Origin of the sequence: Algoriphagus iocasae, assembly GCF_014206875.1 — a bacterium.
Classification (GTDB): Bacteria; Bacteroidota; Bacteroidia; order Cytophagales; family Cyclobacteriaceae; genus Algoriphagus; species Algoriphagus iocasae.
In genome coordinates this window covers 1,166,359-1,224,029 of the sequence record NZ_JACIJO010000003.1, presented here as the reverse complement: position 1 = coordinate 1,224,029, position 57,671 = coordinate 1,166,359, and the positions used below count along the sequence as shown (strand labels likewise).

The 57,671-nt window shown below is 39.9% G+C and carries 40 protein-coding genes (2 of these 40 only partly in view); 23 read left to right on the top strand and 17 right to left on the bottom strand.

Annotated elements, in window-relative coordinates; all coding sequences use genetic code 11:
• From FHS59_RS19380 to FHS59_RS19370, 3 genes are all read left to right on the top strand, one after another.
• Positions 1–906, top strand: partial view of a carboxypeptidase-like regulatory domain-containing protein gene (locus FHS59_RS19380; protein ID WP_184497172.1) — the 3' portion only. 165 nt of this gene lie to the left of the window's left edge; the window shows 906 of its 1,071 coding nt (coding positions 166–1,071); its start codon lies beyond the left edge, outside the window; its stop codon occupies positions 904–906.
• A 13-nt stretch (positions 907–919) separates the two neighbouring features.
• Positions 920–2,788 carry a gamma-glutamyltransferase family protein gene (locus FHS59_RS19375; RefSeq protein ID WP_184497170.1) on the top strand — a complete coding sequence of 623 codons (1,869 nt, stop codon included), beginning with the start codon at positions 920–922 and terminating at the stop codon, positions 2,786–2,788.
• Between the two features lie 133 nt (positions 2,789–2,921).
• On the top strand, positions 2,922–4,379 hold the full coding sequence (locus tag FHS59_RS19370; protein WP_184497168.1) for an amidohydrolase: 1,458 nt from the start codon (positions 2,922–2,924) through the stop codon (positions 4,377–4,379).
• Positions 4,380–4,435: 56 nt separating this feature from the next.
• Here FHS59_RS19370 and FHS59_RS19365 read toward each other — a convergent pair whose 3' ends face one another.
• From FHS59_RS19365 to FHS59_RS19345, 5 genes are all read right to left on the bottom strand, one after another.
• Positions 4,436–4,780 (bottom strand): hypothetical protein, encoded by a 345-nt coding sequence (locus tag FHS59_RS19365; RefSeq protein ID WP_184497166.1) that lies wholly within the window; start codon positions 4,778–4,780, stop codon positions 4,436–4,438.
• 69 nt (positions 4,781–4,849) lie between these two features.
• On the bottom strand, positions 4,850–6,517 hold the full coding sequence (locus FHS59_RS19360; protein WP_184497163.1) for a DUF6909 family protein: 1,668 nt from the start codon (positions 6,515–6,517) through the stop codon (positions 4,850–4,852).
• Positions 6,518–6,539: 22 nt separating this feature from the next.
• Complete coding sequence (msrA, locus tag FHS59_RS19355) at positions 6,540–7,121, bottom strand: peptide-methionine (S)-S-oxide reductase MsrA (protein WP_184497161.1); 582 nt, start codon at positions 7,119–7,121, stop codon at positions 6,540–6,542.
• A gap of 36 nt (positions 7,122–7,157) precedes the next feature.
• The gene (locus FHS59_RS19350) at positions 7,158–7,403 is read right to left on the bottom strand and encodes a hypothetical protein (RefSeq protein ID WP_184497159.1); all 246 of its coding nucleotides are present in this window, start codon (positions 7,401–7,403) and stop codon (positions 7,158–7,160) included.
• Between the two features lie 8 nt (positions 7,404–7,411).
• On the bottom strand, positions 7,412–7,954 hold the full coding sequence (locus FHS59_RS19345) for a class I SAM-dependent methyltransferase (protein ID WP_184497157.1): 543 nt from the start codon (positions 7,952–7,954) through the stop codon (positions 7,412–7,414).
• A gap of 78 nt (positions 7,955–8,032) precedes the next feature.
• Between FHS59_RS19345 and FHS59_RS19340 the strand changes: the two genes are divergently transcribed.
• Positions 8,033–10,048, top strand: coding sequence for an LTA synthase family protein (locus FHS59_RS19340; RefSeq protein WP_184497155.1), 2,016 nt, complete (start codon positions 8,033–8,035; stop codon positions 10,046–10,048).
• Here FHS59_RS19340 and FHS59_RS19335 read toward each other — a convergent pair.
• Genes FHS59_RS19335 through FHS59_RS19315 form a run of 5 tightly spaced genes read right to left on the bottom strand, consistent with a single transcriptional unit; the run spans position 10,045 to position 15,884 of the window.
• Positions 10,045–11,226, bottom strand: coding sequence for a hypothetical protein (locus tag FHS59_RS19335; RefSeq protein WP_184497153.1), 1,182 nt, complete (start codon positions 11,224–11,226; stop codon positions 10,045–10,047). The two genes, FHS59_RS19340 and FHS59_RS19335, sit on opposite strands and share 4 nt — an antisense overlap.
• Before the next feature lie 11 nt (positions 11,227–11,237).
• Positions 11,238–12,464 carry a YaiO family outer membrane beta-barrel protein gene (locus FHS59_RS19330; protein WP_184497151.1) on the bottom strand — a complete coding sequence of 409 codons (1,227 nt, stop codon included), beginning with the start codon at positions 12,462–12,464 and terminating at the stop codon, positions 11,238–11,240.
• 3 nt (positions 12,465–12,467) lie between these two features.
• Positions 12,468–13,928, bottom strand: a complete 1,461-nt coding sequence (locus FHS59_RS19325) for a glycosyltransferase family 2 protein (protein ID WP_184497149.1) — start codon at positions 13,926–13,928, stop codon at positions 12,468–12,470.
• Positions 13,921–15,510 (bottom strand): hypothetical protein, encoded by a 1,590-nt coding sequence (locus FHS59_RS19320; protein WP_184497147.1) that lies wholly within the window; start codon positions 15,508–15,510, stop codon positions 13,921–13,923. The genes FHS59_RS19325 and FHS59_RS19320 overlap by 8 nt, the downstream gene beginning before the upstream one ends.
• A gap of 14 nt (positions 15,511–15,524) precedes the next feature.
• Positions 15,525–15,884, bottom strand: coding sequence for a response regulator transcription factor (locus FHS59_RS19315; RefSeq protein ID WP_184497145.1), 360 nt, complete (start codon positions 15,882–15,884; stop codon positions 15,525–15,527).
• A 225-nt stretch (positions 15,885–16,109) separates the two neighbouring features.
• Between FHS59_RS19315 and FHS59_RS19310 the strand changes: the two genes are divergently transcribed.
• The 5 genes from FHS59_RS19310 to FHS59_RS19290 all read left to right on the top strand — a co-directional run bounded on the left by FHS59_RS19310 (position 16,110) and on the right by FHS59_RS19290 (position 23,869).
• Positions 16,110–17,807: an amidohydrolase family protein gene (locus FHS59_RS19310; protein WP_246388517.1), complete on the top strand. Its 1,698-nt coding sequence runs from the start codon at positions 16,110–16,112 to the stop codon at positions 17,805–17,807.
• A 4-nt stretch (positions 17,808–17,811) separates the two neighbouring features.
• Positions 17,812–19,197, top strand: a complete 1,386-nt coding sequence (locus FHS59_RS19305; RefSeq protein ID WP_184497142.1) for an amidohydrolase — start codon at positions 17,812–17,814, stop codon at positions 19,195–19,197.
• 22 nt (positions 19,198–19,219) lie between these two features.
• Positions 19,220–20,521, top strand: a complete 1,302-nt coding sequence (locus FHS59_RS19300) for an amidohydrolase family protein (RefSeq protein ID WP_184497135.1) — start codon at positions 19,220–19,222, stop codon at positions 20,519–20,521.
• A gap of 86 nt (positions 20,522–20,607) precedes the next feature.
• Positions 20,608–21,771, top strand: a complete 1,164-nt coding sequence (locus tag FHS59_RS19295) for a C40 family peptidase (protein WP_184497128.1) — start codon at positions 20,608–20,610, stop codon at positions 21,769–21,771.
• Positions 21,764–23,869, top strand: coding sequence for a M28 family peptidase (locus tag FHS59_RS19290; RefSeq protein WP_184497126.1), 2,106 nt, complete (start codon positions 21,764–21,766; stop codon positions 23,867–23,869). Before FHS59_RS19295 ends, FHS59_RS19290 begins: the two co-directional genes overlap by 8 nt.
• Before the next feature lie 763 nt (positions 23,870–24,632).
• Here FHS59_RS19290 and FHS59_RS19285 read toward each other — a convergent pair.
• Entirely contained in the window at positions 24,633–26,201 is a 1,569-nt protein-coding gene (locus tag FHS59_RS19285) for a S8 family peptidase (RefSeq protein ID WP_184497124.1), read from the bottom strand.
• A gap of 96 nt (positions 26,202–26,297) precedes the next feature.
• Complete coding sequence (locus FHS59_RS19280) at positions 26,298–27,209, bottom strand: helix-turn-helix transcriptional regulator (RefSeq protein WP_184497122.1); 912 nt, start codon at positions 27,207–27,209, stop codon at positions 26,298–26,300.
• Positions 27,210–27,251: 42 nt separating this feature from the next.
• On the opposite strand from FHS59_RS19280, the gene FHS59_RS19275 reads away from it, so the two are divergent.
• The 3 genes from FHS59_RS19275 (at position 27,252) to FHS59_RS19265 (ending at position 30,514) form a co-directional block, all read left to right on the top strand.
• Positions 27,252–27,431 carry a hypothetical protein gene (locus FHS59_RS19275; protein ID WP_184497120.1) on the top strand — a complete coding sequence of 60 codons (180 nt, stop codon included), beginning with the start codon at positions 27,252–27,254 and terminating at the stop codon, positions 27,429–27,431.
• A 1,008-nt stretch (positions 27,432–28,439) separates the two neighbouring features.
• Positions 28,440–28,901, top strand: a complete 462-nt coding sequence (gene tnpA / locus FHS59_RS19270) for an IS200/IS605 family transposase (protein ID WP_184497118.1) — start codon at positions 28,440–28,442, stop codon at positions 28,899–28,901.
• A gap of 26 nt (positions 28,902–28,927) precedes the next feature.
• Positions 28,928–30,514: a hypothetical protein gene (locus FHS59_RS19265; RefSeq protein ID WP_184497116.1), complete on the top strand. Its 1,587-nt coding sequence runs from the start codon at positions 28,928–28,930 to the stop codon at positions 30,512–30,514.
• Here the strand turns inward: FHS59_RS19265 and FHS59_RS19260 are convergent, their stop codons facing one another.
• A complete protein-coding gene (locus FHS59_RS19260) occupies positions 30,515–31,021 on the bottom strand; it encodes a QcrA and Rieske domain-containing protein (RefSeq protein ID WP_184497114.1) in 507 nt (168 codons plus the stop codon).
• Positions 31,022–31,112: 91 nt separating this feature from the next.
• Positions 31,113–31,610 (bottom strand): hypothetical protein, encoded by a 498-nt coding sequence (locus FHS59_RS19255; RefSeq protein ID WP_184497106.1) that lies wholly within the window; start codon positions 31,608–31,610, stop codon positions 31,113–31,115.
• A gap of 1,409 nt (positions 31,611–33,019) precedes the next feature.
• On the opposite strand from FHS59_RS19255, the gene smc reads away from it, so the two are divergent.
• The 5 genes from smc to FHS59_RS19230 all read left to right on the top strand — a co-directional run bounded on the left by smc (position 33,020) and on the right by FHS59_RS19230 (position 39,999).
• Positions 33,020–36,559 carry a chromosome segregation protein SMC gene (gene smc, locus FHS59_RS19250; RefSeq protein ID WP_184497104.1) on the top strand — a complete coding sequence of 1,180 codons (3,540 nt, stop codon included), beginning with the start codon at positions 33,020–33,022 and terminating at the stop codon, positions 36,557–36,559.
• 1,281 nt (positions 36,560–37,840) lie between these two features.
• Positions 37,841–38,260 carry a MauE/DoxX family redox-associated membrane protein gene (locus FHS59_RS19245; protein ID WP_184497096.1) on the top strand — a complete coding sequence of 140 codons (420 nt, stop codon included), beginning with the start codon at positions 37,841–37,843 and terminating at the stop codon, positions 38,258–38,260.
• Positions 38,261–38,369: 109 nt separating this feature from the next.
• Positions 38,370–38,630 carry a hypothetical protein gene (locus tag FHS59_RS19240; protein WP_184497094.1) on the top strand — a complete coding sequence of 87 codons (261 nt, stop codon included), beginning with the start codon at positions 38,370–38,372 and terminating at the stop codon, positions 38,628–38,630.
• Positions 38,631–38,972: 342 nt separating this feature from the next.
• Entirely contained in the window at positions 38,973–39,236 is a 264-nt protein-coding gene (locus FHS59_RS19235; RefSeq protein ID WP_184497092.1) for a hypothetical protein, read from the top strand.
• A gap of 475 nt (positions 39,237–39,711) precedes the next feature.
• On the top strand, positions 39,712–39,999 hold the full coding sequence (locus tag FHS59_RS19230) for a hypothetical protein (protein ID WP_184497090.1): 288 nt from the start codon (positions 39,712–39,714) through the stop codon (positions 39,997–39,999).
• A gap of 36 nt (positions 40,000–40,035) precedes the next feature.
• Here the strand turns inward: FHS59_RS19230 and FHS59_RS19225 are convergent, their stop codons facing one another.
• The 3 genes from FHS59_RS19225 to FHS59_RS19215 all read right to left on the bottom strand — a co-directional run bounded on the left by FHS59_RS19225 (position 40,036) and on the right by FHS59_RS19215 (position 46,610).
• Positions 40,036–41,352, bottom strand: coding sequence for a RagB/SusD family nutrient uptake outer membrane protein (locus tag FHS59_RS19225; RefSeq protein ID WP_184497088.1), 1,317 nt, complete (start codon positions 41,350–41,352; stop codon positions 40,036–40,038).
• 88 nt (positions 41,353–41,440) lie between these two features.
• A complete protein-coding gene (locus FHS59_RS19220; protein ID WP_184497085.1) occupies positions 41,441–44,632 on the bottom strand; it encodes a SusC/RagA family TonB-linked outer membrane protein in 3,192 nt (1,063 codons plus the stop codon).
• Position 44,633: 1 nt separating this feature from the next.
• Positions 44,634–46,610 carry a TlpA family protein disulfide reductase gene (locus tag FHS59_RS19215; protein ID WP_184497083.1) on the bottom strand — a complete coding sequence of 659 codons (1,977 nt, stop codon included), beginning with the start codon at positions 46,608–46,610 and terminating at the stop codon, positions 44,634–44,636.
• A gap of 1,028 nt (positions 46,611–47,638) precedes the next feature.
• Here FHS59_RS19215 and FHS59_RS19210 point away from each other — a divergent pair.
• From FHS59_RS19210 to FHS59_RS19185, 6 genes are all read left to right on the top strand, one after another.
• A complete protein-coding gene (locus tag FHS59_RS19210; protein WP_184497081.1) occupies positions 47,639–48,088 on the top strand; it encodes a helix-turn-helix domain-containing protein in 450 nt (149 codons plus the stop codon).
• 441 nt (positions 48,089–48,529) lie between these two features.
• On the top strand, positions 48,530–49,963 hold the full coding sequence (locus FHS59_RS19205; RefSeq protein ID WP_221444540.1) for a DNA cytosine methyltransferase: 1,434 nt from the start codon (positions 48,530–48,532) through the stop codon (positions 49,961–49,963).
• Position 49,964: 1 nt separating this feature from the next.
• Positions 49,965–51,185: a hypothetical protein gene (locus FHS59_RS19200; RefSeq protein ID WP_184497077.1), complete on the top strand. Its 1,221-nt coding sequence runs from the start codon at positions 49,965–49,967 to the stop codon at positions 51,183–51,185.
• Positions 51,186–51,187: 2 nt separating this feature from the next.
• The gene (locus FHS59_RS19195) at positions 51,188–54,862 is read left to right on the top strand and encodes an ORC-CDC6 family AAA ATPase (protein WP_221444539.1); all 3,675 of its coding nucleotides are present in this window, start codon (positions 51,188–51,190) and stop codon (positions 54,860–54,862) included.
• Positions 54,863–54,867: 5 nt separating this feature from the next.
• Complete coding sequence (locus tag FHS59_RS19190) at positions 54,868–56,355, top strand: ATP-binding protein (protein WP_184497073.1); 1,488 nt, start codon at positions 54,868–54,870, stop codon at positions 56,353–56,355.
• On the top strand, positions 56,355–57,671 hold the 5' end (the start) of the coding sequence (locus FHS59_RS19185) for a Z1 domain-containing protein (protein WP_184497071.1). Its footprint extends 1,458 nt past the window's final position; the window shows 1,317 of its 2,775 coding nt (coding positions 1–1,317); the start codon lies at positions 56,355–56,357; the stop codon falls past the right edge of the window. The genes FHS59_RS19190 and FHS59_RS19185 overlap by 1 nt, the downstream gene beginning before the upstream one ends.

Below are 57,671 nucleotides of genomic sequence, written 5' to 3'. Positions count from 1 at the left end.
GCGTTTGGACAAGTTTCAAAAAGTGGGGGGAATTTTAAAATCGAAAATGTGGTGGGCGATAAATATACTTTGGCTCTCTCCTATCCTGGATATAACAAATATGAAAAAGTAATTCGACTTAATGAGGATGTAAATCTCGGAGATCTTTTATTGGTGAAATATGGTGCTGAAGGATCTGGTGCAGCCCTCCAAAAAACCATTCGAGCCAATAATATCACCAACTTATTTAATGATAGACCAAATATGATCGGTGGTAATGCTGTTTATGGAATTCCACCAGAACCCAAAAAGGTGGAAGGAACCAATTACCTGGACACTAAGTGGAATACTGCTTCATTGCTTTTATACAGAGATCAGCAACTATTAGAGGGCTTCAGAGTTCGGTATAATATTGTTTCAAACATGTTTGAATTAATGGAACCTGAAAACAACCTAGTTTCGGTTATGCCAGGCTTACGAATTCAGAATTTGGTTTGGGTAGATTCAACTTATAAAGTACCGAGATATTTTGTCAATGGGATGGATTTTAAGGATGAGGGTTCCCCAATTTCCGGTTTTTTTGAAGTCTTAATTGATGGGGAATTACCGCTCATGCGAAGAACTATGGCTGTTTTCAAAGAATCTAATTATAATACAGCATTGATGGTAGGAAACAGAAATGATCAAATCATCAAGCGAAATATCTATTATTATCTACGAGGTGAAGACGTTTATGAAATGCCAAATGGAAGAAAAAAGATTTTCGAAGTATTCGGCGATAGCGCTGAAGAAATGAAAGAATATACTGAAAACAATAGCATTGATCTAAAAGACCCCAGTGGACTTTTCCAATTATTCACCCATTATAATTCCCAGTTCCCTGGCTTTAAACCCATTATGAGCCAACTTTTAGACGAAAACCAATAAACAACCTATTCAAATGAGAAAATTTTACCTGATTGTTCTATTACTTCTATCCTGGAATGTAAACGGGCAAGGATTGCCTGGACTTGGAGCAGGTACCACCCCAACCAATAAACCCATTCTTCATGGGAAAGATTGGGTTGCAATTACAGGAAAACCACTTGGTGCCTCTGCTGGAGCAGCTATTTTCCAACAAGGAGGTAATGCGGTAGATGCAGCTTGTGCCATGATTGCCGCCACTTCCACCATGTGGGATGTACTCTCTTGGGGTGGAGAAACTCAGGCTTTGATCTATAATCCTAATACTAAAAAAGTCATTGCAATCAATGCCCTAGGGTATGCCCCAACTGGTGCAACGGTAGAGTTTTATAAATCCCAAGGAATGGATTACCCTCCCCAATACGGACCCTTAGCTGCCACGACTCCAGGAACACCAGGAGGAATAATGACCATGCTTGCTGAATACGGAACCATGAGTTTGGAACAAATATTAAAACCATCCATGGATCTTGCTAAAGGTTATCCGATTGAGGCGCAGACAGCCAATGCCATGGAATCGCAAAAAGCTAGAATCAAACAATGGTCTTATTCAAAGAAAATCTTTCTTCCACACCTTGGAGAAGAAAGAGAAGCTCCATCACCAGGAGAGATTTTTGTCCAGGAAGATTTATACCAAATGCTTTCAAAGCTAGTAGAGGCTGAAAAGAAAGCTTTAGCTGAAGGCAAATCAAGAAAAGAAGCTATTTATGCTGCCTATGACAGGTTCTATAAAGGAGATATCGCGAAGGAAATAGTAAGAGGTACAAGAGAACAAGGTGGACTTTTCACTGAAGAAGATTTAGCAAACTGGAAGGTAAAAATTGAAGAGCCGCTACATGTCAATTACAAAGGGATAGATGTCTACAAACTTCAAGAATGGACTCAAGGTCCTGCCCTGCTCCAATCTTTAAATATCCTTGAGAATTTTGACTTGAAATCAATGGGTTATAACTCAGCGAAATACATTCATACAGTGTACCAAGCGATGAACTTGGCATTTGCAGATCGCGATTTCTATTATGGAGATCCAGCATTTGTAAAGTCTCCGATGAAAGGATTGCTTTCCAAAGAATATGCAAAAGAAAGAGCCAAGCTAATTGGTGATAGAAATGATCCGAATATTACCGCTGGTGATCCTTATCCATTTCAAGGTGAAACCAATCCATATCTAGATCTTTTAAATAAGAATAAAGAGGCCATAGCTTTCAGAAATCCAGAGCAAATCAATACCAAACTGGACACTGAGTTTATCGACAACTTCCAAAAAGGCACAACATCCGTGGAAGCAGTCGATGCTGAAGGTTGGGTTGTTTCAGTCACCCCAAGTGGTGGTTGGATTCCAGCAGTCGTTGCTGGTAATACCGGTGTTGGCTTGTCTCAGCGTATGCAAAGTTTTGTTCTGGATGAAAACCTAAATCCATATAATTTACCAGAACCTGGAAAAAGACCTCGAGTGACATTGACGCCAAGTTTAGCAATGAAAGATGGAAAACCACTATTGGCTTTTGCAGTGCAAGGTGGTGACTCTCAAGATCAGAATTTGTTGCAGTTATTTCTAAATATGGTGGAATTTGGGATGAACGTTCAAGAATCGGTTGAAGCACCAAATTTCAACTCCTATCAAATGCAAAGTTCATTCGGAGATCATGAGGTAAGACCAGGAGCGATTGTCTTGAGAAATGATTCTCCGGATTGGGTGAATAAAGAATTGGCTTCAAAAGGATATTCCATCGAACTTTGGAACAAAACATCTGGCCCAATCAATGCAATCTGGTTTGATTGGAAGCATGGTACCTTCTGGGGTGGATCCAGTGATTATGGAGATGACTATGGAATCGCTTGGTAGACAGAAATCAAATTAGAATATTAAAGCAGCTGAAAGGCTGCTTTTTCTTTTTTTACCGATCCATAATCGAAGGCATTCAATTCTTAAATCAAAATTTTCCTTACCTTAAAAACACAAAAAAAACCATCAACCTATGAAAAAATTGTACCCTTCCCTCCTCCTAATTACAATCGGAATTTGGAGCAGTATTCCTTTGCAGGCGCAAAAGAAAGAGAAACCAAATCCCCTTAAAAATGAAGTGATCCAATCAGTCGATTCGCGCTTTGAAGCATTGACTGATTTGAGTGATAAAATATGGTCTTTTGAAGAAATAGCTTTTCAGGAAACTCAATCCGCTGCCGCCTTGTCTGATTATGCAGAAAGCCTTGGATTTAAAGTTACCCGAGGTGTTGGAGAGATTCCTACTGCCTTTGTAGCAGAATATGGTTCAGGTTCTCCTGTGATAGGGATTTTAGGGGAATTTGATGCACTTCCTGGACTTTCCCAAAATAAAGTTCCTTACAAAAGTCCCTTGCATGAAGATGCTCCAGGTCATGGTTGTGGACATAACCTTTTTGGCGTAGCCTCCTTAGGAGCTGCGGCGGCAATTAAAGACTTGATCGAAGAAGGAAAAATCAAAGGAACTGTTCGATTTTACGGGACTCCTGCAGAGGAGAAATTCTTTGGGAAATTATGGATGATCAGAGCTGGTTTATTTGAGGATGTAGATGTGGTGATGGATTGGCATCCAGCGGCAGAAACGAAAGCTGCTGTTCAAAAAGGTCTTGCTTTGGTAGACTTCCAAGTGGAATTTAGAGGACAAGCAGCACATGCTGCAGCGGATCCTTGGAATGGCAGATCGGCCTCTGATGCATTGGAACTTTACACCACAGGCATAAACTATTACAGAGAGCATATCAAACCGACTGTTAGAATCCATTATCATATTCAGGATGCTGGCCAGGTTGTCAATGTTGTTCCTGATTACAGCAGAATTTGGGTTCGTGTTAGGGATAGCAGTAGAGAGGGTTTGATGCCTGTTTATGAACAAGTCATGAAAATGGCTGAAGGTGCTGCCATCATGGCAAATGTGGATTACGAGGTGAATTTGATTTCAGGTATTCATGAAGTATTGGTCAATAGAACTGGATCTGCGGCCTTACAGAAGAATTTGGAGACTTTAGGGTCGATTTCTTACACCGAAGAAGAACAAGAGTTTGCAAAGAAAATTCAAGAGGCTACAGGAAAGCCTCAAATAGGTCTAGTCTCTGAGATTGAACCGATGGAAGAAACTGCTGAACATAGCATGGGTGGAAGTACCGATGTGGGAGATGTAAGTTATGTGGTGCCGACTATCAGACTTTCTGCGACCACTGCTCCAAATGGTACTCCTTGGCACTCTTGGGCTGTTGTTGCAGCTGGAGGTATGTCTATTGGGCATAAAGGAATGGCTTATGCTGCCAAAGCATTATCCATGACGATGGTAGATTTGTTCCAAAATCCTGAGTTGGTGGAAGCTGTGAAAGCTGATTTTAAGGAACATTTGGGAGATTATGTGTACAAAGGAATGGTACCTCCAGGACCTCCTCCGATTAAATCTAACCTTCAATAGAAAAGCAAGAGCCACTCAAAACTGAGTGGCTCTTTTGTTTTTGAAGCAGTTTTCGTTCAGGCTTCTTTAAATCCTAATTCCAGCATCTTGCTTTTTTGATTATTGGGAACCTCTAGATGAAACCTCCTTCCGGTAGTACAGAAACATGATTGACAAAACTGTTGTTCTGCTTCATCAGAAAAACCAATGAACCTAGCCTTCTTCACCCCTTCGGATTTCAGATAGTCTAAAATTGCCGATTTTAATTCATCGTCAGAATTTCCTCCCATGCTTGCCCAAGGGTCAGCGCAACCTGTTTGATCCCAATAAAATTCAGTTTTACCAAGGGCTCCGTCTTCACCACAACTTTGAATAAATACAAGGAAGAGGAAGAGCAATAGAAAATTGAGATGTTTATGCATTTCTGGATCAGCTTTGATTTGAAAGCAAGACGTAAAAAAATAGCTGCCTGTTAACAAGCAGCCTAGATTTTATGAAAACAACTTCTCCAGTATCTTATAGGTAATCAGATAAGTAGGCCTCACTCCTTCCATTCCCAATGCTCCAGAAGCCAAGGTACTTCCAGTCTCCAAAGGATTGTCAGAAGCATAATAGGCATATAAAACTTTGACATTGGAAGGTATACTTCTTCTGATTTTTGAAGCCGATTGTATTGCTTTTTGATAATGCGCTCCTTCCATTTCCAGACCCACGGCATTCCAACTTGATTGCATAAAATAGGTCAGAATATCCCTGTTTTGAAGGGATGTTCCCAAAACCGTAATCATTGAACCTTGATAAACTCCCAATCCGAAACCTTCAAAATCTGACTTTTTCAATTCGTTTTTAAAAGGGTAATTATCGGCAGTGCCTTCGAAAATATGGGAATTAGGAATCATTAAATCGCCCTTTCCGCCGTAAAGAATCCCTGCTTTTCCCATGATACTGGTAGAAACAACATTCAACGGGATATCTTTCTCTCCCTTTTTAAATGGCTTTAGAAGTTCATCGAAACATTCATAAGCCTGCTCTCCAAAAGCATAATCCATTACTACAAAGACCGGTCTTTTTTCCTTCTCTTTGTTTAGGCTTACTCCAGGTATTAATTCATCTTTTTCTAAAAGTGCTGTATCAATAATCTGTGCACCGATATTTGTGCCTGATTCATCAGGAAGGTCAATGAATCCATGTTTAAGAGCATAGTCATAAATGGCTTTTCCTTTATTTGATTTCGCTTTGACAGAGATATCCATCGCCACTTTTTCAATGGCTTCATAATCTTTTAGTCCTAAAAGCTGATGACCATAAATGGTATTTAATACCGAATGGAGATTCGCCGAAATCACATGAATAGGACGCTTGATCAGGTTCTTTTCTTCCAATGCCAATTTGATTCTTCTAGCCCAGAGTTCTCCGTAAACATGGTGACCTACTCGCTCTCTCAAAGTGGCAGAAAATGATATTTCTCGATCCAAGCCTTTGTTCTTTTCTTCAAAAGCCAATCTTCCCATATGATAAACGATGGAGAATAGGCTATTGGAATTGGAGGACTTTTCAAATTTCTCTACAGCAGCAACCGTTTCTTCAAAGGTTCTTCCGATCAAGTGGCTTAAATAAGCACTTGCAGCTTCTTTTTCAAAGGTTTCACCTGCCTCCTCTTTCTTCACCAGTTCCTCCAGCATAATCCAATTTTGGGAAATTTTACCTTTTGGATCGGTACTGTTATTCAGAATCTTTCGGGATTCGATGTATAAAAATGTCAGGTGAGTCAGAATATCATAAATATCAGATCTGCCTCTGGTCATTTCCACATACATCACCTGATCATCCAATCGATAACAGTTCCTTTTTCGCTTTGGTGGAACGATAGGAGTCAAATGAGAAGTCTCATACCCTTCCCGGCTGATCAATCGCACATATCGACATTCCTCAATTCCTCTTGGAAGTCGCTCCATGACATATAGCAAACCATCCAATTCTATTTTTTCTTGGTCAGTAATGGTACCATAGATCTCTGGACTTAACACCATCAATGCGCTTACCAGACTTTCCCCGGAAATACCCATGGGTTTATAAGTACCACGGGTAAAAAGATGCCGCATCGTAATATACATTCGCTCGATAGCAGCTCTGGATTCTTGTGCTCTGGTTCTCTTCATTGTTAGCATACAAAAACTGATTTTAGGGTTTCAGCTCCTTTTGAAAGAATTTTTCCAATTTGTTCACTTTAGGTTTAATTACAAATTGGCAATAAGGTTGATGACCATTTTGGTTAAAATAGTCCTGATGATAATTTTCTGCGGGGTAGAAGCTTAATAATGGCTCAATTTCGGTGACGATATGTTTATCAAAAACACCAGACTCATTCAATTGCTCTTTTAATTCCTTTGCTAGCTTTTGCTGAGTCTCACTCACATAATAAATTCCCGAACGATATTGAGGGCCAGAATCAGCACCTTGTCTATTCAGGGAGGTAGGATCATGGGTAGCAAAGAATACTTCTAGGATTTTATGCAAGCTTATAACTTTTGGATCAAAATAAACCTGAATGACCTCATTATGCCCAGTGGTCCCAGAACACACCTCTTGGTAACTTGGATTCTCTATAATTCCATTTGAATAGCCGGAAACTACTTTATGTACGCCTTTCAAACGTTGAAAAACCGCTTCTGTACACCAAAAACACCCTGCTCCCAAAGTGATCAATTCCTGCCCATCAGGAACATGTAACGGGGTTTTTGGAAAATTTACTTGATTGTCCATTAGTCTATTTTTCCTAGTTCAACAGATACAAATCAATTAAGGTTTGGTATTACACTTTATTTTGAATGAATAATTACTGAGTTCAGAGAATTGAATTTTTGGATCTTTCGACTTCAACACAATTTCTCCCTCTTGTAGAAGTTCTTCCAACAGACTTTTCAACTCAGGAAGGAATTGATCCCAATCCTCAGGAAACATAATTTTGAGAATATCTTCGGGATAAAAGAATGCTTTTTTATTCTTCCTGCACATTTCCAGAAGGGCTGTTTTCAGGATATCCATTGCAAAAATTATTTACAAACCATCACAAATGCAGGAGGTAGATTTTTCAAAGTAAAACTTGAACTCACTGATTTAAAATGCTTCTTAAATAGACCTTTAAGCAAATAAGAATAGCAAATTTGAATAAAGTAGCCACTATTGTTAAGAGCGGAGCTGCTTTGGCGAAGGATCTCATCCCGAATTTCAGGAGAAATAAAACTAAATGGTAAGGAAGAAAAAATGTAATCTACCTTCTTTCCATCAAGATATTTGTGAATGTTTTCTGCAGAATCGTTGATGATCTTTACATTTTCCTGGGGAAACTGTTTTTTCATCGCTTCACAAAAAGAACTACTGATCTCAAATACCAGAAGTTCGGCATCAGGTGCCAATCGATCAACAATACCTTGTGTAATGCTTCCATCTCCTCCTCCCATTTCCACAATTAATTTTGCTTGGGACAAATCGGAAAAAGAAAGCATTTTATTTACTAATGCTTTTGAACTGAATGTTAGAGCTCCAGTGGTGCTCAAATTGGTGTAAAGTTCAATTAAGAGATCTGATTTACTCATTTTATTGTTTTGACTGCTTGAAGATACCCGATTTTACCCTATCTTTTCAGCCTTCACTCAAAAACTTATCGATCGATTATGGCCCAAAAAGCCGAAATTAGGTCCAACCTTCCTAATCAAGTCAAATCAATTTTAGGTGATTTCTGGGGAATGGCCTTTGTATTTATTTTACTGATGCTGATAATCAGGTTTTTAGAATTAAAACTGATTTTTAACACTCATCTGCTCCAATTTAACCTTTCTGACGTATTGTTTTCTAGCCTCATAGAAGATTTAGGCTGGTATTTATATTTCATAGGTTTATTGCTGGTTTTCCATATCATCCTTAGCATTTTCTCAACCAGCCTGGCAAGATGGCTTAGCTTAACGGTCTTTGTCCTGGCAGTAATTATACAAGGTGCACTCATCAGCTACTTTTTAAAAACTTTGCTTCCTCTGGGGAGTGATGTGTATGGTTATAGCTTTGATGATTTGCTTGCTACTGTCCAGGCCTCCGGCCAATTAAATGCACTAAACATTATCTCTGGTTTTATAGGAGCTTTCATCATAGGAGGAATCCTTTATTTAGGAATCCGCTTTTTGAAGTTCCAACTCAAATCCTATCTAATAATTTCTGCTTTTACCTACATCTTTATTTTCTTTTATGTTCTTTTTCCGGCTAATGATTCCAATTTGGCTAGTGAAAACAAAAGCAATGTTCAGATAAATAAAACCCACTTTTTGGCTCAGGCATCCTTTAACTATTTCATGTTTGATGATAATTATTATTTCGATTTCTATCTGAGGCCTACTGGAAATGATTTAGTGGTGAAAAAAGAGTTTATGGATGACAATTATCCTTTTGCCCATGTGGCGGAATATCCGGATGTGTTAAGTCCATTTTTTGACAGTTTAGATTCAAAACCTGATATCGTATTTATATTTTTTGAAAGTTTAGGTAGTGCCTATTCCGGTAAAACTGCCTATCTGGGAAGTTTTACTCCCTTTCTTGATTCCTTGGGTGAGCATGGTTTAGTCTGGGAAAATGCAATTTCCTCAACGGGTAGAACATTTGGAATCCTTCCTGGTACAATGGCCGGCTTGCCTTTTGGTAAAAATGGATTTCTGGAATTTTCCCCAGATTTTCCTTACCATGAAAGTCTATTGAGTATACTCAAAAAAAATGATTACGAATCGGAATTTTATATCGGATCAGATCAAAACTTTGATAATGAAGGTAGCTTTTTGAAATACCATCAGGTTGATAAAATTATTGATCAACAGAATTACGGGGCAGAATTTGAGAAAACCCCTTCAGAAACTGGTTTTTCTTGGGGTTATCCCGATAAGGCTTTATTTACAAATGGACTTCAAAAACTTCCTGCATCTGACGATAAGCCACAGTTGAGAATATTTCAGACCCAGACTTCACATGACCCGTACATCGTTCCTACTCCTGAGATTTATAAGCCGAAATTAAGAAGCTATTTATCAAATGATTTGGGTTTTAGTGAAAGCAAAGTTACGGACTACCTCTCCTATGAAAATATTTATATGACGCTTCTATATGCAGATGATGCGATCAGGGATTTTTTTAGTGAGTACAAAAAGAGACCGGAATTTGAGAACACCATATTTATTATCACTGGTGACCATAGACTGCCTGAAATTCCGATGGCAACCCGTTTAGATCGATTCAGAGTTCCTCTGATCATGTATTCCCCAAAGCTAAGCCGTCAGGAGCGTTTCAAAGGTGTTGTGTCGCATTGGGAAATCACTCCATCAATCTTGGCATTCCTTCAAAAACAAGTGGCGATTAATTTACCGGAAGAGGTTATCTGGCAAGGCCAGGTTATGGATACTTCGCAGACTTTCCAGTCCAGGATAGCCATGCCTTTAATGAGAAATAAAAACCAATTATTGGATTACATCCATGGAGATTATTTCCTCTCTGATGGGCAGCTATTTCTAGTCAGTGATGGATTAAATATTGATCCTATCCAAGACCTTCAAGTCTCCAATCGAATGGTAGGTGAATTTGAAGAGTTTAAAAACCGGAATAATTATCTAATCCAAACGAAAAAGCTACTTCCAAAAATAGAACCTAGAGATTAATTCTTGGACTGGTAGGCAGAATTCAGAATTGATGAGGTTAAAGGAAAATAGTAATTCCAAAAGAAACTCTCTCTATCCGTGTAATCAGATACCATATGAAGGCCTTTCCAAAAGAGTGGTAGACCTGTGAATTTTGCAGAGCCTAAATCCACTCTTATATCAGAGAAATCCCCTGCGAAATAATAAATTTTCCCTTTGCCGTTTTCTTTGACAATGGCTGCTGGGAAAAATCTAGGCAAGCCCATGCTTCTTAGTTTCTCCAATCCTTCGGTGGTAGGATTAATATCGTAATAGGAAATCACTTTGTATTCCCTTTCTATCAATACCACATCAAACCAGTCTGGGTAAGGCACAATCTCAGGTAATACACTGCCTATTGGATTGATTTTCTGGGTTCTGATCAGTGGGATTTTATTCTGATAATCTTCCTCAAAAGTTAAACCTTCTATTCTTCCGTCTTCGTGCAAAAAGATCAGTCCTGCTCCAGCTGGCAACCAGTCTCCATTATGCTGTTTTTTGTACTGATAACGCATCCATTTTGGCACCTCCTGATTGACGATGGTGTCCAATTCATCAAAATACCTTCCTATCCAGCCAGTCCATTTGATTCCCATCAGATTTTCAAATTCCGTACGAACTTCTTTGGTCGTTGGACTGGCCATACTATTGAATTCAGCAATCAAGGTTTTTTCCTGATTTTTTACCTCGGTCAATAACTCAATGTCTTTACTATCTAATCCTCCATAAACCTTCTTTCTGACAGGAATCTGGGCTTCTATTTCTGGATTATCTGGAGTGGTCATCACCCCATAAGTGTCGGTAATAAATACCACATCCAAATTTGACACTTTGTCTTTGATCATTTGTGAAGAAAGTCCAGAAAGGTCTTTTATTTCAGGCTTTTTTTGCTCTCCTGCAGGGAAATAACCCAGGTAATCAGTCTTCTTATTGTAAAGCTCATTGTCTTTTTTAGTGAACTTTTGATAGTCCAGCACCCAAAACAAGCTACTATGTTCTACCAAATCAGGACCCAAAACGGTTTTGTCCATGACAAGCAAGTTCAGGTTTTTCTTTGGATAGAATTCCCATATCCCATAACTGATCAAGGGAACCAAAACAAAGAATGCCAGGAAAGGAAAAATTCGTTTTAGATAGATTTTTAACTCTTCAGAGATCATAATTCTAGGTATTAAAATCTATATTCTAGACCTAAAGTGAAGTTCAGGTCATTTCTGAAGTTATCCGCACTTAATTCATCCTTACTGTAACCTGTGTAAGCAGAAATCAAAAAACGAGGGCTTATCAATTGCTGATATCCAAGTCTGGCTCGGTAGGAATTCAATAATTGGGTTTGATCCCTGTTTTCTTCATCAGGAGAAACTCCGGAACTCAACTGGATACTGAAAAAATCCTCAGCAGTTTTGAAGTAATACCTGGCCTGAAAGTTTGCGGATGTACTGACTTTTCCATCATAAGGAATCACGTTTGCTCTCAAGTTTAGCCACCAATTACCAACATATTTACCAAGGGAGGCCGTGATGATATGGGTTCCTTCGGTAAAACCTAAATATCTATAACCACCTTCCACTTCCCAGGCATTTTCCAGGTTGTAATAAATAGAAGTACCAAATCTGAATTTCGGGAAGAAACTGGCCTTAGAGCCACCTATGTTGACATAGGCATAAGCTTTTTCTCCCAAAGAAGGATAAGCATCTAGTTCAAATAAAGTACCCTGTGAATCAAATCTGGAAGTTTGTGTAACTCTGGCAATCAAGGAACCGGTAAATTTGGTTTGGGTTCTACCATAAAATGAAAAGGTATTCCATGGGGTCAAATCACCTTGAAAATTATCATAATCATAAGTCATACCTATGGCATTGGTTCTCCCTAATCGTCGTAAGTTTTGGATATAAGAAAGAATTCCATCAGTTCGGTACCCATTATCAAAAAGATCTTCCGCTATTTCCTGAGCTTCATCATAGGAGTCTTGATAATAATAGAGCCTTGATTCCTTGTATTTTAAATCGTCTGGAAGCTGATTTTCAAAGTTCTTTTTAGCTGTTTCTAAAACCTGATCGGCTTTTTCATAATTCCCTTCCCACATCAGGTTATCCAAACTGGCTGAATAGGCATCGACATATTTTGGAGAAGCATTAATGGCACGATCCAAATAAATCGAAGCAGAATCATTTTTACCTTCCCAAGCGTAACTCCTACCCACTAAAATCAGGATATCTGCATAATCAGGGTATCTTTCCAAAGCCCTAAATGCCACTTTTCTCCCTTCATTGTATTTCTTATCAAAAATCAATTCTCTAGCTTCTTTTAGCAATTCGTCGGGATCAAAAGAATCCTGAGCCTGTACAGAGCCGATAAAAAGGAATCCAAGAAATAATAGTATACAGATTTTTTTCATAGCTCAAGAATTGGTTTGAGGTTCAAAGTTCTTTCTGTCTTCAGATTTCTTGAACCCTGTACGGATCATCTGTCCCCAGCCACCTTTGCCTTTGATAAAGTCAATATGTCCTTTCAGGCCCCAAAAGACCACTTTTGGATGAATGATAAAGGGTTCCAGTAAAACAGTTGCAATCAACTTATTAAGATCTTTCTTTTCCTTATAATTATTAAAAGCAATCTGTTCGTAAAGAATGCTAAAGGAAGTGACCAAAACTGCCAAAAGATACATCATTGAATAAAGGGCTATAAAATAAAAAGCACTGAATTCACCGATAATAAGTAATGTCAGGATATATAAAACTCCTGTGAGTTCAATAATCGGTGCAAATTTCTCAAAGACACTCCAATATGGGTATGACAACATTCCCATAAGGCCGTATTTTGGATTAAATCGGATAGTTTGATGCAGCTGTAATGTTTCTATAGTTCCTCTAATCCATCTATTTCGCTGACGGGATAAAACAGCCTCATCCTCAGGTACTTCTGTCCAGCACAATGGATCAGGCACAAAACCTACTTTATATGGAATTTTTTGTTCCTCCATATACCTCCTCATCCGCACTACAAGTTCCATGTCCTCACCAACGGTTTTTGGAAAATATCCACCTACCTTCAAAACTAATTCCCGGTTAAAGAATCCAAAAGCGCCAGATATAAGCATCAAACCATTCACTCTGGTCCATGCCATCCTTCCCATCAAAAAGGCACGGAAATATTCTATCACCTGAAATCTCCCAAGGAAGCTTTTAGGAATTCTATAAGTTGTAACGGTTCCGTCTTTGACATCGCAGTTATTCGCTATGCCGATTGCTCCACCTACTGCAATTACTTTTCTGTTGGTTTCTTCCATAAACGGCCTAACCATTCTTGTCAGAGATTCATGGGAAAGAATACAATCCACATCTATACATGAGATGATTTCCATGGAGGACACATTGATACCCGCATTCAAAGCATCTGCTTTACCCCCGTTTTCTTTATCTATAACCAAAAGCTTGCTGAAGGATTTATTATTGGATTTATAAACTCCTTGCACTGCCTTACATTCTATCTGGTAGTTGTAGGCATAATTGGTTTTACTCAAGTCAAAAGCCTTGATCAATTTATCCAAAGTATCATCCTTTGAACCATCATTTACTATGATCACTTCATACTTTCCATAATGGAGTGAAAGTAAGCTTTTCACGTTCTGAACAATGTTTTGAGCTTCATTGTAGGCAGGTGCCACGATAGAAACCCCTGGTGCAATAGGAGAAGTAATGATGTCTTGATAATCAGCAAACCTATTTCTTCTCAAATGGTCTCTTAGTTCCAATGCACTTAGAAACATGGTAATGAGGTAAATCGCGATTACAGAAAAACTGATGATCAAAAACCCAACCCCCAGCACTTCCAAAAGAAGATAAAACAGAAAATTATACATGTTGAAGCAAAGGGTCTAGCAGGTGGGTTTTAATTCGTAAAGTATCCTTATCTCTGTTTTTGGACACATATTCATTATACATGCTTTCATCGAGCTTTTTCAAGCTATCCAAAAGAAGCCTTCTGGTATTGAAATCTGGATTTTCGTCCAATAATTCTATTAAAATATGAGCAGAGGCTTGATCTCCAATCGTACCGGAAACTCTTGCCGCAGCAATCATTAGATCCTTATTTTCTGACCTGAGGCATTGATTGATGAAAAATGCCTCGGTATTGATTCCGATTACTTCATAGGTATTTAGGATTTCAATCTTTTCTTCATCCGCTACATTAGGAGCCACTTCGGCAAGCTTTTCTACCAATTCTATTCTGCCTAATAGCCTCACCAGCTTATACCCAAATAACCTTACAGTCTTATTTTTACCTTCAAATAAAGGTGTCAGGTCCAGAGATTTTTGAATGTGCAAATACTTGATAATCCTTAGGTAATTCATTTGCTGCCATCTGGAAAGCGGGAAGGATTGCTCTTTGATTTTGGATAAATCCACCTTCTCAGAAAGATTCAAAACTGTAGAAATAGCCTGGGATCTGATATAAAAGTTAGAGGAATCGGTGAGTTCTTTAACTTTAGGTAGCGCTTCCACCAAATCCATTTCATTGATATGCACCAAACCGTTAGTGACGATGTCCCAACGCTTATTTTTCAATTTTGAAATCGAGATAATATCCAGACCGAATTTCTTGTATAAGGACTTTAGCTTATCCTTAAAATCCCCTTTCATTTTCTTATTTAAGGAAATGATATTTTCGATCAGAACCAGCTTAAATAGCTTTCTTTTATAATGTTTTTCAGGGAATATTTTGAGAATATCTTCCTCTGTCAATGCATCGATTTCTTCCAGTGATTTCTCAAAAAGAATCTCTGATATCGGTCCGATGATCATGTTTTCATATTCCTTTTTCAGTGCTTCTACCCTGCTGTGATTTGCCTTGATGATCAACATGAAAATAATCATCCCAATAGCCATCAGTAGGAAAAAAGTAATAATGCTAATCACGATGACCAGTTTGTAGTCAGAGAAAAAATGAAATCTATATTTTACCAATGGTTCGTAAGGAATCAAATTGGCAAGAAGTACCAATTCCTCTCCTACTTCAGGAGTCTTTTCAGGAATAAAAATATCCCTGTTTCTCCAAAGGTTGCTAATGTATTCCTGCGCTGCCAGAAGGTCTGAATTCTCTTCATAAATCAAAAAATTAGGCACAACCAAAGAAGAATCCTCAGCCATTAAACCTTTTCCTGCAGCTTCCCAATCAGAAAACTTAGTAAATGCTTTTGATACCCAAAGCCCATCTTCTCTTTTTGAGAAGCTTAAGGTTGAATCAGCCAATAAATCAGCGGTAAGCACATTTGGCTGTGCCTGATATCTGAACTGTAATGAAGGGACCTCTTCTTGGAGTTTTAGAAAATTAAAAAATGAGATGGAATCTGTAAATGGAATGCTGTCTTGTGAATAAACCTGGTTTATACAGCATAGGAAAAAGGTCAAGAATAGGGAGATTCGGGTAAAGGTTTTTCTCATATTTCACCTAAAATTTACCTAAATATTCTTTTGACCCGGATAGCAAGTTCATTTGGATTAAATGGCTTGGGGATAAAGTCAGCCACTCCAAGATTAAATGCTTCCAGCACTATTTTTTCTTCTTCACCTAAGGAACTCAATACTATTATAGGTGTATCGGGTTTGTTTTCGCGTGCAAAATGAATGATTTCTATCCCACTTTTAAATGGCATCATTACGTCCGTAATAATTAAATCAGGATCTAAAGATTCAATAGCAGCAACGCCTTCGTTCCCATCTTTTACAAGAAAGGTTTCGTAGCCATCTTTTTTTAATCGGAATTGAACTAAACTTGATATCAATAAATCATCCTCGATTATTAGGATTTTTTTCATAATAAGGGGTTAAACTCTGGTTAAAGATAGCACTCAGAGTAGAATTTCAATAACTAAATACCAATCAAGTAAATATTTTAAAGAAGGTTTGTATTTGGAACCTTGGAAATAGTATTTCAAAACTATTTCTCTGCCATTTGTCAAAAAAATAGAATCAAAAAATAAATACAAAAGGATTCTGTAATCCCTTTTATTAGCTTGCTTCTTAGTCTAACCATCAACAACATGAAAAAAACATTACTGAAAGCAAGTGTTCTTGGTATTATGGTTATGGGTTGGATTTCTACTCAATCACTTTGGGCTCAAAGTGATCCGACTGGAAAGAAACCAATCACCTCAACCTATGCCATCACCAATGCAACAGTTTTTACTGCCCCCGGAAAAGCTGGCACAAAATCAACAGTCTTGATCAAAGACGGTGTGATCCAAGGAGTCGGTAGCAATTTAAGTCTCCCTAAAGAGGCAAGAATCATTGCAGGAGATTCCTTATTTATCTACCCAGGATTTATTGATGGAGGAAGTGATGCTGGCATTACTGCTCCAAAGGATCCGGAAAGACCAAAAGACTTTGCGTCCAATAATCCGCCGGATGAAATTGCAGGGATTACTCCTTGGAGATCAGCTGTGGATCAGTACTCTGCAGCGGATAACAAAGTAGAGGATTTCAGAAAAGCAGGATTTACAATCGCACAAATCCTTCCTGACGGAGGAATGATCGCTGGGAAGGCGGCCATTGTGGTTTTTGGTTCTGAATACTCTACCAATGTTTTGAAAACAAACACTGCACTATTGGCAAGCTTCCGCGGTGCAAGAGGAATGTATCCAGGTACGGCCGTAGGTGTAATGGCTAAATTCAGAGATGTTTATCAAAACACTAAACTCACTAAAGGAAGAGACGAACAATACCAAACTGTTGCCGGTGTCACGAGACCTGAGGTCAATCCTACTTACAGTGCGATGATGGATGTGATCAATTCTCAAGTACCAGTGATGTATCAGGCTTCTTCTGAACTTGAAATCAGAAGAGCAATCAGCCTTCAAAAAGAATTGGGCTTTAAATTGATTCTTACGGGTGTTGAAGATTATGCAAATGTGATCGATGTGATCAAAGCTGCTAATGTTCCTGTTTTGATCTCTTTGGAAATTCCTGACGATAAGGCAATCAAAGCTCAAAAAGAAAAGGATGTTAATGAGTCTGTTAAAGCTCAATATTCACGGGTAAAAGAAGCATATGACAATGCCATCAAACAAGCTGGTTTATTGGAAGAAGCTGGAATTCCTTTCGCATTCACCACAGCTGGAACAAAAGCCAGCGATGTCATGAAGTCTTTAAACACCATGATTGAAAATGGATTGAGTGAGGAAGCAGCTTTGGCCGCTTTGACTACCAATGCAGCTTCTATTTTAGGTATGAGCAGAGTTGCTGGAACCATCGAAAAAGGTAAAATGGCCAATTTGGTGATCAGCACTGATTCATTATTTGCAGAAGATAGCCAAATCAAACATGTGGTTGTGGATGGATATATCTACGATTTTGAGACCAAAGCAAAAAAGAAAGCAGGTAAATCAGAAGATGGTGCTCCTGCAAAAGTTGCTGGGTCATGGGATTATGAAACTGAATCTCCTGCAGGAAGTTCGGGAGGCGTTTTCCAAATTGCCCAAGATGGAAGCGATTATACTGGAACGATCACGCTGGACGATCCTTCTGGATCCGGCAAGATCAATGCGGATTTAAAAGACATTACTGTCAATGGCAAGTCTATGTCCTTTGCATTTGATATTGCAGCAGGTGGAATGAACATCACGATCAATGTATCTGGTGAAGTTGAAGGGCAAAGCTTTGACGGAACTATGTCAGTGGATCAATTTGGTACATTCCCTTTCAAAGCTACACTTAACCCAACCTTAATCGCAATCAAGTAAAGACATGAAAAAGCTGAATTATTTTCTTGCTGCTTTGTTGGGCCTAAGTATTACTTATGCTTCTGCTCAAACTAAAAAAGGTAGCGTTCTGATAAAAAATGCCACTGTTTTGACTGTCACTAAGGGCACATTGGAAAACTCCGATGTCTTGGTTCAAGACGGAATCATCAAACAAGTGGGTCAAAATATTTCTGCTCCAAATGGCGTGGAAACGATTGATGCAACTGGCAAATACTTAATGCCTGGAATCATCGATGCGCACTCTCATGTGGCATTGGATGTAGTCAATGAAGCTACTTCCCCTATTGTGGCGGAAGTAAGAATGAGAGATATGGTCAATCCATTCGAAGTGGGATTGTATCGTGCTTTGGCTGGTGGTGTGACCATCTCCCATGCAATGCACGGTTCCGCTAACGTAGTTGGTGGCCAAAATGTAACCTTAAAGCATCGTTGGGGTTCTGAAGATCCTGCTGATATTATTATGCAGGATGCTCCTCGAACAATCAAATTTGCTTTGGGTGAAAATCCAACCAGAGTTCATGGCCGTGGCCGTGGTATCCAACCAAGAACTAGAATGGGTGTGGAAGCTATTTTGAGGAATGGTTTCAATGAAGCGCTACAATACAAGAAAGCTTGGGAGGATTATAATGCTGCTGCTTCCCAAAAAGGAAATACCAAAACTGCTCCTGAGTACGACGAAAGATTGCAGACTTTGGCAGATATCCTAGATGGCAAGATCATCATCCATTGTCACTCTTATAGAGCGGATGAAATCTACATGTTGATCAATGTTGCTAGAGATTTCGGAATCACCAAATTGGTTTTCCAACATACCAATGAAGGATTTAAAGTGGCTCCAGAAATCGCTGAGTACACCATGGGAGCTTCTGTATTCGCTGATTGGTGGGCTTATAAAATGGAAGTTTACTATTCCACAGCTTTTAATGCTGCTATCCTTACCAAAAACGGAGCAATCACTTCTATCAATTCGGATTCTGCTGAATTGATCCGTCACCTGTATCATGAGGCTGCAAAAACCCAGAGATATGGTGGAATGAATGATGATGAAGCTTTGGCGATGATCACCATGAATCCAGCGAAACAACTCGGTATTTCTGATAAAGTAGGATCTATTGAAGTTGGAAAGCAGGCTGATTTGGTAATTTTCGAAGGCCATCCCCTATCTGTCTATGCTGTACCGCAAAAGACATTTGTGGATGGTGTGAAATACTTTGACATCGAGAAAGATACTGATGATCAGAGACTTCGAGTAAGTGCTACTGAAATGGTAGAGCCTATCTTCTTGACTGAAGAGGATCATAGATGTATGCAGGATGTTGAGTTAAACTTCTCTGATATCTCTAAAACTTTATTCAATACCAATTATTAATTCCCAAAAATCAATAGAAGACATGAAAAGAATGACTAAAGCCTTTTTCGCCTTCCTGATGGCCTTTTTGCCTTTCATGGCAATGGCTCAAATTGATGGGGAATTTGTAAAACCCCGCACAGGAAAGTTTTTGCTTCAAAATGCCACCGTGGTAACCATTACCAAAGGCACTTTGAATAACGCATCCGTTTTAATAGAAAACGGAAAAATAGTACAGGTAGGAACCGGTATTTCTGCTGATGGTGCAGAAGTGTTTGATTGCACAGGAATGTTTATTTATCCAGGTATGATCGATAGCGGAACCCGTCTAGGCCTAGTTGAAGTAAGTTCCGTGGCAGAAACAGTAGACTATGCAGAAGTTGGGAATGTATCACCTAACATGCAGGCATTGACTGCTGTGAATCCTAACTCTGAGGAAATTCCTGTTACAAGAGTTTCTGGTGTGACTACTGCTTTGACAGTTCCTTCAGGAGGTTTGTTCCCAGGTACTGCTGCTTTGATCAATTTGGTAGGTTATACTCCTGATCAAATGTATGCTGGTTTCAAAGCTGTGGTAATGAACTTCCCTTCTTCTGCTAGAAGAGGAAGATTTGACAGGAGATCTGATGATGATATCAAAAAGGATAATGAAAAAGCACTAAAAGAAGCGAATGAACTTTGGGAAAAAGCAACTTCCTACCAATCATTGAAAAGTGCCGGAGCTGAGCTTGAGTATTATCCTGAAATGGATCAATTGGCAAAAGTAATTTCCGGTGAGTTACCAATGTTGATCGAAGTAAATGCTGCAGGAGATATCAAAAATGCATTGAAGTGGATCGAAGGAAAAGATGCCAAATTCATCTTCTCAGGAGTAGCTGAAGGCTGGAGAGTTGCTGACGAAATCGCTAAAGCAGGTATTCCTGTATTAGCTGGTCCTGTTCAGGAACTTCCAACTAGAGAATCTGATCGATATGATGCCGCTTATTCCAATCCAGGTAAAATGGCTAAGGCAGGTGTGAAAGTTGCCATCAGAACTGACGAAGAAGAAAATGTTAGAAACCTTCCTTTCCATGCAGCTTTTGCTGCTGCCTATGGTATGGGCAAAGAAGAAGCTTGGAAAGCAGTTACTATCAATCCAGCAGAAATCTTTGGTTTGGCTGATAGCTATGGTTCTATTGAAGCTGGAAAAATCGCCAATTTGATCGTTTCTACAGATGATCCTTTTGAGACAAAAGCTCAGATCATGCATGTATTTATCAATGGTTATAGAATTCCAATGTCCAACAGACATATCAGATTGTATCAGGAATTCCTGGATCGTTCTCCAGGATTGAAAGCAAACTAAGAGCATTCATTTACCTAATAGACCACAAGTTTCTCCAACTATCAGGTTGGGGTTTCTTGTGGTTTTTTTTTGATTTATATTCCCGCATGAAGAGAAGTTATGCTGTTATTATCCTATTCCTATTAATTGGCTTTTCCTGTCAGGAAAAGCATGATGAGGAAGTGAACCAATGGATAGAAAACTATAGAGCTGAAATTGCCCCTGATAAGCGAGTGGCGTTGTGGAATATCCAATTTGAAAATGATTCATTAAAAGGAGAAACTGATCAAATTGAGGGATTGGCGAATTTATTGGCTGACCTGAATAAGAAAGGAATCGACTATGTCAATGCAGTCAACCAATTACCTGATGCAGCATTAGGAGAAAAAACAAAAGCATTAGTTACCATTTCTGTGGCCAATATCCGAAGTAATCCCAAACACTCAGCAGAACTGGCAACTCAAGCTTTGATGGGAACACCATTGAATGTCCTGAAAGAAGATGGAGGATGGTTCTTGGTTCAGACTCCTGATGGATATATTTCTTGGGTAGACCGGGCTGGAATTGAATTAATGACTCCTCAAGAATTGGAAGATTGGCATAGCAAGCAAAAAGTCGTCTTTACGGAACTTAACGGGCATGTATGGTCTACTCCTGAGCAAAATGAAATGGTTTCTGATGTAGTAGCCGGAGATATATTGACGCTGGAAAGCGATGCAGGATCATTTGTGGAAGTTAGCTTACCGGATGGTAGAAAAGGATTTATTCCTGCCGAAAGCAGCATGTTAATGGAAGATTGGTTGGCTTCAAGAAGCACCAGTCCAGAGAAATTGATCTCCACAGCCAAGCAAATGCTAGGTGTTCCCTATCTATGGGGAGGCACTTCTATTAAAGGAGTAGATTGCAGCGGTTTCACCAAGACTATTTATTATCTCAATGGTCAAGTCATTCCTAGAGATGCTTCCCAGCAAGTTAATGAAGGAGAAGAAATTGACACCGATAAGAACTGGGAAAATCTGGAAGTGGGAGATCTATTGTTCTTTGGCGAGAAAGCCACAGATGATAAAAAAGAGCGAGTAGTCCATGTAGGAATGTGGATCGGAAACAATGAATTTATCCATTCCCGAGGTAGAGTAAGAATATCAAGTTTTGACCCGAATAGCCCAAATTTCGATGAGTACGAACTCAATCGATATTTGCGAACCAAACGAATCATTAACCACCAATCAGACGGGGTCATTTCCGTCTCTGAACTTTTAACCAATGAGTAAACAAAAATTCAATGCCAAAAAATCTCTGATACTAGGGACTTTGGCGCTTGCCTTATCAGCACAGGCACAGGATGGTTTTTTCAAAAGCCATCAGGAAAAACAGCAAGCAATCGAAAAGGAGTTCCTTGATGCGGTAGACTTTGGAAGTTTCAAAGTGCACTTAAAGGAAATCACCAAAAACCCTCATATCGCGGGTACTCCAGAAAATGAGCTGGTACAGCAATACATGAAGAAAGTCATGTCTGATGCAGGTATGGATGTGAAATTATATCCTTACGATGTATACCTTCCCAATCATCCAGGGGAATCTCATTTAGAGATAGTATCTCCTGTTCAGATGACCCTTTCTCAGCAAGAAGCAATCTTGGATGAGGATCCATTTACAGCAGATAAAAGATTGTATTTGGGCTTTAATGCTTTCTCAGGATCAGGTGATGTCACTGCTGAAGTAGTGTATGTGAATTACGGTACGAGAGAAGACTTTGCGAAGCTAAAAGAAATGGGTGTAGACTTGACTGGCAAAGTCGTGATCGCTCGCTATGGAGGCAATTTCCGAGGCTACAAAGCTAAATATGCGGAAGAAGCCGGAGCTATTGGTTTGGTAGTTTACACCGACCCGAAAGACAATGGTTTTGTGAGAGGAGATGTTTATCCTGATGGTCCATATTACAATGAAACTACAATTCAGAGAGGTTCCATGCTGACCTTGGATTGGACGGGCGATCCTTTAACTCCAAATGAACCAGCATTGCCTTTGGACGGTCCAGAAAAAGTAAAAAGACTGGATCCAAAAGACGTCGCTTTCCACAAGATTCCTGTTACCCCGATTGGATATGGTGCTGCCAAGGAAATTCTTTCCAGAATGCAAGGTCAGGCTGTTCCTGAAGCTTGGCAAGGCGGATTGCCTTTTGACTATAAAATTGAAGGAGGCAAAGACCTGAAAGTTCGTGTGATGGTAGATCAGCCTGTAGATTATATCCGCGCAAATAATGTGGTGGGTACTTTCAAGGGTTCAAAATACCCTGACGAATGGATTATCCTTGGCGCTCACTTTGATGCTTGGAGCTTTGGTGCTACAGATCCTAACTCTGGAACTGCCATGTTATTGACACTTGCTGAAGCTATTGGTAAGTTGGTAAAAGATGGAAAAGCTCCTGAAAGATCTATTATGATCGGTCATTGGGATGCGGAAGAGCAAGGAGTGATTGGTTCCACGGAATGGGTGGAACATATGAGAGATGAATTGAAGGCGAATGCAATTGCATATATGAATTTTGACGGGGGTGTAAATGGTAGAAACTTTGGTGCTTCTGCTGCTCCTACCCTTAAGAAAATCATTATGGATGCAGCCAAAGATGTGGCTTATCCAGATTCTTCAAAGACAGTTTATCAAGTTTGGGCAGGAAAAAATCCTGAACCAAGAATGGGCAACTTAGGTGGTGGATCAGATCATATTGCTTTCTACATGCATGTGGGAGTTCCAAGTTTAGGTGGCGGAACAGGAGGATTAACTCCTTACCATTCCAACTATGACAATTTCTATTACTACAGCAAGTTTGTTGATCCTAGCTTCAAAATGGGTGGCACTGTGGCGCAAGTATTTGGCTTGGTTGCTCTGAGATTGGCAAATGGAGATGTGATTCCTTACGATGTACCTAGATATGCTCAGGATTTGAAAGGTCACTTCGCAAATGCTTTGAAGAATGTACAGACCATCGCTCCGGATTTCAAAGAATTTGAAAAAGTGGTTCAGGCAATGCAGAAATTGGAGGCAAGCTCTGAGTCCTATCAAAAGGCTTTGGATGCAGCTATGGAAAGTGGAAATGTCTCTGATCAGGATCTAAAGAAAATCAATGAAGAGTTGATCGGATTAGAGAAAAGCTGGATTGATCCAAAAGGAATGTACTATGGGGAATGGTACAAGTCGCTTTATGTTTGTAACGATCCTTTTTCAGGTTATGCTTCATGGATCCTTCCTGGAATCCAATACGAAGTAGCAATCAACCGAACAGAAAAATTGGATGAATGGGATTCTCGCTACGCGAAAGCTATTACCAATTTGAGTAAGAAGATTGATAAGATTACAAAGACTCTTTAAGGAGTTGAAATCAAAAAAAGCCCTGAATCAAATAGATGATTCAGGGCTTTTATTTTTAATAGGCTTCACTGAAATACAGCTTCCTTCGGTCGCTGAGATAGGCTTCGCTAAATATAGCTTCCTTCGGTCGCTGAGATAGGCTTCGCGAAATACAGCTTCGCTGAAATACGCCTTCGGCGAGATATTTAATTGCGTTGTCAGTTCGAGCGCCTGCCTTCGATAGGCAAGGAGTCGAGAACTTTAATTGCCTTTATGTTACAACAAGTATATCCTTTTATAAATAGGCTTCGTTACCCGCTAATCTCGAAGCTCCAGTGCTCAGCCTGACATTAATTATTATTTATCTAGAACTTGGCTTCGACTCCGCTCAGCCTGACAACGAATACGACTTAAATTTACTGTCAGTTCGAGCGGAGTCGAGAACTTTAATTGCCTATATGTTACAACAAGTAAATCCTTTTACAAATAGGCTTCGCTAAATACAGCTTCCTTCGGTCGATGAGATAGGCCTGCGGCGAGATAGACGCTATCTTGGCTTTTTTCATATCTTATTTATCTGGGAAGCTATCTTTTATTATTTCTTTAAGTTTCGCGAGATAATGCTTCCTTCGGTCGCTGAAAAATGCCTGCTGAGAGATAGACGCTATCTTGGCATTAGCCATATCTTTTTTTATCTGCGAAGCTATCTTTATTTAGGCAAGATAGGCTTCGCGAGATATAGCTTATCTGAAATACGCCTTCGGCGAGATAGAAACTATTTTTGTTAATAAACCCCCAGTGCCGCTCCAGCATCCAGATTTCCCCATCCATATTGGGAATTTCTATTAGGATACAAATCTGCTGTGGTCTTAAGTTGATTCAGGATCTGATCTCTGGACCAAGTTGGATTTTTTGACCAAAGCAAAGCAGCAATTCCAGAGGCTGTAGCAGTAGCTACCGAAGAGCCTCCAACAGTTGAAGGATCATTGCCTGAATTTGCCAAAGCAAGCGGCTTATTTTCCGATCCAGCTCTTTCCATAATCACTGTAAAATCTACTTTCGAACCAGAATGGCAAGTATTGCAACGCTGATAAGTTGCGCTCTCTTTAATACCTGTTACGGCCACTGTTTCTGCCATGGTGGCGGGAAAAATTACTCCTACCCAATTTGTGAATGAGGTGGATGTACCTGCAGCTGCAAATATCAATTTTCCTCTATTGTATGCGTATCTGACAGCATCAGCAACTTTGGAATTAGAAAACACATCTCCAATAGACATGCTGATGATTTTCACATCAGATCTTTTTCCCAATAAAACCAAGGCTTCTGCAACTCCATCTTTTTCATTACCTGAATTGACAATCACATCACTTGTTCCACGAACGGAAATCAAATTAGAGTTATAAGCTACTCCTACCGTATTTCCTACTGCATTTCTTGGAGATGCAATGACTCCAGCCATAGAGGTACCATGTCCACATTGATCATTTGGTCCATCGTATTTCTTCCACCACCAGTAACCGGTTTGGTAGGTACCAAACTTTTCGATACTTCTGCTGACAGATTCCCCGCTTTGAAATCCACTGCCCAATAAGTTTTGATTTGGAGAAACTCCTGTATCTATCAAACCAATTGTGATATTATCTCCTGTACTTTGCTGCCAAGCCTGAGTAATTCCCATTTGAGGGTAATTCCAAGAGGATTTGGCATTCGGAGAAATTGTCACGTAGTCCGAAGCTGGTAAACTTCCCACTGGATCATTCGAACAACCGGAATCTGAAAAATATCGAGCGTTCTGACCTTGGTTCAAAAGGCTGTAATCAAACTCATAACTCAATGGTTCAAAATACCTTACCTCGTCCATTTTTCGAAGATTCTGCAAGACTTCCAAACTCGTAACTTTAATTTCGAGATATGGCAAATCCTTATGGATTAATGCATTCTCATTGCCTATTCTGAGTTGGGGCGAACCTGTCCTTTGGATTGTTTCATTGATCATCCCAAGGATGTTCTGGGCAGATTCCTGCCATTCTGGACTTTGAACAGATTCAATACCGATTCTGGAATTTGGGCTTGAAATACCAGAAGGACTGTAGCCTATAGTCAAGACAGAATCGCTTTGAACCAATGCACTCCAGATTAATCGATCGCTTTGCTCCATCCACAGAAAATCTCCCGTATCATGGAGTGACTGGAGAATGATCTGGTCAATTTCTGGACTTGAAATAAGTTTTTGTTGTTCTTCCTCAGTCAAATCCTGAGTTACTGTTGGCGTGATTTCTTCCTGCTCACAGGAGAAATAAAAAAGGGCTAAAAAAAGTAGCCCAAGCGTAATTTTGTTTGTTTTGATCATCTGAAAAAAGTTTATGTTAACTGATAACCAATAAGTTAAAAAATTGGATTTAATTAACCCATAGAAATCCCAATAAATTAGCCATACAGCTTTCCCTTAAAAAGACCCTCTCTCTAATTGCTCTGTCAAATAGGCTTTGAGCTCGTCTCCTTCTTCCACTTTTATTTCCCCAGGTAGACCTAAAATAAACCTAGCCAATCCAGGTAATTGAGGTACTTCGCCATGAAAATAAAACTGATTTCTGTTTTTGATTTCCATAAATGGTCTGGCATTAGGATGCTCTTCCATCATCAGTTGGTAGGCCTTTTTAGAAAGCTTTAGCTTCACTTTGAATTTATTTTTCCCTGTAAAACCAAAGAGCTGCGTGCCCGGAAGTTGGTGTTTAGCTTCAAACTTCCATGGCAAAGAAGAAACCACCACTTCCCCTATCCGCTCGATCTTAAAGACCTTCATGGTTTTGCTTTCCGGTTCGAAGGCATGAATGCTTTCATAATTGGAAGAAAAAGCCACAGGTTCCACCAATCGATCGCTGGTGGTATCACTGCTCAAAGAATAATATTCCTTCAGCCAAACCTGCTTTTTACTTTGCATGCCTTTCCCGAGTTCATCGACAAACCTGCTGAGATTGGCTTTAAAAAGCTGCTCTGAGCCTTTCTTTACTTCAGATCTCACTTGAAGTTTTTGCAAAATAGAATCATGAAGGAGATTGCCTTTTCCTTGACTTTCTATCAAAGAGCGAAGCCATTGACTTTCCTCCTGAGAAAATGTGCCATAGTTTAATGTTTGGTCTACGCCAGGTCTTTGTTGGATTTTGTACTTGCTAAACTCCTTCACCACCTCAAAGCCAAGAGCCTCCAAAAGCTTAAAATAGCGGTAAATGGTGCGTTCATCCGTTTCTAACAACTCCGCCAATCTATGCACAGGCTTACCGATAGTGCCTTGTAGAAGGTTAATCAATTTAAAAACCCGTAAGATCTTTTGCTGTTCTATTTTTCCTGCTTGAGCCATTTCTTCAAAAATTAGTGGTTAAAACTAGACAATGAAAAATGGATGAGAAAGTTTTTGACGGATATTGTCAAAGGAAAAGATGGAGATTGTATCGTGCCTCTGGCACTTGAGATATTGTATGATCTGATGTTACCAAGCTTAAGTGCCTATGGCACTAGTGGCAAATTCCAGGATTGGCTAATTTTAAATGCCCATTTGAATCTTTCAATTTATAGAGTGTAATTAAATTCTAGAAGTCTGTAAATAAATAGTGAACTAGAGTTGAGAAATTTTCTATCCCGTAGGGATAAAAGCTAGGTAAACAAGGTCCAATTACTTGCCCAAAAGTCCCATAGGGACGATACTATTATTAGTCTAATCGCCTCTCTCTCGTGCCTCTGGCACTTAGGTTTAGACGTGATTTGATGTTACCAAGCTTTAGTGCCTACGGCACTAGTGGTAAATTCCAGGGTTGGCTAATTTTAAATGCCCATTTGAATCATTCAATTTATAGAGAGTAATTAAATTCTAGTTGTCTGTAAATAAATAGTGAAATAGAGTTTTGAAATTTTCTATCCCGTAGGGATAAAAGCTAGGTAAAAGAGGTTCAACTACTTTCCCAAAAGTCCCATAGGGACGATACTATTATTAGTCTCATCGCCTCTCTATCGTGCCTATGGCACTTGGGTTTAGACGTGATTTGATGTTACCAAACTTATGTGCCTACGGCACTAGTGGTAAATTCCAGGATTGGCTAATTTTAAATGCCCATTTGAATCATTCAATTTATAGAGTGTAATTAAATTCTAGAAGTCTGTAAATAAATAGTGAAATAGAGTTGAGGAATTTTCTATCCCGTAGGGATAAAAGCTAGGTAAAAGAGATCCAATTACTTGTCCAAAAGTCCCATAGGGACGATACTATTATTAGTCTCATCGCCTCTCTATCGTGCCTATGGCACTTGGGTTTAGACGTGGTTAGATGTTACCAAGCTTATGTGCCTCTGGCACTAGGAATAAAAAGTGTGATGTTCTAAAATCAAATTAGCATCTCATTGGTGAGTTTTTTAGTGATTATGCCTTGACTTAGTGAAAGTACGCTTCATATTTAAAGATTGAGATCTTTATGCTATCGCGTAGGGATAAAAGCTAGGTAATTCGTTGTTAAAATCTTCCTAAAAAGACCTTTAAGGATGTAACTTCTATTTTTCAACTACTAATTGCGTAACTTAATTAAGTAATTTAAAGAATTATGGCAAATACATATACTCAGCTACATATTCACCTAATTTTTGTCACTAAATACAGGAATGCATCCATAACAGATAAATTTGAAAAGAGATTATATGAATACCTAATTGCAATAATTCAAAACCATAACCATAAAGTTCTTGCAATTAACGGAATGCCAGATCATATCCATATTTTATTAGGATTTAGGGCAAATCAATCGATCAGTGAACTTGTCCAACTCGTAAAGTCTTCAAGTTCCAAGTGGATAAATGATGAAAAATTAACAAATACTAAATTCGCATGGCAGGAGGGTTTTGGAGTATTTTCCTATAGCAAATCTGATGTTGAGAAAGTAATTAAGTATATAAAAAATCAAAAGACACACCATTCGAAAACTAGTTTTAAAGATGAATATTTAAAGATTTTACAAAACACTGGGGTTGATTTTGATCCAAAGTATATTTTTCACAAGCCTCAATAATTTTTTCCTCTATTTTTGACTACTCAATGGAAAACCATTCAACTTTAAAATCCTATAATTCCCTCGATAGATATGCCCTGTTTTTAGGCGTTCTGTTTCTGTTGGGATACTGGATTTTTGGGTATGATGGCATCACGTATAGTGATGATGTCTATTATATTTTGGCGGGGAAAAGCTTCTGGGAAGGAACGATGGAGGTCAATTCCTACCATTTTTCCAGTCGTTGGGGAGCATATATTCCTTCTGGTTTATTCACTTTTCTTTTTGGCCTGAATGCCCAAATTGCTTCAGCCTTCTGCTTCATTTGCTATATCCTGACGCTACTATTACTAATCAAGGTTTTACCAAAATCAGCAAATCCAATACTGCTAGTTATTTGGTTTTGTACGCAGGTATATTTCCTTCATTTTCTGACCAAAGTTTACCCTGATGCAGCATTGGTCCTCTGGGTTACGCTGGTGCCAGTGGCCTCTCTCTTTCGCCAAAAAAGCCCTATTCTTTCCGGAATTATCTTGGTGACCTCACTTTTTGCTGGATTTCTAACGAAAGAAACCATCATATTCTTGGCTCCTTTTCCAGTGATTCTGTTCTTTTTGGATTTGAAATCCCATCAACTTAACAAACATTTCTTTCTCAGTATTTTACTGACAGGTATCACTCTTTCCTTCGCATATCTAGGATATTTCTGGGTTGCTTTTGGGGATCCTTTTTACCGTGTTACCTCTATCAATGCCGGGCATTATATATCCGAATTTACCTATGCAGACAAGGGTATATGGTCCATTTTGGAGCGATTGACGATTACCCCATTTAGGACATTTGTGGAACGAGCCTATTGGCCTTGGATTGTTTTTGCTTTGCCGGCAGTCTATCAAGGGATTAAGAACGAGACTCCGAAATTTCAGGAATTCACATGGTCTTTTCTTTGTCTATTGATCGGATTCTGGTTTATGAGTTCCACGCTGGAATTCTACAATCCCATCTATCTCAACCCCAGACACCTGATCATTATTGTTCCGATTATGGCGTACCTATGTGCATCAGGATGGGACTTTTGGCAAAACTCAAAGAATTGGAAAATTGGATTAAGCAGTTTTCTAGTTTTTGGAAGCATCTTGGCAATCCTAGATTCTGATTCAAAACAAGCTTTATTTCTCCTTCTATTTATACCCATTATCTGGCGGAATCGAAGGAATTTTCAGATTGCTCTACTCGCAATAATCTTATTGGCACCAGGGATTTATTCTATCTATTATCAAAAGCAATTAAAACAATACAATCACCTTACTTCCGAACTTAAAGAAATCACTAACAACTCAGATAGCCAATCCCCTATTCTAGTCAATAACTTTATTGATTTCAGCAAAGAAGTTCTGTTGCCAATGGATTCTCTTTCCCAGCAAAAACTCTATCCAATAGAAAACTTTGAAAAGATCGTTTCTCAGAATCCTCCTTCCTTTACCATTGTTCTTTACCTCTATTATCAACATGCCTATCTAAAGGAAAATGAGGATGTAGAAAGGTTTAATATTTGGTTGGATAGCAGTGATTATGAGCTTTCCGAAGAACAATCAGAAAAGAAGCTTTGGGTCAGAAAATACCAAAAAAGGTAATTACTTTTTAATGGTTAAAACATCTCCATTAACTTCTGTACTGTAGACCTTCAGTGGATTTGTTGCCGGACCGGAAACCACATTTCCCTGTGCGTCAAACTTAGACCCATGACAAGAGCAGTTGTAGGTAGAATTAGTAAAACTCCAATTAGTATCGCAGCCAGAATGTGTGCAGACCGAAGTCAAGGCCACAAAAGTTCCACCCACTTTGGATACTAACACCTTGGCATTATTGATCAAAAGCCAACCACCACTCATGTTTAGACCTGTTTGGATTTTTAGGTCCACAGTGATGGTGTTGCCAGAAACCATAATCCCTGTATTTCCCGAAGCGTCTTTTGGAGGCGTACCACCAGATGGATTGGGATTCATATCGGCAGAGTCAGAACAAGAAGTAAAAAATCCGATTCCAAAAAATGAAAGTGCAATTGAAACCCCTGATTTCTCTATAAACTCCCTTCTTGAATTGGTAAGGTTTCCAGTCTGGAAAGGTGATAAATTGTCCATTGATTGTCTGAGTTAGGTTGCAAACCTATATACGACTAGGACCTATTCTTCAGATCTATTATCAATTGATATTTCTGAAAGTTTCAGAATATTAAAAATGCTTTCTGTTCAGGATTTCAGATAAAACCACTGCGTCTTTGACAGATTGGGGGTTTTTCAGAAGTTTTCCATATCTGTTTGTTGGGGCAGATTTCTTTTCGTAGGCTTTTCTACCTGTTTCAGAAAACTCCAATTGGGAAATAGGAACTGCCTTTTCAGCTGCTGTTTTTGCCTTTTCGTAAGCCCCATCGTAATAAGAAATCTCATCGTCATCACGCTTTTCAGATCTTCTTTGAAAAACAGAATCAGGTCGCTTGTATTCTTCTATTACTGGCTCAGGTTTAGGAGGGATTGGGTTGGCTCTAGGTCTTTGAGGCTTCTGTGCTTCCCGGATTTCCCGCATCAGGTCTTCAAAGGTTGCTGGACGTTCCTTTTTCTGCTCTGGCATATCCACCTGTTCCTCAGCACCAGAAGGGTTTTTCTTTTTGGTGATTTGGTAAATGAAGTAACCAATGATAGCCACCAGGTAAAGTAAGTTTCCTAAATCCATAGCTTGAATTTAGGTTATTTTTTTTGAATTGCGTGAAGGTAGTTGGGAAGTTGGAAGTTGGAAGTTGGAAGCCGGAGGTTGTTGTAGTATTCAAATGGAATTGCTTTGCCAGCAAGATAAATAAAAGAAGTCTTTTGTATCCCTTACGTACCTACGGCACTTGAAATACTATTGAGTTTGATCATTACCAAGCTATTGTGCCTACGGCACTAAAATATAATGATTGAAGAATATAAATGATAAACCAATAATTCCTGACCCTGTAGGGGGCAAAGCTTGGTAAAATAGGAACAGAAAAACCCCTTAGCGCTGGCCCGAGATCGTAATTCGTGACGGAATAGTTACGCCAGCAAGATGAATAAAAGTAGTCTTTTGTATCCCTTACGTACCTACGGCACTTGAAATACTATTGAGTTTGATCATTACCAAGCTATAGTACCTACGGCAATGAATAGATATAATGATTGAAGAAAATAAATGATAAACCAATAATTCCTGACCCTGTAGGGCTCAAAAGTCAATAGCCCAGGGTTTTAACCCTGGGAAATAAAGATAAAGTTATCCCCAGCGCTGGCCCGAGATCGTAATTCGTGTCGGAATCGTTACGCCAGCAAGATGAATAAAAGTAGCCTATTGAATCTCTTTCGTACCTACGGCACTTGAAATACTATTGAGTTTGATCATTACCAAGCTATTGTGCCTACGGCACTAAAATATAATGATTGAAGAATATAAATGATTTACCAATAATTCCTGACCCTTTTGGTCTCAAAGGTCAATAGGGAAATAAAGATAAAGTTATCCCCAGCGCTGGCCCAAGATCATCATTCGAAGACGGAATCGTTACGCCAGCAAGATGAATAAAAGTAGTCCATTGAATCTCTTTCGTACCTGCGGCACTTGATATTACTATTGAGTTTGATCATTACCAAGCTAGCGTGCCTAAGGCACTGAATAGATATAATGATTAAAGAATATAAATGATAAACCAATAATTCCTGACCCTGTAGGGGGCAAAGGTCAATAGCCCAGGGTTTTAACCCTGGGAAATAAAGATAAAGTTATCCCCAGCGCTGGCCCAAGATCATCATTCGAAGACGGAATCGTTACGCCAGCAAGATGAATAAAAGTAGTCCATTGAATCTCTTTCGTACCAACGAAGCAATCTCGAAATAATTCAACGGGATTGCTTCGTCGTTCCTCCTCGCAATGACGGGTGGAAAAATAGATCATTCGTATAATCCCTGCATCGCGGCGATAACTTTGCGCCTTGGCGCCTTTGCGGGAGAATTAAACAATTCTTTTTACGAATAAATCTTTATCCTTTTACCCTTCAAGATTGACCAAATCCTTGGACAATCTGCCAAATGATCTTATTTTGTTTCCTTAATTCAGATTAATATACAAGGATGCTGCTCAGTAAGCTGGAGATCAAAGGGTTTAAGAGTTTTGGGGATAAAATGGTGATTCATTTTGACAAAGGAATCACCGGTGTGGTCGGACCAAATGGTTGTGGCAAGTCCAATGTCGTCGATGCCATCCGTTGGGTTTTGGGTGAACAAAAAACACGAATGCTCCGCTCTGACAAGATGGAAAATGTCATCTTCAACGGAACCAAAAACCGGAAGCCTTCCAATCTTGCCGAGGTTTCCCTCACCTTTGAAAACACCAAAAACCTCCTTCCTACTGAATACACCCACGTTACCATCACCCGTCGCTACTACCGATCCGGAGAAAGTGAATACCAAATAAATGGCGTCACCTGCCGTCTGAAGGATATCACCAACCTCTTCATGGATACGGGGATCAATTCCAACTCCTACGCTATCATCGAACTCAAGATGATCGATGAGTTGCTGAACGATAAAAACAACTCCAGAAGGGACCTTTTTGAGGAAGCAGCGGGAATCTCCAAGTTCAAAAACAGGAAGAAAGAAACCCTGCGAAAGCTGGAAGACACAGATGGGGATTTGGACCGTGTGGAAGACTTGTTGTATGAAATCGAGAAGAACTTAAAGAGTTTGGAAAAGCAGGCCAAACAGGCTGCGAAATACTTCGAAATCAAGAAGGAGTACAAAGTTGCTAGCATCAACCTGGCCAAAAAGAGCATCGAGAAATACACTACTTCCCTCCTTTCTACCAATCAGAAAATTCAGGAGGAAAGTGACAGGAAATTGCAGTTGCAAACGCAAGTGACCGATCAGGAAGCTTTGCTGAATCAGCTCAAAGCGGATTTGATCACCAAAGAAAAGCTCTTGGCCTCACGCCAAAAGACACTTAACGATCATGTTAATAAAATCCGAACTTTCGAATCGGAGAAGAAGATCAAAAATGAGCGTCTTCGATTTTTGGAAGACCGTTCCCAGAAGCTTCGAGAGCAGATCGAGGCAGATCGAAAGTCAAACGATCGCGCTGGTTTCTCCATTCGCTCATTAAAGCATGAACAGGAATCTGCTGCCAAAATGCTGGCAGAAAAGGAATTGGTGGTAGGTGAACTTCGGGAAGCTTATGAAAGCCAAAAGCAGATTCACTCGGAGCATCAAATCAAGCAAAAGACATTAACAGCTTCTTTTGAGCAGCTAAAGGAAAAGGTATACCAACTCGGAAAAGAGCAGGAAATCAAGCAAATCCAGCTATCTACGCTGAAACAGGAACTAGAGAGAACTTCCTCCGATGATTCCTCCCAAGAGGCTTCTTTGGTGGATTTTGAGGAAAAGTTGATAGAACTGAAAGGCGAACTGGATACTGCCTCTCAAGCTTTCGAAGTAATCAAAGAAAAGCAGGAGGACCTGGATCAAAAGATCGAGGAAACCAATCGGGTGATAGAAATGATTCGCGAGGAACTCACGCAATCTTCCCGAAAGCTGGATTCCAAACAGAATGAATACAATCTGACCAAGTCTTTGGTGGAGAATCTGGAAGGTTTCCCGGAAGCCATCAAGTTTCTCAAAAAGAATAATTCCTGGGGCAAGGATGTGCCGCTCCTCTCCGATCTCCTCACTACGGATGAAAAATACCGGGTGACTATTGAGAATTACCTGGAGGGATACATGAACTACTATGTCGTGGAGACGGAATTGCAGGCCATCACGGCGATTAACCTGCTTTCTGACACTGCCCGAGGCAAAGCAAATTTCTTTGTGCTTGAGCATTTTGAACGCTTTAAGCCTAGTCAGACCAAGCTGTTTTCCAATGCCATTGCTGCAACGGAAATCATCGAATTCGATGTAAAGTATTCCCGTCTGATCAACTTTATCCTGGACAATGTCTACATCGTGCAGGGAGATCATAAGGACTTTCCGCAGGATAATGATGTCATTTTTATCTCCGAAAGTGGAAAGTTTACAAAGCGTAAATTCAGTCTTTCCGGTGGTTCTGTGGGGCTTTTCGAAGGAAAAAGAATCGGTAGAGCCAAAAATCTGGAGAAGCTGGACAAGGAAATCAAGGATCTGAATAAGAAGGTTTCTGCCACCAGAAATAACCTGGATCACAAGCTTTCTGACCTGATGAAGCTGAAGGAAGTCAGCTATAAAAAGGCGATGGAGGAAGGTCAGAAACAGATCAATGAAATCAATCAGAATTACGTTTCTGTTCGCACAAAAAAGGAACAGCTGGCCGAGCTTCTCAGCAGCAATGCCAACAAGCGGGAGGATATTTTAGACCGTATCGCCAGCTTGGAAGAGAGTTTGACCGAAATTCAGCCGAGGTTATTTGAGGAGAAAGCGGAATACGAATCTGCCCATGAAGATCTGGAGGTGCTCAATGAAACCTTGGAGGAGGAATCTGCCAAACTCACTGAGAAATCCCAGGCTTTCAATCAGGAGAACATCCTGTATCATCAGCAGCTCAACCGGGTGAATTCCTTGGATCAGGAAATCGAATTCAAGCAAAATGCCTATGAGAGTTCGAAGGAGAGAATCGAGAAATCTCAGTCCGAACTCAGCAATCTGGATACTGAAATTAAATCCTTATTGGAAAATAATGAGGTGAAGGATGATGAGTTGATCGAGCTGTATTCTGAGAAAGAAGGCATAGAAAAGGGAGTTCAGGAAGCGGAAAAGGAATATTACGGTTCGCGTGGGCTGATCGATGAAACTGATCAGCAAATCCGAAGATTGCAGAAAAGCAAGGAGGCGCACGATGAACTCTTACATGAGCTTCAGAATGCCATCAATGAAACCAAGCTAAAAATGACCGGGATGAAGGAGCGCCTCAGCGTGGAATTCGAACTGGATCTGGATCAGCTGATGGAGGAAAATCCGGACTTGGATCCTGAGTTTGTGGAGTTTCATGAGGATGATCTCCGTGAACTGGTGCGCAAGCAGAAGGATAAGCTGGAGAAAATCGGACCGATCAACCCGATGGCCATGGAGGCCTATGATGAGATCAAGGTTCGTTATGATTTTATCACCACACAAAAGGAGGACTTGATCAAAGCCAAGGAATCGCTTTTGAATACCATCAAGGAAATCGACCAGGTGGCCAAAGAGACGTTCTTGGATGCTTTCGACAAGATCAAGGAGAACTTTATCAAGGTCTTCCGCTCCCTCTTTACCGAGCAGGATGATTGCGATCTGACTTTGGTGGATCCAGATAACCCTTTGGAGTCTGCGATCGAGATTATGGCCAAGCCTAAGGGCAAGAGACCCCTGACGATCAACCAACTTTCCGGTGGTGAGAAGACGCTAACCGCCACTTCCCTACTCTTTTCTATTTATCTATTAAAGCCTGCGCCTTTCTGTATTTTTGATGAGGTGGATGCTCCGCTGGATGATGCGAATATTGATAAGTTCAACCAGATTATCCAGCAGTTTAGCGGGGAGTCCCAGTTTATTATCGTCACCCATAACAAGCGCACCATGGCCAGCACCGATATTATCTATGGCATTACCATGATCGAAGCAGGAGTTTCTAGAGTGGTACCGGTGGATTTAAGGGAGTTGGCTTAGGAAGGAAGTGGCCAGTCTCAGTGATCAGTCGCAGTCGGCAGTTTTGAAAGTCAGAAGTATGAAGCCTGCCTACCGGAGGTAGGTGAGATAGCTGCAAGGACGGAAGACGGGAGACCGAAGACGGAAGTTGTCTGAATTTGGATGTTGGAGACGGATCCAATCCCCCTTCAGAATCAAATTTCAGATTGGAAGAAAATCAAAATCAAAGGGGGCTAGGGGGATTTTTAACGAATCGCAGTAGGCAGACTTAGTGAACAGCTGCATACGGCAGTTTTGAAAATTAATGGGGAAGCAAGGAAGTGGAAAGTTGGAGGTAGAAGGATGTCGGATGTTGGATGACCGAGTTATTATAACGGTTATGGAATTTGGAATTAAGGAGACCCTGTAGGGGTCGCAGCTTAATAGTTTCAACCCTGGGTTAAATTAGATTTCAATTTTTCCAGCGCTGGCCCGGGATCGTCATTCGGAGACTGATCGTTTTGCCAGCAAGATGTACTACAAAGCGTATTGAAAATCCTATGATAAATGTTAGGGATTTTCAATCCCTAACAGCAGGATACTTATTAAAAATTAGGTGTTCAGTTTTATTCATTGGCAAAACAATAATTTCAGTCATTTTCCAATCCGAAACGGACTTTGTGATAACCCGATTTTCAGCCAACTTTTCTTCAATTCATATCCGATGCATTATCGGGTGAGCATCGTAGAAGCATCGTAGGAGCATCGTAGAAACATCGACCCAAATACAGATTTCATAAAAATCGAAGAAGTAAAATGGCTTATGAATCATGACTTTTATTCCGCAGAGTTCTGGTTAAATCATATACTTTCGGATCATCTCTTCCGAAATTCCCGAAAAATGTACAAAGTCAGAAACTGTCACAAACTGATGAAGTTCCTTATTCCTATCAATCTCAAGTTTTTCAAATTCATGGGTTTTACTCTCTCGAAATATTAAAAATGGACTTAATCAAAACAGTTGAGTGAAAAGCCTTTCAAAAGAATCTTGTTAAAAATCAACTAATTCCTACGTGTTAATTTATTGTTAAGTGATATTCGATCCAAATAAAAATTTAGGAATCACTAATTTTTTTATAAAAACCCCTCAAATGAGGGTTTTTTCTAGCTATTAACCCATTCTCCCTTATTTGAGGTAGATCTGTGATTATCAGCTTAGTAATTTCATTTCAGGAAATAATCAACTCTTTTCCACCTGCCATTTGTGCCTAGGGTATATGGCCTTAATGGCTAGGTTGAAATCCCTATAGATAGAGACCTAAAATGAAAAATCATATCATGGACAAAATAGCTTCAACACTTCTGATTCTGCTCTGGACCTATACGGGATTGGATAAACTGATCCAGTTTGAGGCAAGCCGAAAAGCATTTCTGAATCAGCCCATGCCAAATGAACTTGAAGAAGTTTTGGCATATGTTATTCCGGTCTCTGAGTTGCTACTCGCCCTGCTCCTACTCTTTTCAATCACCAGATGGTGGGGATATCTAGGTAGCATTTTGCTGCTAACAGTATTTACTACCTATGTAGGTTTGATCTGGGTGGGAGCTTTTCCAAGAGTACCGTGCAATTGTGCCGGGATTTTGGAGAGTTTGGGTTGGGCGGAGCATTTTGTTTTGAATCTGGGGTTTATTGGAGTGGCGGTTTGGGGACTGAGGAGTTTAAAGTTTAAAGTTGAGAGTTAGGAGATGGGAAGGAAAGTCAGAAAGCTAAAGTCTGAAGTCTGAAAGGAAAGGTAGTTTAAAGTGGAGAGTTTAAAGTTTAAAGAGGAGAAAGTGGGATGTCCGATATCGGATGTTTGAAGGGACTGAAGACAGGAGACAGGAGACGGAAGTGGGAAGTTTTGAAAGTCAGAAGGATAAAGTGAGAAAGCTGAAAGGACAGAAGACAGAAGACCGAAGACGGAAGTATGCAGTCGCAGTGGCAGTCGCAGTCGGCTTCGCAGTAGGCAGTTTTGAAAGTTTAAAGGGGAAGCAAGGAAGTTGGAAGTGGGAAGTGGGAAGTAGGAAGTGGAAAGTGGCCAGTCGCAGTGGACAGCTTGCCTACCGAAGGTAGGTCGCAGTTGGCAGTTTTGAAAGTCAGAAGTATGAAGTCTGGAAGATAAAAGGAGTGAGATTTGAGATGTGAGATATCGGGTGTTGGTTGGCGGATTTGAAATTTAAAATTTGGAATTAAAAGACCCTGTAGGGGTCGCAGCTTAATAGCCCAGGCTTTTAAGCCTGGGTTTAAAGGATCGTTATTTGAACAGCGCTGGCCCGGGATCGTCATTCGGAGAGGGATCGTTTTGCCAGCAAGATGAAAACGAGATGATGGATTAGTCCAGCTTCTGGAGAAGCAGGACAGCGGGACAAAAGTTTTACACCAGCAAGATGTACTACAAAGCGGATTGAAAATCCTATGATAAAGGTTCGGGATTACAAATCCCGAACAGCAGGTTTAAAGGATCGTTATTTGATCAGCGCTGGCCCAGGATCGTATGCCGAAGACGAAAGAGTTATGCCAGCAAGATGTAGATGTACGCTGGTTAGTCCAGCATCTGGAGAAGCAGGACAGCAGGACAACGGACGGATTAGTCTAGCTTCTGGAGAAGCAGGACAACGAGGTTCTCCAAAAATAAAACCCTTGGGGATAAACCCCAAAGGTTTTGGAACTGGGCGTTAAGTAAACAGGCTGAATAGCAACTTTTAACTTAAGTTAACTAATTTCTAGCATAAATCTATTCTTTTCGGTCAAAAAAAATTTAGGCAGCCATAAGCTGCAAGATATGCCCGCTCAAAGCTGGCGAAATAAGCCTCCTCTTGAGGCTGAAATATTAACATGTTAAATGGTCTGTGAAGACTAGCCATTCTATAAAACCTTCGAGGAGATCCTCTCTCGCCTATGGCGGTTCGGGATGACACCTCAGAGAACCAATTAACGAGATCGTCACGCTCGGCTAAAGCCGGCTCGCCAACCTACCGGTCGGAAGGCGATGACGGAAAACAAAAGGAGACTCATTTCTCTTGATAGCCTGGGTAAGAGAAGGTTAATACCCGATGAGCCTCGCAAAGGGAGATGCCGAAAACCCTTTTTAGAGTAGGCAAACAACCTGAAACGGTTTTCCTGTTTTTGATGGGTTAAAAAACAGGACATTGTTATGAATAAATTATCAAAATTTCTTCCAGCACTTGCATTGGTGTTGGGAGCTTTTGCAGCAGTGGCATTTACTTCGCCTCAAGCTCCTACCGGTGAGTATGGGCTTTCAGGAAGTGTCTGGTATGATGTAACAGGCATCAATCCAGATGAAGATACCTATGTCTGCAATGAAGATGAGACAAGAGACTGTCTTTTTGATCAGCCTTTTGGAATGGGTACTCCCATTTCTTCTGAGCAGGACAAAGTCTTTGTCGTTCAAAATGCCAGCAATCTACCGATTGCACATTAATTGAAGTTAGGGGCCGGATTAAAACCCGGCCCCTTCTTATTGTAAGTCATATTGTCTCTGTGGTACTTTTGCGATGAAATTTTCCGGCTTAGTTTCAAAAGAAACCATTTCACCGTTGACCTCTCTTTTTAAAGTAGTGATATAAGAGTCATGCACGGATAGCCTTTTGAGGTCCATCCAGCGCTGTCCCCTAAAAAGCAGGGATTTTCTCCTTTCCTCCAAAATGAAATCAAGTTCCAGGTTCCAGTCATCTAAAATATCCAAATCCTGATATCTATTTTCCATCAGTTCCTTCAAATAATCCTTGGCGATATCTGAATTGCCTAGTCTGAAATTTGATTCTGCCAAAATCAGGTAAATTTCATCTAGCGCTATGCCTGTAAAAACATCCTGCCTTCCAGTATAATTTCCTTTGAATGAGGATGTCCCCGTATTATTCTCAAAAATCAAGGCTGCCCTCAGATCATTGTCCTGATAGCTTTTTACCAATGTGGAATCAACAAAGGCCACATTGTTTCTGGACACCGTGCTTTGAGAGATCATATTTGTAAATAAGATAGTTTCGGAATTGAACAGTGACATCGGAAATGTGACACCTAAGTCCAAGTCATTGTAATCCAATAATTCGAAATTCCCTTCCAAGACTTTATTCGCATGGACTATTGCCTGTTCATAATTTCCCAAGTAAAGGTTGATCCTCGCCAGAAGTGCATGCGCGGAATAATAGCTTGGTTGAGTTGGATAAGTGGTAGCTTCTGGAAGATTTGGCAATGCCCCCTTTAAATCCTCCAAAATCAAATCAAAAACGGCACTTGCTTCTTCCATATCTTTTTGAACACCAAATTCAGCAGTGGTTCGGAATGGAATCCTTATTTCCTGGGAATCCCCTGCTTTTTCTGGAATAGGTAGAAACAAAGCCGCCAATTCAAAATAACCATGGGCCCTCCAAAATAATGCCCTTGCCTTCAAATGTTCCATCCTGCTTTGATCCCAATCCGGCTCTTGGTTTATCTTATCTAAGATTACATTGGCTGAGAAAATCTTTCTATACATCACCGAGAAATCCAATGTGGATTCATTGGGCAAGTAAGGATCATCAGACCATTTGTAGGCGTTTTGTTGCCATGGAGCAAAATTATCCCAGGTAGTATTTGCTACCCAATAATCGTCGGCAAACATAAAGCTCAGTACAGGACTGGTGTTCAGCCTGTCATAGTTATCTATAATGGCTTCAAATTCCTCTATGGTTTCGGGTACCAAGATTGATTTATTTGGTTTTTCATCCAGAAAACCTTCACAACCTACAATCAGAGAAAAGACTGTAAGGATCATTAGTTTGATATGACTTTTCATAAGTATTAGAGTTTGAAGGGTGGTAAATATTTTACCGGAAAACCCAGACTTTGTCTTTCGGAGTTTTCTTTTACCCTTTATGAGTTTGTTAGAAATTGATTCGTAACCCGAAGGCGATGCTTCTTTGTGGTGCAGCGTTCTGAAAATCGGGATCGAGGTCATCCTTGGATGCTTTCCAGATTATTCCGAGGTTATTGGCATAAGCATAGATTTCAGCACTTTCAAAGGGTAGCCAGGGATTGGTAGATTTGTCAAAGTTGTATCCCAAACGGATATCCTGTAATCGGATATGATCTCCTCTCTCTACCAAAATCGCAGAATTGGAATAATAGAGGTTTCTCAAAACGTTTGAATTTTCAGGAAGAGATGGAATCTGAGTGCGTTCTTCATCGCCGGGCTGTTGCCATCTTTTTTCATAGTCTCCATGTCCTATTTGTCCACGTAGCAAACTGAAATAATCGATTGACCTTCGGCGGTAGTAATAACCAAAGCGATAGGAAATATTCAATGAAAGGCTTAGTCCTTTCCAGGTAAATGTATTTCTAAGTGCACCAAAATCCGTAGGCCTTGCTGATCCGTGGAATTTCAGATTTTCCGGAGTGGCAGAATTGATAATAGCCAAGTAATCTTCGGAAGCTTCGCCATTTAAGATCCCAACAGGATCCCCGGTATCCGGGTTAAGCCCATCCCATTCATAGGAATAGACCCCAAACAGCGGATTGTCCACTACAGGTATAGGCGTGGATTGATAAAAAGAATTCAGTAAACCTCCGGCAGTCTGGCTCACATCTACCTTGACTACCTGGTCTTTTACTCTGGAATAATAAAAGTCTGTTCTCCAACCCACGGATCCTTTTAGCCAATTGGCACCTAATACCAAATCAATCCCATCGGTTCGTGTTTCAGCATTATTACCCATGATTGTAAAGAAACCACTGGCCGGGTCCACCTCGTATTCACCGATTAAATCCGTTCCTCTTTTTTTATAGAATTCCAGACTGGCAGTGTATTGTCCATTGCCGGATTCAAAATCGAAACCTGTATTCCAAATCCCTACTTTTTCCCAGCTTAGATTTGGATTGGGAGGATTTACGATCTGTGCTCCGGGGATATTCGGCACAAATCGGCTGGAGGGTTGATTGAAATAAGAGGCAGTCATAAGACCTGATAGACTTTTGTCCAAGTTTCCACTGTAGCCATAGCTGGCTTTCCATTTCAGATAGGCATTGCCCAAAAAGGACATGAAATTTTCCTGGCTCAAGGTCCAACCCAATCCCGCTGACCAAAGCGGAACTCCCCTTTTATTGGAATTGACACCAAAGAAATTGGACTGATCCTTTCGGATGCTGAGTGTCAAATCCAACTTATCCCTATAGGTATATCCCATGTTGGAGTAGAAGGATAAAAAGCGATCTGTCAATCCAGAATGGGAAGTACCTGCATCAATGGGCTGCATGGATGAAGGGTTATAAAAGTAAGGGTAGCGGTTGAGGTAGTCCAAAATCGCAGAGGTAGCCAGGTTATCATTATATCCATAGTAGCGAACGGAATTAGACTCTGACTTCAGGTCCCTTACTTCGGTACCGGCGAGTACATTAAGGCGATGCTTATTATCCCAATTTTTCTGGTATTTCAGCATCCCACGGAGGGTATGGGAAAAGGAATATGTGTCTGAAAAGTCAATGATGTCTCCTGTAGGAATTATTTGTAGAATACCGCCATTTTCATCAAGTTGTGAATATCTATTGACCAGATCCCTGACAAAATAGGACTGGGAAGGATTCCGCTCCCTATTACGGGTTCTACCAGTCCAATACTGATAAGATATATCTGCAGACAGTCCCTCGATGATTTTTAGGTTTAATGCAGTCTGGAACCTGCCGTCAAGTCGCTCATTTTTATAGTCGAGCATCCCGATTTCGTTTAGGGGCTTATTATACCAATCTAATAAGCCTTGTTCTTGTATGGAGTCCACATACCGTTGAGACAAGTTGGTGAATATGGGCAGGGGATTTCCAGAGGGGTCAACCAGGCTTGAATAAGGGCTGTTTTGTGGTATCTGGGTTCGGGTATTTAACTGAGCCTTGGAAATGTAGGCTCCTACAGACCATGTAAGCCTTTTGTCGACTAAATCCCAGGAGTTTTTTGCCTGAATGGTCCATCGGTCATCATCGTTACCCTCAATGGAGTGAAGATTTTTGTCAAAGCCCAGACCAACTTGGTAGGTGGAAGCAGGACCGCCACCTGCTACCGAAAGTGAATGCTGCTGATTGATCTGTGGACGATAGTAATAACGTGCAATGTCCTCTCTTAAATCAGCATTTTTATAATCCTGGATCCTATTGTTTGCCTCCTCATCAGTTATTTCCCCATCCCTAAGAGAGATCAAGGTTTCTACCACAGGAGGAAGAGCCTGACGGTTAGGGTTTAATTCAGTTCCTCTATAAAAATTGTTCTCAAAAAGGCTCCTTTCTATGTCCACAAAATCACCCATGTTCATCTGTGGCACATAAAAAAGATCAGAGGTCTGGATTATGTTCACATTCGAATTCAAGGAAACTTTTGGAGCGGAGGACTTTATTCCTGATTTGGTGCTGATCACTATCACCCCATTACCGGCACGTGCACCCCAGATCGAAGCTGCGGCGGCATCTTTCAATACAGAAATGTGCTCCACGTCATTGGGATTGATACTTTCCAATGGGCCATCGTATGGGAAATTATCTACGATGATCAAAGGTTCGGTATTGGCGAATAAGGTTGACCTTCCTCTGATGGAAATCTGATTATTCCCTACGCTGGGACCCCTGTTGAAGATCAGCCCAGGGGTAATATCCTCCAATCTATCTATCAGGTCAGTACTTACTTTTCTGTTAATCAGTTTGCGGTCTAGGGAGACAAAAGATCCGGTCACCCGCTCTGCCGGAAGCTCCTGATATCCTGTGGACATGACCGTGACTTCCTCCAGGTTTCTTTGGTCAGATTCCATCTTAATCAACAGTTCGCCCGCATAAGGAAGCGAAATGCTTAATTCATAAGGTTTCATCCCGAGGTAGGATACTTTTAAGGCATAATCACCGGGCATGACCTCTATTGTGAAATCCCCTTCTTCATCTGCCAAAACAATATGCTCATCCTTATTTAAAGTGATCAGGGCCCCCGGTAATGGAATCCCTTCTTCCATAGAAATCACTTTCCCGCTAAAGGAAGTACTGGTCTGTGCCTGGAGCATCCCGCTCCAGATCCCGAACCATAGTAATACTAGTAGTTTTTTTGTCATGTTATTTGGTGTTTAATTCTGGTTGGGTAGTATGGGGAGCAGCTAACTGCTCTATTTTTTGGATCAATTCTTCCGGGCTGTACTGGGTCAGGGTAGCCTGTGCAACTCTGAAGTCAGAGTCCACCAGAATTTTTTGTGGGAATGCGCTGATTTTATAGTATTCAAGGATTCCCTTGCCGGAATCCTCGTGCAACTGGAGCATCTCCGGATGGGAATAGCTACCGGAAAGCGCATTTTCTATCCATTTGGAAGTATCCTTATCCGCATTTATGGCAATAAACTGGATATCCTCCCGCATTTTGAAATGCTCAAACACAGGCTTTAATGTGCTGTGGTAATACTTCATGCAGAATTTGCAGCCTGAGATCCAAAAGTTGAGGATGAGTGTTTTGCCTCGGTATTGGTCCAAAGCAATGGACTGTGCATTTAAGTTTTGCAGGTGTCCTGAATAGAAAGGACTTCCTTCTGAATTTTTGGAATCTAGGTCATGGATCAGATTGGCAATCCATGGGGTATGGATAGTATTATCAGCTATATCCATCATTGCCTCTCTCCCATTCTCCAATTGCTTAAAGTTGGAAAGCACATAAAGTCCCAAAATGCGATCTTGTAATGCAGGACTGAGATCTGCTAGGCCTTCCAAAAGACTTTGTCCACGGACAGAGGTCCGAAGCAGAATCAAGTCATTGATCCCAGACAGGTACATTGGGTCAATCCAATTGGATTCTGAAAGCGGTATATTTCCAATCCATTTTTCAAACTTTTTATTAAAACCTGGTTGGGACAATAAATTCTTGCCCAGATTCAGTTTGGGAAGGATCTGATGCAAATACTCTCCCCAGGCTCTTTGGGTAAGCTGCTCCTTTTGCTCAGCAGTAAAATTGTTGTTTAACCTGTCCAAATACTGCAGAAAAGGCAACTGTAAAGGATCCTGTGTCAGGAGAGAATCGAGCAGCTTTTCGTCTGGCTCAGTGGGGATCCAAAACTGCATGGAAGGGAACAAATCTGCAGGCAGGTCAAGGGAACGGTTATAAAGAGCTAAAGTCAATGAATCCGAAAGCATTCGGCCTGGATCTGAAGTGAACATCAAGGGGTGGGCTTGGAACTGCAGCTCATCCGCCAGTCTTGAAATTTCATACTGGGCTCTGTAATAATCTGCAGATGCTCCAGTAAAGAGCATTTTACCATCCTCCAAATCTGCCCTTATTCTTATTTGATCCCCCGGGTAAAAGGTCCAGTAATGAATCAAATAGTTTTTTTTGTCCCTGAGGCTAAAAGTGATGGGTTCCGATTGCTCAGGAAAATTGATGAGGTAAGTTTTGTAACCTGAGTTGCCTTCGAAGAAATTTCCAAGACTTGGCAATAAGGGTTTTTGGACTCCTGGGGTCATGCTTCTGTCCTGCTTAAGGAAGTCAGTCCAATACCGAAACCAAAGGGTATCGGGAGCCAAGGAAACTGGAATCTCAATAAATAAAAAGGAGTTTTCGGGTTGTGGTAAATCTCCTTGGAAATCAGAGGCATCAAAACAGTCAACAGTCATCTGTCCACAGTCGACAGCCGATTCGTTTGCCTTACTGTTCCTGTCCAAAATGGCAGCCTGATGTTGAAATTCATTTCTAACAGATTGGCTTTGGAAACTGGCTTCAATCCCAGGGCCACCGTCAATATCCTGAAGTGCAACAGCGAAGAAAGTATCGGAACGGGTTTCCCCGCTCCGATGGAATCCTGCTAAGGCAGGAATTCCGGGGTTATCAACCAACTTAATCCCCGGTGGTGAATAAGCAACTTGACTACTTACTTTATTTATACTACTTAATAGTATTGATAGGATTAAAAAGGTTTTTACGAACCATTTTTGGTTTAGAAAATTAGAAATACACAAGCCTTCGGCTTGCGAGATAAAGTCGCTTCGCTTCTGAGATATGTCAGCTTGTGGCTGACGAAATACAGCTCCTTTGTCGCAGAGATAATTCTTCAAGTAAATTGAAATAGATCGACTTCGTCGATGAAATAAACCGCCTATGGCGGTGAGATAGAGAGATCTAGTACTGATTATACAGAAGAAATCTCTCCACCATTTTGATATGCTCCTATTGGGAAAAGGACATAGGTATCCCAGGAAGCATATTTGTAGTTTTTTTAACATGCTTGAAATGTGTTTTATGCTGGATGACTGATGACCGATGACCGATGTTGAAAGTCAGAAGGCTGAAGTCAGAAATCTGAAAGCTTTCAAAGGCTACTTATAGGTCATTTCCATGCCTTCGGCAGGCAGGCGACGAGGAGGAACGAGGAGAAATCTCAAAGAAAGTCCACAGTCAACAGTAGTCAGTGAGCAGTCGCAGTTTTTCAGGTCATTTCGAAGGAGGAACGACTGAGAAATCTCTATCGTTTAATGAGATTTCTCTCTTCGCAAGCTCCGTTCGAAATGACATACTATTCCCACCCTGCCCTGCTAAGGCACCCAGCATTAATGAATAAATAAGAAATGTATCAGCGCTACCGGCATTAAAAGCTTGCTGATCTGAGTGTGTGGTAACTGTACTTCTGGGAGCTGCGCAATCTCCGGATATGTCCCTTCCCAGATCAGAAGAAAGCAAGTACAGCCTTAAAAATGCCTAAACCCTCAAATAGGATTCTTAGGCTTTAGAGGATACAGGCGATCTACCGCGGTGATGCCAAGTTCCTCTGGTAAAAGGTTAATAGGTAGAGAGACCAAAACAGCGAGACCAAAATCCAAGAAAGGCGACATTCCACTTCCAGTTACGAGCGAAGCAACTTTAATGGGATATGATTTCTTCAATTCTAATTTCATTTCTTTAGGACACTGATTGTCAAATATTAAGAACAGATTGAAAACTACAACTATAAAATATCTAGCAAATAGTGTAAATTACAATTGTAAAGCCTATCAAATATGCTTTACCCAAATATGTAAGTAAAATACCCGGTAAAAAACCACTCTCTGTGGTATCTTACCATGCAACAAATTTTTATCTTTCCACTATGAGCGAAGCAAAAAAAGACCGAGGTTTTGTCCATCATGGACGTAACGTAAAAAGGCTAAGAGAAATAATGGGCATCAAACAATATGCACTGGCAGAGGACTGCGGATGGAGCCAGCAACAAATGTCCAAATTGGAAAATTCAGAGATTATTGAGGAAGAACCATTAGGAATTATAGCAAAAAAATTAGGTGTAACACCAGAATTCATTGAAAATTTCAATCCAGATAGCGCTATTTACAATATTCAGTCAAATAATATTTTTAATGATCATGCTGTGAATTCCAGTCAGCATAGTTATCCGCACATCGAATACCACCCAGTTGATCAAATAGTCCAACTTTTAGAGAAGTATCTCCAAGATGATCAGAGAAAGTCTGCGCAAATAGAGTCATTGACCAAGACAGTGATGGATTTGGCTGAGGAGGTGAAGAGGATTAAGGGGAAGTGAACTTTTAGACATTTTCATTTCTTATTCACTTGAAGTATGCTGAATTTGCTTCCAAAAGATATGATTTTATCAAAAAATACCCTGCATTGGGTATTTTTATTTTAAGCCATTCAATTACCTTGGGCTAGGTTGAGAACATTTTCATAATATTTAACTAAAACCCATTTAACAATTCAAATTCCCTCCCATTTTAGGAGTAAAAAAATGCCGATCCCCATCATCGATATATTTGCTGGCCCAGGTGGTCTAGGAGAAGGATTTTCCTCAATTGTAGATAAGAATAATAAACGAGTTTATGACATCAAGCTTTCCATTGAAAAGGATGAAAACGCTCATGAAACCCTACGCTTAAGAAGTTTTTTTAGGCAATTTCCGGTAAGTGAAGTACCAGAACATTATTATGAAATAATGAGGGCTAATACTTGGAAGAAAAGGAAAAAGTTGATTGATCAACTCAAAAACAAGTATCCCTTAGAATGGGAAAACGCTAATAATGAGGCTTGGTGTTTTGAACTTCCCTATCCTGAAGAATTTGATAAAAACGGCAAAAAAAAGGGAGGTTATAAGCCTCTTGAAATTTTAGAGCGCAATAAAACAATAGATGATAAAATCTCTAAAGCACTTAAAGGAAATAGGGATTTTTTACTTATTGGTGGACCACCATGCCAAGCTTATTCACTTGTAGGACGTTCGAGAAATCAGGGGATTTCCAATTCTGACCATAGAGTCCACCTTTATAAAGAATATTTACGAATTATTGCAAACCATCATCCAGCGGTTTTTGTAATGGAAAACGTGAAAGGTTTGCTTTCTGCTGAAGTTGATGATATTAAGGTTTTTGATTTAATTAAAAAGGATTTGAAAGATCCAGGTAGGGTTTTCACTGGACTTTCTTCTCCAAAATATAAAATCTACTCCTTGGCAAAATCTCCCAATTCATACTTTAAAGGCTATCCTATTTATGAAAATAATACAGATTTTTTAATTAAAAGTGAAAAATACGGTGTTCCCCAAAGACGGCATAGGGTCATTTTGTTGGGAATAAGAGAAGATATTAAAGTAGAACCAATAGTTCTATCGAAAATGGATTCACCAACAATTTTGAAATCAGTGATAGGAAAGCTTCCCAGAATAAGAAGTGGAATAAGTAAAAAATTTATCAAATATCACCCCGTAGAGAAATACGCCGATGGAAGTCCAAAGCGAATATATCAAGCCCTAAAAGACAGCGATCAGCTTTGGGAAAACATTATGAAGCAACAAGTTGGGAAGCTTGAAACTTGGGGGGATTTAATTCCAAACGAGTTTAAAATTAATAGTGAAAATCTTGTAAACGGAATTGGAAAGGAATTCTTATCCAGTAAAACTCCAAGTGAGACTGATTGCAATATTGAACTTCAAAATTGGTATAAAGATCCAAAAATCAAAGGTGTGGCAAACCATGAATCAAGATCTCATCTTACTCAAGATTTGATGAGGTATATGTTTGCAGCACTTTATACCAAGAAAAACGGAGATTTCCCTCGTTTAATTGACTATGCAGAACATCACAATGAATTAATACCTGATCATGCAAATGTTGATACAGGAAAGTTTGCTGATCGATTTAGAGTACAAGTAGCCGATAAGCCAGCTACCACGGTTACAAGCCATATTTCTAAAGATGGTCATTACTTTATCCATTACGATCCAATGCAATGTAGGTCATTGACTGTAAGAGAAGCTGCAAGAGTCCAAACCTTCCCAGACAACTATTTATTCTGTGGATCCAGAACTGCCCAATATCACCAGGTGGGAAATGCAGTACCGCCATTTTTGGCTAAACAAATTGGGGAGGTAGTTCTTAAGTTGTTTTCTAATTTAAATAATGATTAAAATGACAGCATTCTCTAAAATATTAGATGACCTTAATCATTTTTCTCCTAGCTCCGGTGCTTTTGAAGCTCTAATAGATTTTAGTGAATCAAAAATTAAATTAGATGATATAGCTCAATTGGCTCTTCATTTGGCTAATTCTGGGAATATCCTAAACCTTTCTAAATCAAATAAAATACTGGCTGATATTCCATCTACAGGAGGTCCCTCCTCATTATCCACATTAATAACCCCCTTATTCCTTCGGCAAATAGGATATACAGTCCCTAAACTTGGCGTCCCTGGGAGACCGGCTGGGGGTATTGACGTTCTAGCTCAAATAAAAGGATATAATATTAACCCTGATTCAACCACCCTTAAGGAATGGCTCCAAGAAAGTGATTATGTACACTTTATTGGTGGAGACAATTATGCCCCACTGGATAGACAACTTTTTAAATACAGAAAATCAATTAAAAGGATAGGTATTCCTGCACTTGTTGTTGCCAGTATTCTATCTAAAAAAATTGCCGTGGGATTACAAACTACAGGTTTAGACATAAGAGTTTCAGATTTTGGAAATTTCGGTAGCGATTGGGAAACTGCAAAAAGAAATGCTCAGTTGTTTATTGATGTCGCAAGAATATTGAATATAAGAGCAACCTGTTTTCTTACCAATGCAAATAACCCTTTTCAACCTTACATTGGTCGAGGAGAAGCACTTTTGGCACTAAGAGAGATTTTTACGGGTCAGAATGATAATTCCGAATGGCTTATGAAGCATGTAACCGAGTGCTATGCTATGTCCATTGGAATTGCTGAAAGCCGTTTGAAAAGTGGAGTGTCAGGGATAGAAATCACAACTTTAGAAGATCATTTTTTGGAGAATATTGAATTGCAAGGTGGATCAATAGAACACTTCTACACTCTTACTGACAAAATCAAAGATGAACACTATTATGAATTGCTTTCAGAAAAGTCAGGATTCGTGAAAATTGACCTATTAAAAATGAGATCAGCTATTATTGAAATACAATCCAGATTTGGCTTAATATCCGAGTTTCCAGACCCTTGTGGAATTATCCTATCTGTTCAGAATGGTGATTTTATTGAGGAAAAAAAACGGCTGTGCACTTATCGCTGTGATCGGTCTTTGGAAAAGTCATTTACAAAACTCATAAAGGAGTCTATTTTCATAGGAGAAACAAGAAACATACCCTATAATTTTCAAGAAATCCAATAATGATGGAAAAATACTGCTGCTTTTTACATCCTAAAAAGGACTACAGTGAAAAAGAACTGAAAGATTTCTGCCCAGAGTGTGGTAATCCTTATGGATTCCCTTTGTTTGAAGAAACTAGGCCTACTCAGATTGGTGAATATAAAGTTCTTGATGCATTAGAACGCGGGTACTATGGCGCCACCTACATTGTTGAAAAAAGTACTGCCATACGTACCCAAAAACGTGTGCTTAAAGTTGTCCCAAAAGAAGTATATAGATTCTTTGGAAAGGATTTTCAAGAAGAGTGTAGGGCGCATGCTGAAGCAGCAGAAGGAACTCAGCATATAGTGGATATAGACGATATCTTTGAAGATCATATTTCATTTGGTGACACTTCAATTGAATGTCATGTTGCCATTCTTCAGTATGTAAAAGGAAAAACACTCAAACACCTCATTGCCTCAGAAAATCAACTGAAAGCCACAGCAATTGGCCAAATCGCAATAGATCTTCTAAAAGTGTTATCCGAGTTAGAGTCAAAAAAGCTATTTCACAATGATCTTCATCCAGGAAATATCATAATAGAAGAGTTGGAACCTGAAAGAAGGCGGTTGGGTGAGCTGGACGACACTATCAAAGCAGTAGCAATTGACTTTGGGTCACTTGCTTCAAAAACACAAAGTGGAGACAAATCAAACCGGGTTGGAGACCTACATAGAGTTGCAATCACTCTAGATCAACTGAGCAAAAAAATACTTGATTTACCAGGTAGCTCAGATGAGCGCGATTATCGTTTAGCCAGTCTATTGGAAGAGCGTGCCAAAATATTACTGCCGAGTGTCAAAAATCAACGAACCTTCGAATTTTCAGAAATCATAGATCAAATCAAGAGTTCGTCTATACAGGTTAGTTCTCCATGGAAAGCTGCATTAGAACTCAAGAATTTTAGAGATTCCTATAACGCACAAACAATGTTGCCTTGGTTTGTTCCTAGTCTACTGGTAGATGATGATGATAGGTGGATTAGTCGGATTTCCAGCCGTGGCCCCTTGGTTATAACAGGTATGCGTGGATGTGGGAAAACCATGCTATTAAGGGCATTGCAATTTCATGCAAGGGCTATTCCAATAAATGAAACAGAAAAAGACACTGAGCTAACCGCTCGACTTGAGAAAGAAGGTTATTTAGGACTTTATGTTTCATGTACCAGACTACTTGATTCACATGGATTAATGGATAAGCCAATTCACCAGCCATTTCCAAGATTATTCTTAGCATATGCAATTGAGGCCATAAGTGCTATTAAACACTTAAGAGAACTAAACAGAGAATGTGTTAGGCATGATTCCTTTATTTCAATTGCAAAGGTAGTCGCCCAATATGTTGAAGGTACGGAAGAAATAACAAACATACCGTCAGAACATGAAGTTGAGGTTTTCTTAAAAAGAGCCTTGAACAGCCTTAGCAAAGGTGAAAGTAAACATATTATTACAGCAAATCCTGCTGTTTCCTTCCCAGTTTTAGCACAAGCAATACGTGAATGTTCCGAGGTATGGAATAATAGCTATGTTTTTTTCCTCCTTGATGATGTATCAACGCGCTTCCTGAATGATGACAATATAATTCACCTGGTATCCACCCTTCTTTTTCAAGATCAATATTGTGCATTCAAGTTCACTACTGAAATGCAAACACTTGAAATGGTCATCAACTCTCCTGGCAATATTGAACAGGCTAGAGAAGGGAGAGATTATGATGTATTTGACTTGGGTAATGAGGTTAATGAGAAGGTACATGCAAATAAATCTGAAGGCACTAGGTTTGTTGAGAAAATTCTTCTTAAGCGTTCTAAATTTCATAGTGGTCACCCTAAACATCTCATTCCTTCACAGGTTCTTGGAGATGCCACTTTGAAAAGTATTGCTGAAAACATTGCCCGAAAGGCAAAGGCATCAGATAAAAAAGGATTATATCATGGCATTACGGCCATTGCAAGTGTCTGCGTTGGAGATATTGGAGATATTATTACGCTTTATGATATGATTCTGAACAGGAACGTCAAAAACTTTCCTGTTTCTCGAGAAGCTCAGAATGAATGCTATTTAGATCTTTGCAATTCGCGCCTGTATCATATAAATCGAAGGGAAAGTAGATTGTATGACTTTGCTGAGTCTTTCGCCAAAGCAACTCATCACCTACTCGTACAATCCTATAAAGCTCGTGAAGCCGAGGGAGAAGGATCAAAGTTAAGATTGAGGCAATATTCAAGCATCTTTATAAATATTACTACTGGCAATATTGAAAGACAATATGAGCAGGTAAGAGAGCTAATCGATGCTGGCATTTTTAATTTCTCAGGAGGGCCAGAAGCTTCACGTACCAATAGGCAAGGCGTTAACCCCCAACAACAATTTAAGCTAGTTTACCGAAAGCTATATGGTGTGACAAATCATATAGGGTTATCAAATGCCGATCGTTTTGAATTATCTGGAGAAGAGTTAGAAGATTGGCTAAACAACCCCAAAAAAGGCAAAGATATTTTAATAAGGAACTTAAAAACAGAAGTTCCTGATGAACTCCCCTTTACGGATAACGAAGGAACATCAGAAGAACCTTATAAACAAGAAGAGATCGTTATTCAAACAACTTTATGGGAACAAGAAACTCTATCCCAAGAGCCAATTATTGATCCAGAATCCACTAAAAAACTTGAACAATTAGCTATTGAAAAGCTACCAATCTTAGAAGACCTCACCTTAAACGACCTTTGTAAGACCGATAAAGGTTTACACTTTATAGCTGGATTGGGATTTGAAGAACGTACACTAGAGTCCTTACATAGATGGCTTAATTGCGCTACAATTTCTCAAGTAGATCTCATTGAATTCAAAGAAGCTGGAAACAAGAACTCTATGATCCAAAGCTTAGATGTAGAAAAGTTACCTTACAAAATACACCCCGTGGATCAAGCAATAGAAAGTGGCATACAGTTTAATGACGATCTGACTGTAGATATTACAGGCCTCCCTAAAGCGGTTATTTTCAATATAATTAGAACTGTACTCAACAATCGTAAAAGGGTAAATGTGGTTTTTACTGAAGCAGAAAAACACTATCCCTTAGAAGAAGTTATCAAAAAATTACTGGAAGAATATAGAGAAAGTGATCATACTCAATTTCTTGAGTCTCTCACAGATGTGCTCAAAGGAGAATCAGGGCCATATAAATTGATTCCACTAATGCCCAAAAACATTGACAATTATTCTTCAAGGCGTGTTTTAATAGCATTTTCCTCACCAAAACACGAAAGACTCTTCACGCTTCTTGATGAAAGAGAATATGACAAAATTCACATAATTGTTCCCTCTGGAAGCTCTCCACAAGATCAATTAGCTAGAATTGCTGCTCATGTTGCTATTCGCAGGTTTAATCATGCTGAAATTGTAGAGTCACACGCTGATGACCTCAAATCTTTGATTGAATATTTGGCTATAACTTATCAAAGATATTTTGTGGAACAGACCTTTAGTTTTGAAATTGCTTTGACAGGGTCTAAAATTCAGACGGTTGCGAGTGCATCGATCTGCTCTAGTTTCATGGTGAGTCAGGTCTGGTATGTTCAGCCTAAATCATGGGATCCTAAAAGGTTCACAGAAGGGACAAAAGAAACCTCTGTTTTTTCATTATATAAAAATTAGGCTAGGTGCACAAAAAAATAGGTCAATACTATTTAGCTGAAGAAACCCCTCCTAAAGCCGGAGCAATGATCAATACTTTTCGGGCCTTTGGATATAATCTTCAAACCGCAATTGCCGATATTATTGACAATAGCATTTCTGCTAGAGCCACAAACGTTTGGATAGATTATAAGTGGGCAGGTGAAAATTCCTCAGTATCAATCACTGACAACGGAACAGGGATGGACAAAGTCGAATTGATCCTTGCTATGACCCCGGGCAGCAAAGACCCCAAGGATGAGCGTGAGTCGCATGACCTAGGGAGGTTTGGTCTTGGACTTAAAACCTCCTCATTTTCTCAATGTAAAGCGCTCACGGTTTTGACTAAGAAGGAGAAACATAGCACAATCAAAAGGCATTGGGATCTGGACTTTGTCAATGAGACAGGTAAATGGAATTTGCTAGACTACCTATCTGATGAAAGCTATCAGGAACGACTAGAAAAATTTGATCAAGGAACTATCGTGCTTTGGGAAAAGCTGGATCGGTTGGTCGGCAACGCTAATATTCACAATGAAGCAGCAAGAACTGTATTTCTAGAAGAGTTTGAAAAGCTAGAAGAACATCTCAGCCTAGTCTTTCATCGATTCATGGAAAGAAAAAAGTTGTCCATCTGGATGAATGGCAATAAACTGGAACCATGGGATCCCTTTATGAAAGAATCAGAAGGAGGCCAGTTGATAGCACAGGAAACCCTTGATAAAAATCAGGTTAGCATCAAATGTTATGTACTCCCACACATTTCCAAACTAAATCAGGAAGAGCGTAAAAAAGCAAAAACAGAAGAATGGTACCGCCTGCAAGGTTTTTATATTTATCGCAACAGCCGTTTGCTACTTTATGGAGATTGGCTTGGGCTATTCCCCAAAAATGAGCATTTCAAGAATGCAAGAATCCTAATTGACATCCCAAATATTCTGGACCATGATTGGAAAATAGACATAAAGAAAGCCACGGCCACACCTTCACTTTCAGTTCGTAAAGACCTTATTCGTCTTGGAAAAATGACTCGGAAAGCAGCTGGTACGGTTCACCGGTTCAGAGGCAATCAGATAATGTTGGATGATTCCATCACAAGTTTTGACTTTCAACCGGTTTGGAAAGCAAAAAAAGGAAGGGATGATGTCCGGCATTATTACATCAATGAGGAACATGCTATTATTAAAAGTCTGCTTGAGAAGAAATTGATAACCGCATCAGAATTCAGCTCAGTTCTGAAATTGATTGGTGAAACTACACCTGTGGAATCTATTATTCAGTTTCACAGTGAAGAACCTGAAAGTCATGAGCTAAGAGATAATCAAACTGAACCGGATTCTGGCACAATAGAATTGGCCAAAATGATGTACGGGTCACTGAAATCCACCGGAATGAATCGTGAATTAGCCATAAAGCAGATTTTTAATATAGAGCCATTCAACCAGTACACACAGTTAATCGAATATTTTGAATAATGGATCATTTTGAAAGTGCCCGTAATATCGCTCATGTCCTGCTGACGAAACACCACCGGTCGGAACTTAACGCAGAGATCATTGCAGCAGAAGTTGAAAATGTATTCCTGATGCCCGGATTTGATCGTGCAATCAAGGACGATCTGATCGCTCAGCTGGAAGCTGATTTTGAGATTTACTCTGGTCAGGCCACACAACTGATAGATAAAGATGTAAAACCCTGGCTGAATGATGTTAAAGCATCAATTCAGTGGGAATTGTGGAACCGATATCGTTCATATCTCAAAACAAAGGACGGTTCTTTTCCTGTGGATAACCTGGATGACCTCACAGACAAAATTCTGGATAAGTGTATCAATCCAAAAACTTCCGGACCATGGGACAGAAGAGGCATGGTTGTAGGGAATGTGCAATCAGGAAAGACCGCTAACTATACAGGATTGATCAACAAGGCAACGGATGCCGGCTATAAACTTATTATTGTGATCGCAGGATTACACAATACGCTTCGGTCGCAAACGCAGGTAAGGATTGATGAAGGATATATCGGACGTAACAGTGCTGATTTAATTTTGAGAGGTAAAACCAATCGCATAGGTGTTGGTAATTACAAAGTTGATACGGAAATCTACTCCTATACTTCATCTGATGATAAAGGAGACTTTAACAGGGGAATAGCTACCAGACTGAATGTTCCAATAAGAGGGAAAAGCCCTACTGTTCTTGTAATCAAAAAGTACAAAAGCGTTCTGGAAAATCTAATCCTTTGGCTCAACCAGTTTGCCGTTGAAGTTGCTCCAGGAAACAGAAAGATTCATAATGTTCCTGTTCTGGTAATTGATGATGAAGCAGATAATGCTTCTGTCAATTCCGGAACTGAAATAGATGTTAGAACCATTAACAGACTTATCAGGACATTATTAAACCTGTTCAATCAAAACACCTTTATCGGTTATACGGCCACACCTTATGCAAACCTCTTTATCCCTTCAACATGGAGTGAAGAGCTCGAAACCATGGTGAAGGATGTAAGGTTAAAAGTTGGTGAAGACTTGTTTCCACGTGACTTTATCATAAATATTCCTCCACCATCCAACTATATAGGAGCAGCACAGGTTTTCGGATTCGAGAACGAAAAAACCGGAGAAGAGTTTGAAGGCTTGGATATCATTCGTCTTGCAGAAGATCAGGAGCCTTGGTTTCCCCGTTCAATAAACCGCAATAACAGGGATATACTTCCTGATGATGTTCCGGGATCACTTAAAGATGCTATTAAATCATTTATTCTAACATGTGCAATCAGACGCCTCAGAGGA

Excerpts from the sequence above, each read along its gene's own strand:
- FHS59_RS19375 (WP_184497170.1), top strand. The coding sequence starts at position 920 with ATGAGAAAATTTTACCTGATTGTTCTATTACTTCTATCCTGGAATGTA.
- FHS59_RS19370 (WP_184497168.1), top strand. The coding sequence starts at position 2,922 with ATGAAAAAATTGTACCCTTCCCTCCTCCTAATTACAATCGGAATTTGG.
- FHS59_RS19365 (WP_184497166.1), bottom strand. The coding sequence starts at position 4,780 with ATGCATAAACATCTCAATTTTCTATTGCTCTTCCTCTTCCTTGTATTT.
- FHS59_RS19360 (WP_184497163.1), bottom strand. The coding sequence starts at position 6,517 with ATGAAGAGAACCAGAGCACAAGAATCCAGAGCTGCTATCGAGCGAATG.
- msrA (WP_184497161.1), bottom strand. The coding sequence starts at position 7,121 with ATGGACAATCAAGTAAATTTTCCAAAAACCCCGTTACATGTTCCTGAT.
- FHS59_RS19350 (WP_184497159.1), bottom strand. The coding sequence starts at position 7,403 with ATGGATATCCTGAAAACAGCCCTTCTGGAAATGTGCAGGAAGAATAAA.
- FHS59_RS19345 (WP_184497157.1), bottom strand. The coding sequence starts at position 7,954 with ATGAGTAAATCAGATCTCTTAATTGAACTTTACACCAATTTGAGCACC.
- FHS59_RS19340 (WP_184497155.1), top strand. The coding sequence starts at position 8,033 with ATGGCCCAAAAAGCCGAAATTAGGTCCAACCTTCCTAATCAAGTCAAA.
- FHS59_RS19335 (WP_184497153.1), bottom strand. The coding sequence starts at position 11,226 with ATGATCTCTGAAGAGTTAAAAATCTATCTAAAACGAATTTTTCCTTTC.
- FHS59_RS19330 (WP_184497151.1), bottom strand. The coding sequence starts at position 12,464 with ATGAAAAAAATCTGTATACTATTATTTCTTGGATTCCTTTTTATCGGC.
- FHS59_RS19325 (WP_184497149.1), bottom strand. The coding sequence starts at position 13,928 with ATGTATAATTTTCTGTTTTATCTTCTTTTGGAAGTGCTGGGGGTTGGG.
- FHS59_RS19320 (WP_184497147.1), bottom strand. The coding sequence starts at position 15,510 with ATGAGAAAAACCTTTACCCGAATCTCCCTATTCTTGACCTTTTTCCTA.
- FHS59_RS19315 (WP_184497145.1), bottom strand. The coding sequence starts at position 15,884 with ATGAAAAAAATCCTAATAATCGAGGATGATTTATTGATATCAAGTTTA.
- FHS59_RS19310 (WP_246388517.1), top strand. The coding sequence starts at position 16,110 with ATGAAAAAAACATTACTGAAAGCAAGTGTTCTTGGTATTATGGTTATG.
- FHS59_RS19305 (WP_184497142.1), top strand. The coding sequence starts at position 17,812 with ATGAAAAAGCTGAATTATTTTCTTGCTGCTTTGTTGGGCCTAAGTATT.
- FHS59_RS19300 (WP_184497135.1), top strand. The coding sequence starts at position 19,220 with ATGAAAAGAATGACTAAAGCCTTTTTCGCCTTCCTGATGGCCTTTTTG.
- FHS59_RS19295 (WP_184497128.1), top strand. The coding sequence starts at position 20,608 with ATGAAGAGAAGTTATGCTGTTATTATCCTATTCCTATTAATTGGCTTT.
- FHS59_RS19290 (WP_184497126.1), top strand. The coding sequence starts at position 21,764 with ATGAGTAAACAAAAATTCAATGCCAAAAAATCTCTGATACTAGGGACT.
- FHS59_RS19285 (WP_184497124.1), bottom strand. The coding sequence starts at position 26,201 with ATGATCAAAACAAACAAAATTACGCTTGGGCTACTTTTTTTAGCCCTT.
- FHS59_RS19280 (WP_184497122.1), bottom strand. The coding sequence starts at position 27,209 with ATGGCTCAAGCAGGAAAAATAGAACAGCAAAAGATCTTACGGGTTTTT.
- FHS59_RS19275 (WP_184497120.1), top strand. The coding sequence starts at position 27,252 with ATGAGAAAGTTTTTGACGGATATTGTCAAAGGAAAAGATGGAGATTGT.
- tnpA (WP_184497118.1), top strand. The coding sequence starts at position 28,440 with ATGGCAAATACATATACTCAGCTACATATTCACCTAATTTTTGTCACT.
- FHS59_RS19265 (WP_184497116.1), top strand. The coding sequence starts at position 28,928 with ATGGAAAACCATTCAACTTTAAAATCCTATAATTCCCTCGATAGATAT.
- FHS59_RS19260 (WP_184497114.1), bottom strand. The coding sequence starts at position 31,021 with ATGGACAATTTATCACCTTTCCAGACTGGAAACCTTACCAATTCAAGA.
- FHS59_RS19255 (WP_184497106.1), bottom strand. The coding sequence starts at position 31,610 with ATGGATTTAGGAAACTTACTTTACCTGGTGGCTATCATTGGTTACTTC.
- smc (WP_184497104.1), top strand. The coding sequence starts at position 33,020 with ATGCTGCTCAGTAAGCTGGAGATCAAAGGGTTTAAGAGTTTTGGGGAT.
- FHS59_RS19245 (WP_184497096.1), top strand. The coding sequence starts at position 37,841 with ATGAAAAATCATATCATGGACAAAATAGCTTCAACACTTCTGATTCTG.
- FHS59_RS19240 (WP_184497094.1), top strand. The coding sequence starts at position 38,370 with ATGTTTGAAGGGACTGAAGACAGGAGACAGGAGACGGAAGTGGGAAGT.
- FHS59_RS19235 (WP_184497092.1), top strand. The coding sequence starts at position 38,973 with ATGATAAAGGTTCGGGATTACAAATCCCGAACAGCAGGTTTAAAGGAT.
- FHS59_RS19230 (WP_184497090.1), top strand. The coding sequence starts at position 39,712 with ATGAATAAATTATCAAAATTTCTTCCAGCACTTGCATTGGTGTTGGGA.
- FHS59_RS19225 (WP_184497088.1), bottom strand. The coding sequence starts at position 41,352 with ATGAAAAGTCATATCAAACTAATGATCCTTACAGTCTTTTCTCTGATT.
- FHS59_RS19220 (WP_184497085.1), bottom strand. The coding sequence starts at position 44,632 with ATGACAAAAAAACTACTAGTATTACTATGGTTCGGGATCTGGAGCGGG.
- FHS59_RS19210 (WP_184497081.1), top strand. The coding sequence starts at position 47,639 with ATGAGCGAAGCAAAAAAAGACCGAGGTTTTGTCCATCATGGACGTAAC.
- FHS59_RS19200 (WP_184497077.1), top strand. The coding sequence starts at position 49,965 with ATGACAGCATTCTCTAAAATATTAGATGACCTTAATCATTTTTCTCCT.
- FHS59_RS19195 (WP_221444539.1), top strand. The coding sequence starts at position 51,188 with ATGGAAAAATACTGCTGCTTTTTACATCCTAAAAAGGACTACAGTGAA.